At 64.5% G+C, this 44141-nt stretch carries 44 protein-coding genes and 2 pseudogenes (1 of these 46 cut by a window edge); 26 read left to right on the forward strand and 20 right to left on the reverse strand.

Going from position 1 to position 44141, the window contains the following annotated elements; genetic code table 11:
• A protein-coding gene (locus DEM26_RS07935) for a LacI family DNA-binding transcriptional regulator (protein WP_109172107.1) crosses the window boundary here: on the reverse strand, positions 1–593 show its 5' portion. 487 nt of this gene lie to the left of the window's left edge; only the first 593 of its 1080 coding nucleotides appear in the window; the start codon lies at positions 591–593; the stop codon falls past the left edge of the window.
• A gap of 517 nt (positions 594–1110) precedes the next feature.
• Here DEM26_RS07935 and DEM26_RS07940 point away from each other — a divergent pair.
• Positions 1111–2190, forward strand: coding sequence for a type III polyketide synthase (locus DEM26_RS07940; protein ID WP_109172108.1), 1080 nt, complete (start codon positions 1111–1113; stop codon positions 2188–2190).
• Positions 2190–2687, forward strand: a complete 498-nt coding sequence (locus DEM26_RS07945) for an isoprenylcysteine carboxyl methyltransferase family protein (protein WP_109172109.1) — start codon at positions 2190–2192, stop codon at positions 2685–2687. Before DEM26_RS07940 ends, DEM26_RS07945 begins: the two co-directional genes overlap by 1 nt.
• A 59-nt stretch (positions 2688–2746) precedes the next feature.
• On the opposite strand, the gene DEM26_RS07950 is transcribed toward DEM26_RS07945, so the two are convergent.
• From DEM26_RS07950 to pcaD, 10 genes are read right to left on the reverse strand one after another with little or no spacing between them, the layout of a single operon-like run.
• Entirely contained in the window at positions 2747–4102 is a 1356-nt protein-coding gene (locus tag DEM26_RS07950) for a TRAP transporter large permease (protein ID WP_075777037.1), read from the reverse strand.
• Positions 4102–4584, reverse strand: coding sequence for a TRAP transporter small permease (locus tag DEM26_RS07955; protein ID WP_075777036.1), 483 nt, complete (start codon positions 4582–4584; stop codon positions 4102–4104). The genes DEM26_RS07950 and DEM26_RS07955 overlap by 1 nt, the downstream gene beginning before the upstream one ends.
• Before the next feature lie 20 nt (positions 4585–4604).
• On the reverse strand, positions 4605–5654 hold the full coding sequence (locus DEM26_RS07960; RefSeq protein ID WP_075777035.1) for a TRAP transporter substrate-binding protein: 1050 nt from the start codon (positions 5652–5654) through the stop codon (positions 4605–4607).
• 47 nt (positions 5655–5701) lie between these two features.
• Positions 5702–6871: a 4-hydroxybenzoate 3-monooxygenase gene (gene pobA, locus DEM26_RS07965; protein WP_088718375.1), complete on the reverse strand. Its 1170-nt coding sequence runs from the start codon at positions 6869–6871 to the stop codon at positions 5702–5704.
• The gene (locus DEM26_RS07970) at positions 6868–8187 is read right to left on the reverse strand and encodes a lyase family protein (RefSeq protein WP_158275099.1); all 1320 of its coding nucleotides are present in this window, start codon (positions 8185–8187) and stop codon (positions 6868–6870) included. The genes pobA and DEM26_RS07970 overlap by 4 nt, the downstream gene beginning before the upstream one ends.
• A complete protein-coding gene (locus DEM26_RS07975; protein ID WP_088723270.1) occupies positions 8184–9026 on the reverse strand; it encodes a 3-keto-5-aminohexanoate cleavage protein in 843 nt (280 codons plus the stop codon). The genes DEM26_RS07970 and DEM26_RS07975 overlap by 4 nt, the downstream gene beginning before the upstream one ends.
• A gap of 3 nt (positions 9027–9029) precedes the next feature.
• Positions 9030–9629 carry a protocatechuate 3,4-dioxygenase subunit alpha gene (gene pcaG, locus DEM26_RS07980; protein WP_088718373.1) on the reverse strand — a complete coding sequence of 200 codons (600 nt, stop codon included), beginning with the start codon at positions 9627–9629 and terminating at the stop codon, positions 9030–9032.
• Positions 9629–10351: a protocatechuate 3,4-dioxygenase subunit beta gene (pcaH, locus tag DEM26_RS07985; RefSeq protein WP_088718372.1), complete on the reverse strand. Its 723-nt coding sequence runs from the start codon at positions 10349–10351 to the stop codon at positions 9629–9631. Before pcaH ends, pcaG begins: the two co-directional genes overlap by 1 nt.
• Positions 10348–10722, reverse strand: a complete 375-nt coding sequence (gene pcaC / locus DEM26_RS07990; RefSeq protein ID WP_199224641.1) for a 4-carboxymuconolactone decarboxylase — start codon at positions 10720–10722, stop codon at positions 10348–10350. Before pcaC ends, pcaH begins: the two co-directional genes overlap by 4 nt.
• Positions 10715–11500, reverse strand: coding sequence for a 3-oxoadipate enol-lactonase (gene pcaD, locus DEM26_RS07995; protein WP_088724477.1), 786 nt, complete (start codon positions 11498–11500; stop codon positions 10715–10717). The genes pcaC and pcaD overlap by 8 nt, the downstream gene beginning before the upstream one ends.
• A 76-nt stretch (positions 11501–11576) precedes the next feature.
• Between pcaD and DEM26_RS08000 the strand changes: the two genes are divergently transcribed.
• The 4 genes from DEM26_RS08000 to DEM26_RS08015 all read left to right on the forward strand — a co-directional run bounded on the left by DEM26_RS08000 (position 11577) and on the right by DEM26_RS08015 (position 16168).
• Positions 11577–12497 (forward strand): LysR substrate-binding domain-containing protein, encoded by a 921-nt coding sequence (locus DEM26_RS08000; protein WP_109172111.1) that lies wholly within the window; start codon positions 11577–11579, stop codon positions 12495–12497.
• A gap of 171 nt (positions 12498–12668) precedes the next feature.
• Positions 12669–13613 (forward strand): phosphoadenosine phosphosulfate reductase, encoded by a 945-nt coding sequence (locus DEM26_RS08005; protein WP_109172112.1) that lies wholly within the window; start codon positions 12669–12671, stop codon positions 13611–13613.
• 36 nt (positions 13614–13649) lie between these two features.
• Positions 13650–14495 (forward strand): hypothetical protein, encoded by an 846-nt coding sequence (locus tag DEM26_RS08010; RefSeq protein ID WP_088723266.1) that lies wholly within the window; start codon positions 13650–13652, stop codon positions 14493–14495.
• A 278-nt stretch (positions 14496–14773) separates the two neighbouring features.
• Positions 14774–16168: an MATE family efflux transporter gene (locus tag DEM26_RS08015; RefSeq protein ID WP_109172113.1), complete on the forward strand. Its 1395-nt coding sequence runs from the start codon at positions 14774–14776 to the stop codon at positions 16166–16168.
• A gap of 161 nt (positions 16169–16329) precedes the next feature.
• On the opposite strand, the gene DEM26_RS08020 is transcribed toward DEM26_RS08015, so the two are convergent.
• Entirely contained in the window at positions 16330–16788 is a 459-nt protein-coding gene (locus DEM26_RS08020) for a hypothetical protein (RefSeq protein WP_109172114.1), read from the reverse strand.
• A 194-nt stretch (positions 16789–16982) separates the two neighbouring features.
• Here DEM26_RS08020 and DEM26_RS08025 point away from each other — a divergent pair, with 194 nt between their 5' ends.
• A complete protein-coding gene (locus DEM26_RS08025) occupies positions 16983–17222 on the forward strand; it encodes a hypothetical protein (RefSeq protein ID WP_075777024.1) in 240 nt (79 codons plus the stop codon).
• Here DEM26_RS08025 and DEM26_RS08030 read toward each other — a convergent pair.
• A complete protein-coding gene (locus DEM26_RS08030; protein WP_233243053.1) occupies positions 17194–18150 on the reverse strand; it encodes a LysR family transcriptional regulator in 957 nt (318 codons plus the stop codon). The two genes, DEM26_RS08025 and DEM26_RS08030, sit on opposite strands and share 29 nt — an antisense overlap.
• A 120-nt stretch (positions 18151–18270) precedes the next feature.
• Between DEM26_RS08030 and DEM26_RS08035 the strand changes: the two genes are divergently transcribed.
• The 3 genes from DEM26_RS08035 to DEM26_RS08045 are packed head-to-tail and all read left to right on the forward strand — an operon-like array spanning position 18271 to position 22652.
• Positions 18271–19500 (forward strand): aromatic ring-hydroxylating oxygenase subunit alpha, encoded by a 1230-nt coding sequence (locus DEM26_RS08035; protein WP_109172115.1) that lies wholly within the window; start codon positions 18271–18273, stop codon positions 19498–19500.
• Positions 19501–19504: 4 nt separating this feature from the next.
• The gene (locus tag DEM26_RS08040; RefSeq protein ID WP_088718364.1) at positions 19505–20575 is read left to right on the forward strand and encodes a hybrid-cluster NAD(P)-dependent oxidoreductase; all 1071 of its coding nucleotides are present in this window, start codon (positions 19505–19507) and stop codon (positions 20573–20575) included.
• A gap of 40 nt (positions 20576–20615) precedes the next feature.
• A complete protein-coding gene (locus DEM26_RS08045) occupies positions 20616–22652 on the forward strand; it encodes an NADH:flavin oxidoreductase (protein ID WP_109172116.1) in 2037 nt (678 codons plus the stop codon).
• A gap of 52 nt (positions 22653–22704) precedes the next feature.
• On the opposite strand, the gene DEM26_RS08050 is transcribed toward DEM26_RS08045, so the two are convergent.
• From DEM26_RS08050 to DEM26_RS08060, 3 genes are read right to left on the reverse strand one after another with little or no spacing between them, the layout of a single operon-like run.
• On the reverse strand, positions 22705–23454 hold the full coding sequence (locus DEM26_RS08050) for a formylglycine-generating enzyme family protein (protein ID WP_109172117.1): 750 nt from the start codon (positions 23452–23454) through the stop codon (positions 22705–22707).
• Positions 23455–23470: 16 nt separating this feature from the next.
• Positions 23471–24694: a copper-containing nitrite reductase gene (nirK, locus tag DEM26_RS08055; RefSeq protein ID WP_075777019.1), complete on the reverse strand. Its 1224-nt coding sequence runs from the start codon at positions 24692–24694 to the stop codon at positions 23471–23473.
• Between the two features lie 59 nt (positions 24695–24753).
• Positions 24754–25182, reverse strand: coding sequence for a pseudoazurin (locus tag DEM26_RS08060; protein WP_088718361.1), 429 nt, complete (start codon positions 25180–25182; stop codon positions 24754–24756).
• A gap of 209 nt (positions 25183–25391) precedes the next feature.
• Here DEM26_RS08060 and DEM26_RS08065 point away from each other — a divergent pair, with 209 nt between their 5' ends.
• Entirely contained in the window at positions 25392–26081 is a 690-nt protein-coding gene (locus tag DEM26_RS08065) for a Crp/Fnr family transcriptional regulator (protein WP_109172141.1), read from the forward strand.
• A 34-nt stretch (positions 26082–26115) separates the two neighbouring features.
• On the opposite strand, the gene DEM26_RS08070 is transcribed toward DEM26_RS08065, so the two are convergent.
• Complete coding sequence (locus DEM26_RS08070) at positions 26116–26331, reverse strand: DUF1858 domain-containing protein (protein ID WP_088718360.1); 216 nt, start codon at positions 26329–26331, stop codon at positions 26116–26118.
• A 124-nt stretch (positions 26332–26455) separates the two neighbouring features.
• Between DEM26_RS08070 and DEM26_RS08075 the strand changes: the two genes are divergently transcribed.
• Genes DEM26_RS08075 through DEM26_RS08110 form a run of 8 tightly spaced genes read left to right on the forward strand, consistent with a single transcriptional unit; the run spans position 26456 to position 33252 of the window.
• On the forward strand, positions 26456–26908 hold the full coding sequence (locus DEM26_RS08075; protein WP_075777016.1) for a c-type cytochrome: 453 nt from the start codon (positions 26456–26458) through the stop codon (positions 26906–26908).
• Positions 26909–26920: 12 nt separating this feature from the next.
• A complete protein-coding gene (locus DEM26_RS08080) occupies positions 26921–28270 on the forward strand; it encodes a cbb3-type cytochrome c oxidase subunit I (RefSeq protein ID WP_075777015.1) in 1350 nt (449 codons plus the stop codon).
• A complete protein-coding gene (locus tag DEM26_RS08085; RefSeq protein ID WP_369907754.1) occupies positions 28267–29070 on the forward strand; it encodes a CbbQ/NirQ/NorQ/GpvN family protein in 804 nt (267 codons plus the stop codon). The genes DEM26_RS08080 and DEM26_RS08085 overlap by 4 nt, the downstream gene beginning before the upstream one ends.
• Positions 29071–29080: 10 nt before the next feature.
• Positions 29081–30985 (forward strand): nitric oxide reductase activation protein NorD, encoded by a 1905-nt coding sequence (locus DEM26_RS08090; protein ID WP_109172118.1) that lies wholly within the window; start codon positions 29081–29083, stop codon positions 30983–30985.
• 1 nt (position 30986) lies between these two features.
• On the forward strand, positions 30987–31160 hold the full coding sequence (locus DEM26_RS08095) for a protein NnrT (protein WP_075777012.1): 174 nt from the start codon (positions 30987–30989) through the stop codon (positions 31158–31160).
• Positions 31157–31381: an NnrT protein gene (locus DEM26_RS08100; protein WP_109172119.1), complete on the forward strand. Its 225-nt coding sequence runs from the start codon at positions 31157–31159 to the stop codon at positions 31379–31381. The genes DEM26_RS08095 and DEM26_RS08100 overlap by 4 nt, the downstream gene beginning before the upstream one ends.
• A 12-nt stretch (positions 31382–31393) precedes the next feature.
• Positions 31394–32593 carry an NnrS family protein gene (locus DEM26_RS08105; protein ID WP_109172120.1) on the forward strand — a complete coding sequence of 400 codons (1200 nt, stop codon included), beginning with the start codon at positions 31394–31396 and terminating at the stop codon, positions 32591–32593.
• Entirely contained in the window at positions 32590–33252 is a 663-nt protein-coding gene (locus DEM26_RS08110; protein ID WP_109172121.1) for an NnrU family protein, read from the forward strand. Before DEM26_RS08105 ends, DEM26_RS08110 begins: the two co-directional genes overlap by 4 nt.
• An 8-nt stretch (positions 33253–33260) precedes the next feature.
• Here DEM26_RS08110 and DEM26_RS08115 read toward each other — a convergent pair whose 3' ends face one another.
• A complete protein-coding gene (locus DEM26_RS08115; protein WP_233243054.1) occupies positions 33261–35474 on the reverse strand; it encodes a heavy metal translocating P-type ATPase in 2214 nt (737 codons plus the stop codon).
• Between the two features lie 109 nt (positions 35475–35583).
• On the opposite strand from DEM26_RS08115, the gene DEM26_RS08120 reads away from it, so the two are divergent.
• A complete protein-coding gene (locus DEM26_RS08120; protein ID WP_088724489.1) occupies positions 35584–36012 on the forward strand; it encodes a MerR family transcriptional regulator in 429 nt (142 codons plus the stop codon).
• Between the two features lie 331 nt (positions 36013–36343).
• The gene (locus tag DEM26_RS08125) at positions 36344–37795 is read left to right on the forward strand and encodes an MFS transporter (RefSeq protein ID WP_109172122.1); all 1452 of its coding nucleotides are present in this window, start codon (positions 36344–36346) and stop codon (positions 37793–37795) included.
• A gap of 352 nt (positions 37796–38147) precedes the next feature.
• Here the strand turns inward: DEM26_RS08125 and DEM26_RS08130 are convergent, their stop codons facing one another.
• Together DEM26_RS08130 and hmpA are read right to left on the reverse strand one after the other, a co-directional pair.
• Entirely contained in the window at positions 38148–38681 is a 534-nt protein-coding gene (locus DEM26_RS08130; protein WP_109172123.1) for a hypothetical protein, read from the reverse strand.
• A 221-nt stretch (positions 38682–38902) separates the two neighbouring features.
• On the reverse strand, positions 38903–40084 hold the full coding sequence (gene hmpA / locus DEM26_RS08135) for an NO-inducible flavohemoprotein (protein ID WP_109172124.1): 1182 nt from the start codon (positions 40082–40084) through the stop codon (positions 38903–38905).
• 155 nt (positions 40085–40239) lie between these two features.
• On the opposite strand from hmpA, the gene DEM26_RS08140 reads away from it, so the two are divergent.
• The 5 genes and pseudogenes from DEM26_RS08140 to DEM26_RS20880 all read left to right on the forward strand — a co-directional run.
• The gene (locus DEM26_RS08140; protein ID WP_109172125.1) at positions 40240–40665 is read left to right on the forward strand and encodes an RrF2 family transcriptional regulator; all 426 of its coding nucleotides are present in this window, start codon (positions 40240–40242) and stop codon (positions 40663–40665) included.
• A 52-nt stretch (positions 40666–40717) separates the two neighbouring features.
• Positions 40718–41234: pseudogene (locus DEM26_RS08145) on the forward strand (DDE-type integrase/transposase/recombinase); the annotation flags it as partial.
• 486 nt (positions 41235–41720) lie between these two features.
• On the forward strand, positions 41721–42827 hold the full coding sequence (locus tag DEM26_RS08150) for a glycosyltransferase family 4 protein (protein WP_109172127.1): 1107 nt from the start codon (positions 41721–41723) through the stop codon (positions 42825–42827).
• A 133-nt stretch (positions 42828–42960) separates the two neighbouring features.
• Positions 42961–43740: a glycosyltransferase family 25 protein gene (locus DEM26_RS08155; RefSeq protein WP_109172128.1), complete on the forward strand. Its 780-nt coding sequence runs from the start codon at positions 42961–42963 to the stop codon at positions 43738–43740.
• A 295-nt stretch (positions 43741–44035) separates the two neighbouring features.
• A pseudogene (locus DEM26_RS20880) lies at positions 44036–44141 on the forward strand (transposase); the annotation flags it as partial.

Here is a 44141-nt window from a genome sequence, read left to right on the forward strand (position 1 = left end):
AAACCCGCCAGACGCGCGACGGCGGCGCGCATCGCCCCCTCGCCATCGACGTCGAACCACGACAGGCCCGGATCGGGCTTGCCGTGACCGGTGCGGCCGAACAGAACGAAGGGCACATGTTTCGATTGCAGGAATTTCACCCTCGGGTCGACGACCTGCGTTCGCGGCAGGATGAAACCATCGACCTTGTGCTCCTGCAGAAGCCGCGTGACCGTGTCCTCCATCTCCTCGCGCGAATTCGACGAGGCGATCGTCAGGGTCCAGCCTTCCAGCGAGGCTTCCTGCGTGATCCCGCCCAGAAAATCCGTAAGGAACGGGCCGTAGCGGTCCGGTGCGTCCAGTTCGAGCACCAGCCCCAGCGCCCGCACCCGCCCCGTACGCACCGCCTGCGCATAGGGCATCGGCGCGTAGCCCATCTCGGCTGCCACCCGCGCCACGCGTTCGCGGGTTTCGGGCGAGATGTCGGAATAGTTGTTGAGCGCGCGCGACACGGTGCTCTTGGTCAGCCCCAGCGCCTGCGCAAGGTCAGAGATCCGAACCCGGCGCGGTGCCGGCTCGGACGGTTTCTTATCGGTGTCGCGAATCTCCTCCATGGCGAGAGACTAGGTCACCGAAACCGATTTCGTAAAGCCGAAACCGGTTTCGAAGCGCGATTTCAGCCTCAAGTCGCCGTGTGCCGCACTGCGGCGTCGCGGTCGCGGATCATTTCGGTTGGGGGCGCGCCGATTTCGAGAAATCATTCAAAACCAAAGAACTATGAGGCGACTTTAAAGTGAGGGAATGCCGACGCAGGTTCCGCTCACGTGCCTGCCTTTCGTCGATGAGGAAAGCTGACCGCGGAACCGATGCGCCAGCCAGCGATCACAGCTTGGTGTTGAGGTCGGAAAGCTGTGCAGATCCAATCACACAAAACCATGCACTTTCAGGTGCCTACAAGGCAATCTTAAACCTAAAGGATAACGTCGCGTGTCCCCGCTTTCTCCTCCTTGCGGCTGAACCAAACCCGGCTCCGGGCCGTTGTTTTACAGGGTAGTCCAGCGCGCCCCCGAGATTTTCGAACAGTTTCCTCAAGGACTGACCAGCATCAGCCTTCAGCGAAAAGGAATTGCCATGTCAGTTTACCTCCACGGTCTCTCCACCGCCCTGCCGCCGCATTGCCTCGCGCAATCCGAGGTGCGCGAGCGGGCCGAGATCATCTTCGGCGAGACCTACCCGCAATTCGAGCGGCTCTCGAAAACCTTCGACACGGCGGGGATCGACCGGCGTTATTCGGTCGTGCCGATCGACTGGTTCTCGGAAGCCCACGGCTGGGCGGATCGCAACGCGGCGTTCATGGAGGGCGCGAAAGCGCTGTTCATCGACGCGGCGCAGGCGGCGCTCGACGCCGCAGGCTGGCAGGGTTCGGAGGTCGATTGCGTGGTCACCGTCTGCTCGACCGGCCTCGCGACGCCCTCGCTCGAGGCGCAGGTTCTGGGCGAGATGGGCTTTCGCGATGACATCATGCGCGTGCCGATCTTCGGCCTGGGCTGCGCGGGCGGCGTTTCGGGACTGTCGACGGCGCAATCCATCGCGGCGGGCCGTCCGGGCGCGAAAGTGCTGCTCGTCGTGGTCGAGACCTGCTCGCTCTCGTTTCGCGCCGACCGGATGCAGAAGGCCGATATCGTCGCTGCCGTCCTCTTCGCCGATGGCGCGGCAGCGGCCTGCATCAGTACCGACGCGCCGGGCGCGGGTCAGGTGATCTCGCTCGGTCAGGGGCACCAGAAGACATGGCCCGACACGCTCGACATCATGGGCTGGGACGTGGACGAGATCGGCTTCGGCGTGATCTTCGACCGCTCGATCCCGGGCTTCGTCAATTCCGAATTCGCGACGGCGGCGGAGGGCGCGCTGCGGGCCGCGAACCTCGATCACGCCGATATCGACCGCTATGTCTGCCATCCGGGCGGCGCGAAGGTCGTGGAGGCGATCGAGGCCGCGTTGCATCTGGAACAGGGCGTGCTGGATGCCGAGCGCAACGTGCTGCGCGAGGCGGGCAACATGTCGGCGCCGACCATGCTCTTCGTGATGCGCGCGGTGTTGGATGCGGGCAAGACCGGGCAGATGATGGGCTGCGCGCTCGGGCCGGGCTTTACCGCCTCGTTCCTGCCCTTCCATGTCGGCCCGCCCCAAATCGAGGCGGAGGCCGCGTGATGTCCCTCCCGAGCGTTTTCTTTCTGGCCTTCATCATCGTCCAACGGCTGAGCGAGCTTGTCATCGCCAGGCGCAACACCGCCCGGCTTCTGGCGCGTGGAGCCCATGAGGTCGGCGCGGCGCATTACCCGGTGATGGTCGCGATGCACAGCGCGTGGATTCTATGCCTGATCGTCTTCGGCCTCGGCCAGCCCGTACACTTCGGCTGGCTCGCTCTCTTTGCGGTGCTGCAGGTGCTGCGCATCTGGATCCTCACCAGCCTCGGCGGACGCTGGACGACACGGATCATCATCCTCGAAGAGCCGCTGGTCGCTCGCGGGCCGTTCAAATACGTCTCGCACCCCAATTACATGCTGGTCGTGGCCGAGATCTTCGTCGCCCCGATGGTACTGGGCCTGCTCTGGGTCGCAGTTCTGTTCACCGTACTGAACGCGGCGATGCTCTGGGTGCGGATCGGGGTCGAGAACAAGGCCCTCGCCCCGATGCGCGCGGGGTGAATGCGAAACGGGGGGCGATTGCGCCCCCCGTTCCGTCTCATCCGCTTGTCTTGAGTGGATCAGCCACCAAGCACGCGAGGCAGCCACAGCGTCAGCGCCGGGAAGCCTAGCAGAAGCGCGACGCGCACGAGCTCGGACAGGAAGAACGGGAAGACACCGCGGAAGGTGGTGCCCATCGGAACGTTCTTCGCCAGCGCCGAGATCACGAAGACATTCATCCCCACCGGCGGCGTGATCAGCCCCAGCTCCACCACGACAAGCGCAAGGATACCGAACCAGACCTTCAGCTCGTCGGTCGAGAGGCCGAAGCCCGAGCCGTCCGCCATCTGGTAGAGACCGCCATTGATCTCGACCAGCACCGGCCAGAAGAAGGGCAGCACCAGCAGGATCATCGACATCGAGTCCATCAGGCAGCCCAGCACGATCAGCGCGATCAGCAGGATCGCCATCACCATCATCGGCGGCAGGCCGGAATTCACCGCCATATCGGCAGCCGCCTGCGGCACGCCTGCCCGCGACATGAAGATCTTCAGAAGCTCCGCGCCCAGCAGGATCAGATAGATCATGCCAGTGGTGCCCGCCGTCTCGAGGATGGACGAGCGCAGGGCTTCGCGCGACATCAGCCCGCGGAAGAGGCCATAGACGAAGACCGCGAAGACGCCGATCGCAGCGGCGGGCGTCGGGTTGTAGAAGCCCGCATAGATGCCGCCGATGACGACGCCGAAGATGCCCAGCACCGGCAGCACGCCGCGCGTGGCCGCCCAGAACTCGGCCTTGTCCGACACGCCCTGCGCAGGGCCCGCGCTCGGCACGAGGCGGACATAGATCGCGATGGTCAGCAGGAAGAGAGCGACCGCGATCAGGCCGGGCACCAGTGCCGCCATGAACATCGTGACGATATTGGCCTCCACGATCACCGCGTAGATCACAAGGATCACCGAAGGCGGGATCAGGATGCCGAGCACGCCGCCCGCCGCGACCGAACCGGTCGCGAGCGCGGGAGAGTAGTTGTAGCGCTCCAGCTCCGGCAGGGCGACCTTGCCCATCGTCGAGGCGGTTGCAAGCGAGGAGCCGCAGACCGCGCCGAAGCCCGCGCAGGCGGCGATCGAGGCCATCGCGGTGCCGCCGCGCATCCAGCCGAACCACGCATTGGCGGCGCGGAACATGTCGCGCGACAGGCCCGTCTTGGTGGCCAGCGCCCCCATCAGGACGAACATCGGCACGACCGAGAGGTCATAGATCGAGAATTGACCGTAAGCGAGCGTCTTAAGCTGGCTCAACAAGATCGCCGGGCCGTTGATGATCGCGGTGCCGCCAGCGCCCACGAGGATCATCGCGTAAGCGATGGGCACACGCATGACGATAAGCGCCACGAGAATGGCGAGGCCAAGCAGGCCGAGAGTAATCGGGTCCATCAGGCACGCCCCGTCCAGTTGTCCCGCAGGCTCAGCGCTGCGGCGATGAAAAGTAGCGCAAGCGAGGCAAGCGCGGGAAGGTAAGCCCACCAGACCGGGATCTGCAGGATCGTGGTGGCGAGCGAATAGGATTTCTGATCAAGCATCCCGAAATACATCCGCCACAGCAGAAGCGCGGCAAACCCCAGCGCCAGCACCGAGCCGATGGCCGAGAAGCGACGCTGCACGGCGGCGCTAAGTTTCGAGGTGAAGATATCCGCCGTCACGTTCTGATCGGCCAATTGGCAGTAGGGCAGGAACATGAAGGCCGCGATGGCGACCCCCATCTCCGTCAGTTCGAAGTCCCCCGCGAAGGGCAGCCCGATAAAGCCGCCCAACACTGTCCAGACGTTTACGGCGACGATCGCTGCAAGCACCCCGCCTCCGGCGAGGGCCCAGGCATAGATCGCCTTGCGCAAGAAAGTCTCAGTTGCAGAATGCATGATCGTCGCCGCTCCGTTGGTTACTGGCTCGCCAGGTTCTTTTCTTCTTCAGCGGTCAGCTCGCGGGCTTCTTTCACCAGCGCCGGACCGTCGATGCCCTGGCCTTTCACCTCGTCTTCCCAACGGGTGACGACCGGCTGCATCGCATCCTTGAAGGCTTGGGTCTCGTCGGCCGAGAGCGTGATCAGCTCGTTGCCATCGGCTTCGGCGGCCTTGATCCCGTTATTGTCGCTGGTGCGCCAGATCTGGCCGACTTCCTTCAGCCACTCCTCGTCGGAGGCCTTGCGGAACGCCGCCTTGACGTCATCGGGCAGGCTGTCCCATTTCGCCTTGTTCATCGACACCTGGAAGATCGAGGTGCCCAGACGCCAATGGTCCTGCCCTTCGATCTGGTACTGTGTCTGCTGCTGCAGCTTCAGCGCGGGGATGATTTCCCACGGGATCAGCGCCCCGTCGACGACCTTCTTCGACAGCGCCTGCGGCAGTTCCGGCACCGGCATCGCGACCGGCTGCGCGTTCAACGCCTCGATCACCCAGGCCCCCGTGCGCGACGGCGTGCGCAGCTTCAGGCCCTTCACGTCGGCGGGGCTGTGCACCGGGGTATCCACGGTGTGGATGCCGTTGCCCGCATGGGCGTGCAGGAACATCACTTCGAGGCCCTTGTCCTCGTATTCCTGCTTCAGTTCCTTGTCGAACATGTCGCGCATCGCGAGGTTGGTCGCGGCCGGGTCGTTGTTATAGACCGTCGGCAGCTCGAACACCTCGGTCCGCGGGAAGAGACCCGGCGTGTAGCCGTTGAGCGTCCAGATCAGATCGACCACACCGTCACGCGCCTGCTGCACGAGTTCCGGCGGGCGACCGCCCAGCGTCATCGCCGGGTAGATGTCGATCTTGACCTTGCCGTTCGACAGCTCTTCGACGCGCTTGGCCCAGGGCTCCAGCATCTGCGTCTGCACCGGCGCCTTGGCGCCAAGGAAATGGTGCAGCTTGAGGGTGATCTCCTGTGCGAAGCTCCCGCTTGCCCAGAGCATGGCTGCGGCGCTCAGGCCCAGCAGTTTCGTAAGTTTCATAGTTATTTCCTCCCTTTGTGCCCCTTGCGCGGGGGCGGTTCGGCCCGTCAGTAAGGCAGGCCCACGTAGTTTTCGGCAAAGCTCTTGCGTGCGGTCTCCGACATCTGGAGATATTCGAACTCCGCGCGCTGCATCCGGCGCTCGAACGCACCCGTTTCCGGGAAATCGTGCAGCATCGAGGTCATCCACCACGAGAAGCGCTCGCATTTCCAAACCCGCGACAACGCCGTCTCGGAATAGGCGTCGAGCCCTTCGGACGTGCCGTGGTTGTAGAACCGATCGAAAGCGCGGTGCAGATAATAGACATCCGAGGCCGCGAGGTTCAGGCCCTTCGCGCCGGTCGGCGGCACGATATGGGCGCTGTCGCCAGCCAGGAACAAACGCCCGTGGCGCATCGGCTCGGAGACGAAGCTGCGCAGCGGCGCAATCGACATCTCCAGCGGCTCGCCGGTGACCAGCGTCTCGGCCACATCGGCCGGGATGCGGGTGCGCAGCTCGTCCCAGAACCGCTCTGCGGGCCAGTCTTCCAGCTTTTCGCTCAGCGGCACCTGCACGTAATAGCGGCTCAGCGTGGGCGAGCGCATCGAACACAGCGCAAAGCCCCGATCATGGGCCGCGTAGATCAGCTCGGGCGCTGCGGGCGGCGTCTCGGACAGAAGGCCAAGCCACCCGAACGGATAGGCGCGCTCGAATTCCTGACGGTGGCTCTCCGGGATCGCCTTGCGCGACGGCCCGTGGAAGCCGTCACAGCCCGCGACGAAATCGGCGGTCAGCGTCTTGGCCTCGCCCTCATGGGTGAAATGCACGGTGACGCCGTCGCCCTCGATCCCCTCGATTGCCGTTACCTCGGCCTCGTGCAGCACGGTGCCGCCGCGCGCATCGCGGGCGGTGTAGAGGTCCTGCGTCACCTCGGTCTGGCCATAGACCATTACCCCTCGGCCCGTCAGGCTCTTGATGTCGATATTGAGCCGCTCGTCGTGCCACGAGATCTCGACACCGTCGTGGATTTCGCCCTGACGGTCCATTCGCGCGCCCACTTCGGCGGCGCGCAGCAGATCGACGGTGCCCTGTTCGAGCACCCCGGCCCGGATGCGCGACAGCACGTAATCGCGCGAGCGGCGCTCCAGCACGACGCTCTCGATCCCGTGCAGGTCGAGCAATTGCGAAAGCAGCAGCCCGGCCGGGCCACCGCCGATGATGGCGACTTGAGTCTTCATGCGTTTCCTCCGCAAAGGTCATTGCAGCGCTGCGCGAAAGCGCGCGCCTGCGCCGGGGCCTGCCCTGCCGCAAGAAGCGGATCGGTCAGGATGTTCCCGTCGAGTTCGGGATGGGCGGCCAGAAGCGCCGCCACGGGATCGGGTGCGGCCATCGCCTCTTGCACCGCTTTCTTCGCCGCGTTGCGCGGCAGCGTCTTCGCGAGCGTAAAGATCGCGCGCTCGGCATAGGGGCCGAAGCCCGCAGCCGCGAGATTGGCGCGCATCCGGGGGGCGTCGGCCTCGAGCCCTTCCAGCATCTCTCCGGCAAGGCGCAGCGACGCGCCACAGGCCACGAGGATCGGGCGCAGGCTCATCCATTCCAGCGCCCAGGCGGCGCCGTCGCGGAACTGACCATGGAGCGCGGATTCAAACAGGCTCCCCTGCAGATGCGCCGCGTGACGCGCCAGCGCCACCAGCGCCTCGGCGGCCACGGGGTTCGATTTATGCGGCATGGTGGACGAGCCCCCCCCCGCGATCCGCACCTCGTTGATCCCCGATTGCGCGAGGGTCACGACATCCGTGCCGATCTTGCCCAGCGACCCGGTCAACAGCACCGCCTGCGCGCCGAGCCCGGCCATCGCGTCGCGGCGGCTGTGCCACGGCTGATCCTCGGCCTGAAGCCCCAGCGCCTCCGCCATGCGGTTACGTACCGCCTGCGCCTTGTCGCCCAGCGCCGCGTCGGTGCCGACGGCGCCATGTAGCGCGACCCGCCCGGCGCCCTGCATCACCGCCATGCGCGCCGCCGCGTCGATCAGCGGCTGGCCCCAAGACGCGACCAGCGCGCCGAAAGTCACCGGCAAACCGATCTGGCTGCGGGTTCGCCCGGCCATCACCGTCTCGGCCTCGCGCCCGGCCAGCTCGCCGGTCACGCGGATCACGCGCCGCAGCCGCGCCGCGATCACGGCGAGCGCCTGCGTCATCAAAAGCGCCGTCGCACTGTCGATGATGTCCTGCGAGGTCGCGCCCCAATGGATCGCCTGCCCCGCCTCTTCCGACAGCTTGGCGCGCAGATCGCTCAGCAGCGCCGGAACCGGCACGCCGTCGCGCGCGGCCCCCTCGGCCAGTGTCGCCGGATCGGGCTGGTAACCGGTCAGCTTCTCGGCAATTTCGGTCGCCGCAGCCTCGGACACGACGCCTTCGGCCGCGCAGGCCTCGGCCAGCGCCACTTCGACGCGCACCATCGCCGCCAGCAATGCGGTATCGTCGAGCATCGCACCCAGTTCCGCATCGCCGTAGAGACCGGACCAGAGCGGGCTGTCGAGGGGAGAGAGGCTCATGCGGCCCCCTTCATGGGCAGCGCGAGGATCTCGCGCGCCTGCTGCCATGTGGCAACCGGACGGCCCGCTTTTTCACACAGATCGACCGTGCGCTGGACAAGCGCCGCGTTCGAAGGTGCGAGCGTTTCGCGATCCAGCCGAATGTTGTCCTCCAGACCAGTGCGGCAATGCCCGCCGGTCTCGATGCACCATTGGTTGACGACCACCTGCCCCGGCCCGACGCCTGCCGCGCACCACGTCGCCTCGGGCAGAACGCGGGCACGGGTCTCGCGCATGAAATCGAACGCCGCGCGGTCGACCGGCATCGCGTTCTTCACGCCCATGACGAATTGCACATGGACATTCGCGGGCAACCGCCCGTCGCCGACCAGTTTCGCGGCCTGAAAGATGTGGCTGAGATCGAAACACTCGATCTCGGGGCGCACATCGTAGGTCTTCATCTCCGAGGCCAGCCAGTCGACCAGATCCGGAGGGTTCTCATAGACCCGCGTCGGGAAGTTGTTCGACCCGACCGAGAGCGAGGCCATGTCGGGCCGCAAGGGCAGCATCCCGCCGCGCGTCTTGCCCGCGCCGGAGCGCCCACCGGTGGAAAGCTGCACGATCATGCCGGGACAATGTTCATGCAACCCCTCCATCAGTCGTGCGAAGCGGTCGGGATCGGAACTGGGCGAGCCGTCCTCGTTGCGGACGTGGCAATGCGCAATAGTCGCACCCGCCTCGAACGCGGCCTGCGTCGACTCGATCTGCTCGGAGATCGTGATCGGCACCGCCGGATTGTCGGATTGCTGCGGCACGGAGCCGGTGATCGCGACACATATGATGCAGGGGTCCTGGGTCATGGCTCAGATATCGAAGAAGACGGTTTCGCCCGCACCTTGCAGGCGGATATCGAAGCGGTATTCGCCCGGGCCGGTCGCCTCGGCGACCATCGTGGCGATCCGGTCGCGATGCTCGATCCGCGCGAGAAGCGGGTCGCCCGAGAGATCGTCCTCGGGGAAATACATCCGGGTGTGCAACCCGTGATTGATGCCGCGCGCGAAGATCCAGAACGAGATATGCGGCGGCGTCTCGCGGTCGCCCGAAAGCGCAATCGCGCCGGGCTTGATCGTTTCGAAAATGATCTCGCCCGTGCTGAAATCGGCGGGGATGCGACCGAAGCCGGAGACCGCCGGATCTGCCCCCTCCTGCCCCGGATAGATCCCGGCGGCATCGGCCTGCCAGGTCTCCACCAGACAATCGCGCAGCGGCAGATCGCCGCCGTCGACGACGCGGCAGGTCACCTTGATCCGCTCGCCCTTCGCCTCCGGCCCGGCGATCTCGCGGCCCAGCGTCTCGAAAGGAGCCCCCTCGATGCCGCCCGCCTCGGGAGCGAGCCCGATATGGACGTAAGGCCCTGCCGTCTGCGAGGGCGTCAGGATCGGCTTGTCGAATTTCTGCACCATTACATGCCCTCCGGACGGTTCTCGAAATGGGTCTGGCGGTGGCCGCGCAGCACGATGTCGAAGCGATAGGCGATCGCGTCCATCGGTTTCGTCTCACTCATGTCGAGCGCCGCCACGAGCCGGTCGAGCGCGGCCTTGTCGGGGATCGTCTGCGCGATCGGGCAGCGCGCGATCAGGGGATCGCCCTCGAAATACATCTGCGAGATCAGGCGCTGGCCGAAGCTGTGCCCGAAGATCGAGAAGTGGATGTGGGCCGGGCGCCATTCGTTCGGACCGTTGGGCCACGGATAGGCGCCGGGCTTCACGGTGCGGAACGCGTAGGAGCCGTCCTCGCCCGTGATCGTGCGCCCGCAGCCGCCGAAATCGGGATCGAGCGCCGCCAGATAGCCGTCTTTCTTGTGGCGATAGCGCCCGCCCGCATTGGCTTGCCAGATTTCGATCAGCGCGTTCGGGATCGGACGGTTGTTCTCGTCGAGAAGCCGACCATGCACGATGATCCGCTCGCCAATGGCGCTGGTGCCGGGGCGGGCATAGTTCAGCAGCAGGTCGTTATCGAGCGCGCCGAGCTTCACATGGCCGAAGGTCGGCCCGGTCTCTTCGCTGGGCGAGCTGTCGAAGGCGATCAGCGCACGCTGCGGGCTGCGCAGCACCGAGGTCTTGTAGGCTGGCGTGAAGAGAGGCGGATGGATACCGGCCTCGCGGGGGATCAAACGACCGGTCATTGGCCCATCTCCTTCAGCGTTTCCTTGATGATCTTGATCGCGTGATTGGCGCGCGGCACGCCCGCATAGACCGCGACATGCAGCATCGCTTCTCGCAGATCCGAAGGCGTGGCGCCGGTATTGGCGGTGGCGCGGGTATGCATCGCGATTTCCTCGTGATTGCCCTGCGCCGCCAGAAGCGCGATCGTCACGATGGAGCGTTCGCGCGGCGTCAGCTCAGGCCGCGACCAGACCGAGCCCCAGGCGCCCTCGGTGATGAACTCCTGAAACGGCGCGTCGAACTCGGTCTTGCTCGCATCGGCGCGGTCGACATGGGCGTCGCCCAACACACGGCGGCGCGTTTCCATCCCTGCTTCATATCGCTCAGACAAGCTCGTGCTCCTTCAGAAATTCAGTGATGAGACGCGCGACGTGATCGGGCGCCTCGATTGCGGGGATATGCCCCGCGCCTTCGATCAATTCGGCCCGCGCGCCGGGAATGTCGGCGGCCATCTCCATGACCTGTTCGGGCGGGGTCGCGCCGTCATGGCTGCCCGCGATCACCAGCGTCGGGGCGGAAATCTCGGGCAGAGCGTCGCGCAGATCAGCCCCGGCGAGCGCCTTGCAGCAATTCGCATAGCCCTTGGCATCCGTGCGCGCGACTTCCGTCACCCAGAGCGCGCAGTCGGGATGGGCGCGGAACGCGGGGCCGAACCAGCGCTCGATCACGCCGTCCGCCATCGCGGGCAGACCCTGACTTTCCACGGTGGCGATCCGCTCTGCCCAGCTTTCCTCGGTGCCGATCTTGGCGGCCGTATTGCTGAGCACCAACGCACGCACCCGCTCGGGGGCGATCCGCGCGATCTCCTGCGCGATCATGCCGCCGATGGAGCAGCCGACGAACACTGCCGCCTCGATACCCAGATGATCGGCGACCGTCAGCGCATCCTGCGCCAGATCGGTGATCGTGGGGGCGGTTTCGGAAGTAGCGCTCAACCCGTGACCGCGCTTATCCATGCGCACAAGACGATAGCCGGAGAGCGGGGCGACAAGGCCTTCCCACATCCGCAAATCGGTACCCAGCGAGTTCAGACATATAACCGGGACGCCCTGCGCCGCGCCGTCTTCGCGGTAGTGGATATGCCCCCAGTCGCAATTAAGTGCGTGCATCCTCTTCCTCCCGCCATAATCTTTTCTGAAGTTTTCGCTTGAGCCAAATATAAAATGCACGTTAATCCATAACCCCATGGCTATGCATAAAGGTCTCAAGCTCCGTCACATCCGCGCCTTTCTCGACACGATCGAGGCGGGCGGAGTCTCGGCTGCGGCGCGTAAGCAGGGGATTTCACAGCCTGCCTTGTCGAAGACCCTCTCCGAGATGGAGGCAATGCTGGGCGGTGCGCTACTGGAGCGACGCGGGCGGCGGTTGACCGTGACGCCGGCGGGCGAGGCGTTTCGCCGCCATGCGATACAGGCGTTGCAGGAACTGGAGGCCGGCGCGGCTGCGCTCAGCGGCGACGGGATCGGCGACGTGATCAATGTGGGCGCGCTGCCGACGGTGGCGGGCTCGATCTTTCCGGGCGTAGCTCTCGAGTTCAGCCGCGCCCATCCGGGCACGCGGCTCTCGATCAGCACCGGGCCCAACCTGTATCTGCTCGACCGTCTGCGCTTGGGGGCGATCGACCTGATGATCGGACGGATGCCCGCCGCCGCCGACATGCCGGGGCTGCGTTTCGATTTTCTCTACGAGGAAGAGGTCATTCTGGCCGCGCGCGCGGGCCATCCATTCGCACACCGCCCCGCCCCCGAGGCGCTGCGCCAATGCGACGTGATCCTGCCCACGCGCGGCGCGATCATCCGGCGCATCGTCGACGATTATCTGGGCGCGCAGGGCATCACCGAGCCGCGCTGCCCGATCGAGACAGTGTCGCTCGCGACCGGACTCGGGCTGTTGGAAGGGTCGGATATGCTGTGGTTCATCTCGCGCGGCGTGGTCGCTCGCGAACTGGCCTCGGGGCTTCTGGTGAGCCTGCCGCTGGGCGCGCAGTTCATGTCGGGCGCTGTCGGGTTGACGATGAAGCACGAGATGACCGAGCGCCCCGAGGTCGCCCGGCTAACCGCGATGATGCATGAGGCCGCCCGGTTGCGCGCGGCGACGTCCGGCTGAGTCTCGGCCGAGCCGCCCTGCTCCAGTGCACCAAGCCGCGTGCTGCAGGCTGGACCCCATTTGTGCTATCCGCCATATTGTGAACGATTTTTCATGATTTCTCGCCCCCGAGAGACGCCCGACATGGCCACGATTTCGGGCCCCGCCAAACCGCCGAGATAGGTTACACCAATGCCTGATACCGCCTTGAAAGACCGCCAGATCGCCTGGACTGGGCAGCTCGAACGGATCGGGGCGGATCATGGTTTCTACCGCCGCCTCGATGCCGAGCATAAGGCACTATTCGTCGAGGGCGACGACACGCTGGTCGTGACCTTCGACAATCTCGACGATGCGCGCCAGAAGGTCGAAGAGCGCCTGCCCTGGGGAGTGAATTTCATCAACTCGCAGGGCTGGTCGGCGCTTGGCATCGGGGCGCATGGCTGGACATGGTACCGCGCCGAAGCGGTCTATGATTTCTTCGACGAGATGCGCGAGACCGGATTTTTCGAGCGGTTCCGCCGCGTGGTGTTCTACGGCACCTCGATGGCGGGCTACGCGGCAGCGGCGTTTTCCTCGGCAGCTCCCGGCGCCACGGTGCTCGCACTCTCGCCGCAAGCCACGCTCGACCGCGACGTGACCGGCGGCTGGGAAGGGCGCTATCGCGCGGTCTGGCGGCGCAATTTCACCGATCGCTACGGCTATGCGCCCGATGAGGCCGCACAGGCGGCGCAGATGTGGCTCCTCTACGATCCGACGGTGCGCGAGGATTCGATGCACGCGACCTTGTTCCGCGCGCCCAACGTGACCCGGATCCGCTGTCGACGCTTCGGCCATCGACTGGGGTCATCGCTTACCGCGATGGGCGTTCTGAAACCGATCACGCAACGGGTGGTCGCGGGCGACGCGACCCCGGCGGAGATCTACGCTTTGCTGCGTGCGCGCCGCACCGTGCCCGCCTATCAGAAAACCCTGCTGAAACAGCTTCTCGCGATGAAGCGGCCGCGCCTGACCTATGACTATGCCCATGCGGTGCTGAGGTCCTCCCACCCCGCGCGGCGACCGCATTACCGCAAAGCGATGGACGAGATCGCCAAGCAATTCGACTGGCCCAGCTACACCCCGCCTGCCGTCTGAGCGCCGCGAAAGACCCTTCCGAACAGGAGCCTACCCTTGTCCCAATTGCCGACGATCGCAACCCTGTGGATCGGTGACCGCCTGTCCTGGCTCGAACAGCTGAGCCTGAAATCCTTCGTCGATGCGGGCCATGACACCCTGCTCTATTGCTACAACCTGATCCCGAACGCCCCGCCCGGCGTGACGCTGCGCGATGCGCGCGACATATTTCCGGGCGACGAGATCATCCGCCACAAGCGCACCGGCAGCCCCGCTATCCATGCCGATCTGTGGCGGCTGCACCTGATGGAAAAGACCGATTACATCTGGGTCGATGCCGATGTGCTTTGCGTGAAACCCTTCGATTTCACCGATGATTACGTATTCGGGCTCGAGAAACCGCACCTGATCTGCAACGCGGTGATGCGCCTGCCGGCGGAGTCGCAGACCCTGCGCGGGCTGCTGGATTTCGTGGCCGACCCTTACGCGATCGGGCCATGGCTGAAGGAAGAGCAGCAACAGGAATTGCGCGCAGCCCGCGATCGCGGCGAACCGGTGCATTTCTCCGAGCAGGAATGGGGACTGACCGGCCCGGCCGCGCTGAGCCACTTCCTGCGCGAGACCGGCGAGTGGGACCATGCGCTCTCGCAACAGGCCTTCTATCCGATCTCCTTCAAGGACCGGAACAAGATGATCATGTCGCGCTTCGACGTGGAGGCGGATTTCCTCACCGACGACACCTATGCAGTGCATATGTGGGCGCGTCGGATGAAGCCGCGTCTGGAAGAGGCCGAGAACAACCGCCCCCGGCGCGGAAGCTACATGCACAAGGCGCTGCTGAAACACGGCATCACGCCCTCCGAAGCGCCGATCCCGCCGAAGGTGAAGCCCGTCGACGCCTGACGCAATGGCGCGTCGCCGCGTCGACATCGGCAACGCGCGCGCCCAAGGCGTGGCAGAGGGACATCATGCGCTGCGAGAAACGGATCCGGCCGAGCTGCGCCATATTGCCCGAGCGGTGATTTGCGGCTATCGAACGGACAGGTGCCGGGCACCTGCCGCCTGCAGACAAACGTCACGGTGAAGCCCGGAGCAAGATGACATCTCACCCTCGATGCATTTCGCAGGTGGGCAATGCAGGCACCCTCCCCATTCGAAATGCCTCTGCGGAGGAGTGAGCGATGTCTGTTGGACCCGCTTCGAACACTGTTGAAAACCGCTTCCTGACCCGCCCCGTCGGGCGATTGTTCCTCTCGAATGCGCTCCCCATGGCGGTTGTCATGTCCACCGGGGGGCTGTTGAACGTGATCGACGGCATCTTCGTCGGTCGTTTCATCGGCGCTGAAGCCTTGGCCGCCGTCAGCCTGGGCTTTCCGGTCGTCATGTTGCTCACCGCGCTGACCGCCCTGGGCGGCGGCGGCATGTCGAGCCTGCTCGCCCGCCATCTCGGAGCCGGCGATCGAAGCAAGGCGGGCGCCGTGTTCGCCCGCGCGCACGGCCTGGCGCTCGCGATCAGCGCGGGGTTGATCGCCACGGCGCTGACTCTCGGCCCGTCCGTCGTCTCCGCCCTCGCCGCCGGGAACGAAGCGGTCGCGGCGGAAACGCGCAGCTACCTGCTGATCCTGATCCTCGGCGCGCCGGTCCAGTTCACCTTGGGGCTGCACGCCGATGCCCTTCGCAACGAAGGACGCGCGGGGCTGATCGCGCTGCTCTCGGTCCTGGTGAACCTGCTGAACATCGCGGCGAACTATGTCGCGATCGTACTCCTCGGGCTGGGCGTCGCGGGCTCTGCCCTCGGCACCGTGAGCGCGCAGATCCTCGGGCTGGCGCTGGTGCTGATCGTGCGGGCGCGCGATCGGGATCTGCTGCCGCTCGGGGCGCTCGTGCAGGCCAGTTGGCTGTCGGGATGGGGGCGGATTCTCGCGCTCGGCCTGCCGCTGTCGCTGACCTTCATCGGGATGGCGCTGGTCAGCAGCACGGTTCTTCTTCTGATCGGCACCACCTCCGCGGATCACGCGAGCTATGTCGCGGCCTATGGTGTGGTGACGCGCATCCTCGGGCTGGCCTTCCTGCCGCAGATGGCGATCGCGCTGACGACGCAGAGCATTACCGGAAACAATGTCGGCGCAGGCCGCATGGCGCGCGCCAGTGCGGCCCTGCGCCTCGCAATCGCCGTCGTGTCTCTCTGGTGTGCCGGTGTGGCGCTGACGTGTCTCGTCGCGGGTGAACCGCTTGGTGCGATGTTTTCGGAAGATCCGCAGGTCACGGCGGCAGTCGCCGCGATCCTGCGACCGATGACGGCGCTCTACGTCTTCACCGGGCCGATCCTCGTTCTCGCGATGCACTTTCAGGCGATGGGCCATCCGCTGCGGACGGCGGTGCTGACACTGGTGAAACCCTGGTTGTTGGTGCCGGCCCTGCTGGTCCTCATGAATGCGCTGGCCGGTATCGAGGGCCTTTGGTTCGCCTTTCCGATTGCGGATGCAGTTCTGCTTGGCCTCGCGCTGCTCCTGATCAGGCGGGTCCGTCCTATCGCCTCCCTCTCGGCGGCCCCGTCTGCCGAGAAAGCGGCCTGACATCGCCGCTCCCGAGATCGCGTCGCCCGAGGCCGGATGGCGTGGCTGCGAACGGACGCGCGCCCCCAACCGGGGCGCGTGCCTGCAGGTGACCCGACCTTTCCAAATGCGATCTGCCCGCTCGCTTTAGCGGCCCACCAGTCGGCAACGAGATCGCGTTATCAGCCGTCGGACCGGTTCCAGACGGCGCTGGAAGACGCGGGCCTCAGGTCGGGCGGCGCGGTCTCGAGATAACGCCGGAACCGCCGGACCAATTCGTCGGCGATCACCGGCTTTTCGAATTCCGCGACGATGTTCGGGAACTTGGATCGTTCGAAATTGACGACCTCCGCACCGCTGCCGACGATGACCGCGGGAATCCCGTGCCGTTTCAGCCAGGGAAGCGCTTGGGCAGCGGCGGCTTCGTGCAGCGTGACGTCAATCACCGCCGCCAGAATCCCGCCCGGGCCATACGCCTTCAGCTCACTCACATCGCACGTGGCGCAATGCGCGACGCGGAATCCGGCCTCCTCCAGCACCTGCTCGAAGTCGAGCGCGAGGACTGTTTCACTCGTAAAAAGCACAACAGGGCGAGAACGAACCAGATCGCCTTGATATGTCTCTGCGTTCTTCTGTTCCATGTGTGAAGTCTAGCATAAATTTGAGGTTTTCGGTATTCATTTCAATTACATAAACTTAACACCCTCGGCCACTTGACAACCTTGACTGCGAGCAGTTCGTGACCTCCCTGCCCTCAATTGACAAACTTCTCGAAGGTATTAACCTTGGGTAAGCTGATTTAAGTTGAGTAAGTTTAGTCGGTCCGGAGGGTTTCATGGCGAACGACCGCGGCAAGCGCCTGACCAGACTCCAGATCATGGTTTCGGACGACGAAATCAAAGCACTGGATGACTGGCGTTTTTCCCAGCGGATGCCGAGCCGTGCTGCCGCCATTCGCGAATTGCTCCGACGCGGCCTCGGGGCCGAAGGCTATATCGGAGAGGCCGGCAAGCAAGGCGATTCCAGCAGTTTCGGCGTCATTGACGTCAACCCTGATCGCCCGACATCGCGGTGATGCGCGCTCGGGCGCTGTCCGTCGTGACGCTCTGCGCGACGAGCCAGTCGCGGAATTTCTTCGCCTTTGCGGAGGCGCGCCGGTGAACCTTGATGTAGAAGCACTGCGGTGACACGACGCTTTCCGCCCCGAGCGTGACGAGCTCTTCGGCCTCGATGAGGTGACCCACGAGGCCGTCCCAGCCCAGCAAGGCGCCGATGCCTTCCTTCGCCATCTGCAACCCGATCATGTAATTGTTGACGGTGATCCGTTTGCCGGTCGGCTGCGGGCACCCAAGCTCGGACAGCCAGTCGGGCCATTCGGTCCAGCGATGGCGCTCGCGGGTGATGTGGATCAGCGGGACACGATGCAGGTCATGCGCGGAGGCGATGCCGTAACGCGCGGCAAAAGCCTCCGAGCCGACCGCGCAGATACGGTCCTGAAAGAGCTGCGTGCAGCTTTCGTCCCCTTCGGGGAACACGCCGTAATGCAGGCTCAGATCGACGGTCGCTTCCAAATCCACCGCGTCGCTCACGATCTGCGAGACGTTGATTTCCGGGTGGGTCAGCCAGAATTCCGTCAATCTCGGGGTGAGCCAAAGCGAACTCACCGCGGTCGAGGCCAGCACCATCACGTCGTCTTCCGCGACGGGCCCGCGCATGTCGCGCACCACGTCGGAGATGGCTTCGAAGCTGCGCTGCACCGCGTTGAAAAGATAGGCCCCGGCTTCGGTCAATTCGACGCCGCGATGCTGGCGGCGGAAAAGCTGCTGGCCAAGCTCCGTCTCGAGCGCCCGAATCTGATGGCTGACGGCCGTCGGGGTCACGTTCAGCTCTGACGCCGCCGCCTTGAAGCTTAATTTTCGGGCAGCCGCCTCGAAACAATTCAGTGAGCTAAGCGAGGGAAGATCATAGGGGCGCTGCATGATGTCGGTTTCGAACCATTCCATGTCGAAATATGTCTTGGGTGAGTTCAACTCACCCCGGATGAATATTTATGACGTTGAGAGGCACAAAAAAGCAAATTTGAAATGAGGTGAAATCACGCTTGGATAGGAAAGGCCGCGCCCGTGACACCTCCTCTTGCCGATCTGCTCGCACATCGCAAACCCGGATATTCGCTCGACCGGGCCTTCTATACCGACCCGGGCATATTCGAGGCGGATCTCGAGCATATCTTCTATCGCCAGTGGCTCTTCGCCATTCCCGCCTGCCAGCTGGTCAAGACCGGCGACTATGCGCGCCTGAAGATCGGGGCCTATGACGTCGTTCTGGTCAAGGGCAGCGACGGCGAGATCCGGGGCTTTCACAACACCTGTCGTCACCGTGGCTCGATCCTGTGCAAGACGAGCGCGGGCCGCGTGGCCAAGCTGGTCTGCCCCTATCACCAGTGGACCTACGATCTCGATGGCAGCCTGCTCTGGGCGCGCGACATGGGGCCGGATTTCGACCCGGCAGCGCACAGGCTGCGCCCGGTTCAGACCCGCGACCTCTGCGGCCTGATCTATATCTGCCTTGCCGATGACGCCCCCGAATTCGAGGCCTTCGCCGCGATGGCCCGCCCCTATCTGGAGGTCCACGACCTGCACCGGGGCAAGGTTGCCTTCACGTCTTCAATCATCGAGGAAGGCAACTGGAAGCTGGTCTGGGAGAACAACCGCGAGTGTTATCACTGCTCGAGCAACCACCCCGAGCTGTGCAACTCCTTCCCGCTCGACCCGGAAGTCGCGGGCGTTTCCCCAGATGGCTCGATCTCGAGCCGGCTGCAGGGGCATTTCGACCGCTGTGAGGCATCCGGCGCCCCGGCGCAGTTCCGTCTGGGTGGCAACGGCCAATACCGCCTGGCGCGGATGCCGCTGCAGGACAACGCCGTCAGCTACACGATGGACGGTCGGGCGGCGGTGCGCCGCCCCCTCGGCCGCGTCGCCCTGCCCGATGCCGGCTCGCTTTTGAAATTCCACTACCCGTCGACCTGGAACCATTTCCTGCCCGACATTTCGCTGACCTTCCGGGTGATGCCGATCAGCCCCACGCAGACCGAGGTGACGACCTGCTGGATCGTGGATCGCGATGCGGTCGAGGGGGTCGATTACGATCTGCAACGGCTGACCGAAGTCTGGATCGCCACCAACGATCAGGATCGCGAGATCGTCGAGGACAACCAGCGCGGCATCAATTCTCCGGCCTATACGCCGGGCCCCTATAGCCCGGACTGGGAATCGGGCGTGATCCAGTTCGTCGACTGGTATGCCGCCACCATGACCCGCGCGGTTGCCCCGCGCAGCCTCGCGGCGGAGTAGGCTCATGGCTGCAAATGCTCAACCGCTCCTTCAGTTCTGGACCGACGACGAACCGCTGGAATGCGTCAACTTCCTGCCCGAGGCCCCGAATACGGCGAGCTTCACCTTTCGCCCGCCCTCGGGCGCGCTGTTCCACTTCAATGCCGGGCAGTTCGTGACGCTGGAATTGCCGGTGGCGGGCGGCCCGCTGCACCGGACTTTCACGATCTCCTCGTCGCCATCGCGGCCCACCTCGCTCACCGTCACGGTCAAGGCACAGCCGACCTCGCTCGGCACGCGCTGGATGCTCGACAATCTGCGCCCCGGCATGCGGATCAAGGCGTTGGGGCCTGCGGGGATGTTCTCGAACGTCGTGCATCCGGCGTCGAAATACCTGTTCATCTCGGCAGGCTCCGGCATCACCCCGATGATGTCGATGACGACGCAGCTCTACGATGCGGGCAGCGACCCGGACATCGTCTTCATCAACTGCGCGCGTCGTCCGTCCGAGATCATCTTCCGCGAACGGCTGGAGCATATGGCCTCGCGCCTGCCCGGCATCGCACTGACATGGGTGGTTGAAGAGCAGGATCCCTACGCGCCCTGGACCGGGATCAAGGGGCAGCTGAACCAGCTCATCCTGGGCCTCGCAGCCCCCGATTACCTCGAGCGCGAAGTGTTCTGCTGCGGCCCCGAGCCCTTCATGCGCGCGGTGCGCGAGGCGCTGACCGGGTTGGGTTTCGACATGGACCACTACCATCAGGAGAGCTTCAACGCGCCGGTCGCCGACCGCCCCGTCGAGCCCGAAGACGACGTGACCCCCGACGAGGATGCCGCCGTCGAGGTCACTTTCGCCAAATCCGGCAAGACCGCGAAGATCAAGGAGACCGAAACCCTGCTCGCCGCCGCGAAAGCTGCGGGCGTGCCGCTGCCGTCCGGCTGCACTTTCGGGGTCTGCGGCACCTGCAAGATCAAGACCAAGGGCGGTCAGGTCCACATGGTCCACAATGGCGGCATCACCGATGACGAGATCGAAGACGGCTACGTCCTCGCCTGCTGCTCGAACCCGATCGGGGATGTCTCGATCGACGCCTGACGCCCCCTGCCCTCAAGACCCGACCTCAAGGAGTCCGCCCATGTCCAGTGATCCGCTTCTGCAACCCTATCAGCTCAAGCATCTGACGCTGAAGAACCGCCTGATGATCACGAGCCACGAGCCCGCCTATCCCGAGGACGGGATGCCGAAGGAGCGTTACCGTGCCTATCACGTCGAGCGGGCCCGCGCGGGCGTGGCGCTGACGATGACGGCGGGCTCTGCCTCCGTCGCCCGCGACAGCCCGCCGGTCTTCAACAACGTCCTCGCGTGGAAAGACGAGGTCGTCGGCTGGATGAAAGATCTGACGGATGCCTGCCACGAGCACGACTGCGCCGTGATGATCCAGTTGACCCATCTCGGACGCCGCACCCGCTGGGACAAGGCGGACTGGCTTCCGGTCGTCTCGCCCAGCCACGAACGCGAAGCCTCGCACAAGGCCTTTCCGAAGAAGGCCGAGGATTGGGACATCTCGCGCATCATCGAGGACTATGCCGATGCCGCAGAACGCATGAAAGCGGCAGGACTCGACGGGATCGAGCTGCAAGCCTATGGCCACCTGATGGATCAGTTCTGGTCGCCTCTGACGAACGAACTGGACGGGCCTTACGGCGGCAGCCTGGAGAACCGGCTGCGCTTTACCTTCGACACGCTCAAGGCGATCCGCGCGCGGGTGGGCGACGAGTTCATCGTCGGCGTGCGCTACACCGGCGACGAGGATCTGCCCGGCGGCATCACCCGCGAAGAAGGGTTGGAAATCTCGCGGCGGCTGAAAGACAGCGGCATGGTCGATTTCCTCAACGTGGTGAAGGGCCATATCGACACCGACGCGGGTCTGACCGACGTGATCCCGGTGCAGGGCATGCGCAGCGCGCCGCATCTCGACTTCGCCGGAGAGATCCGCGCCGCCACCCAGTTCCCGACCTTCCACGCCGCCAAGATTCAGGATGTCGCCACCGCGCGGCACGCCATCGCGGAGGGCAAGCTCGACATGGTCGGCATGACCCGCGCCCACATGGCCGACCCCCATATCGTCGCCAAGATCATGCGCGGCGAGGAAGAGCGTATCCGGCCCTGCGTGGGCGCGAATTACTGCCTCGACCGGATCTATCAGGGCGGCATGGCGCTGTGCCTGCACAACCCCTCGACCGGGCGCGAACTGGAAATGCCGCATGAGATTACCAAGGCCGACGCGTCGCGCCGGGTGGTCATCGTCGGCGCCGGTCCGGCCGGACTGGAGGCCACGCGCGTGGCCGCCGAACGCGGCCATGAGGTCATCGTGCACGAGGCCGCCAACGATCCCGGCGGACAAGTACGCCTCACGGCGCAATCCAAGCGCCGCCACGAGATGATCCAGCTGATCCAGTGGCGTTTCGCGGAATGCGCGCGTCTCGGCGTGAGTTTCCGGTTCAACAGTTTCGCCGATGCGGACACCATCCGCGCAGAACAGCCCGATGTCGTCGTGATCGCGACGGGCGGGCTGCCGCATACCGAGGTGCTGGCCGCAGGCGACGATCTTGTCGTCTCGTCCTGGGATATCCTCTCGGGCGATGCACGCCCTGGCAGCAATGTGCTGCTCTACGACGACGCCGGGGATTACGCGGCGCTACAGGCCGCCGAATCCCTCGCCGCCAGTGGCGCCAAGGTCGAGATCATGACGCGCGATCGCAATTTCTCCTCCGAGGTCATGGCGATGTCCCTGACCCCGTCCTTGCGCGAATTGCAGGCCCGCGACGTGACCTTCACCGTGCTCTGGAAGCTGACGGGCGTGGCGAAGGACGGCAACGGCCTGGTCGCGACCATCGGCAGCGATTACGGCAACTTCACCCGAGAGCGGCATGTCGATCAGGTCGTCGTCAATCACGGCACCCGACCGCTGGACGATATCTATTTCGATCTGCGCGATGGCTCGAGCAATCAGGGCGAGGTCGATTACGAGGCTCTGATCGCGGGCGAACCGCAGAGGGTCGCGCGGAACCCAGACGGCACCTATCAGCTTTTCCGGATCGGCGACGCGGTCGCGGCGCGCAACACTCACGCCGCAATCTACGACGCGCTGCGGCTGGTGCGGACGGTCTGATGCGCTCGTGACGGCTCGATGGCGCGGGGTCGACAGCCCAGACCCTTGCGCATCAGATCCGGGTCTCGCTGACGAGGCGCAGGCCCAGATGCGCGGGCGGGCTTCCGACGGCACAGCCGCCCCGCGCCGGATCTCGCACCAGAAACGGGATAGCTGCGACATGCTCGCCGCCCGCGAAAAAGGCCGCGCAGCGCTTCGGATCGACCGGGCCGCCACCCTCCCCGCCATAGCAGTCCTGCGTCCATTCCCAGACCGACCCGTCGAGATCGACGATCCCCTCGGCGCTGGTCGAGAAGCTGCCCCGCGGCGACAGCTTGCGCGGCGCGAGACCGCTCGTCAGGTAGGTCGAGGCCCAGGTCAGGTCAGGATCGGTGAAGATCGGGTCTTCCTTCTCTGGCAGCACGTCCTTGGCCATGAACTGCCACTCGGCGATCGTCGGCAGCCGAAATTCGTGACGCGCCTTGCGGTTGATCCAGCCGAGATACTGCTCGACGTCGACATGGCTCAGCCCGGTCGCCGGGGTGGCCTCCGGCGCACTGCCGTGCGGCGCGCGCAAGGCAAGCTCGCAGGCGCCGTCCGCGTGGCAACGGTTCCACTCCGCGACGGTCACCTCGTATTTCTGAACGTAGAGCGCGTGGCCGTCGGGCAGCGTCACCGCCCGCTCGGCCATCTGGGGCACGTAATCGAGATCGGGGCCGCGCAGGAAACCCCACGCGGTCCCGAGGGCGAGGATCGCCGCACCCGCCGCAAGCACCTGACGAAGGGAAAGACGTGGTGCGCGCGAACTGAGCTTGGCGATCATCTCCGGTCTCCTTCGATCAGGTTTCCACCACGTGGGGCGGCATCACCTGCTCCATCAGGGCGTTGTCCCAGGCACCGTCCACCACGAAGTGGGCCGTCGCGCCCAGCAGGGCCGCCTCGATCAGGTTGTGGTTGACGTAGGCATAGACGCCCGGCTGCAGGAAGGTGTACATCGCCGCCCCCGCGCTGCCGCCGCGGATGAACCAGGTCTCCTGATCCTTCTGCGGGGGATTGGCGAATTTGCCGTTCTCCCAGACATAGTCGCCATGACCGCCGATCAGGTGCGGACGGGTGTCGCGGTTCGCCTGATTGTGGATCATCAGAACCGTGTCGCCGACCTTGGCCTTGAACGCGTTCTCGCCCGTCAGAGCCCCGACCGAGCCGTTGAACACGGAGTGGGTCGGCGTGAGCGTGCGCATCGCCTCGACACTGTCGGAGAAGTCCTCGCCGGCGACCTCGTAGGTCTTGTAATCGCCGTTCTCGTCCATCGGCAGATAGAAGTCCTGCTCGCCGATATAGGCGATCGTGTCGTAGCGCAGCGGGTTGCCCTCGGCATCCTTGAGCCCGTCACGCGGCAGCACCATCAGCGTGCCGTTCATGCCGTGGGTGACGTGGTAGGGGATCATCGCCCCGCCCGGCGCGCAGTGATAGGTGAACACGCCCGGCCGCGTCGCCTTGAAGCGCAGCACCGTTTCCTCGCCGGGATAGACATGGGTCAGGCCACCGCCGCCCAGCGCGCCCGAGGAGGCGTGGAAGTCGATATTGTGCTCCATCTGCGAGTCGGCGGGGTTGGCGAGGGTCAGTTCGACATAGTCGTCCTGGTGCACGATGATCAGCGGGCCGGGAACCGAGCCGTTATAGGTCAGCGCCCAGATGCTCGCGCCGGTATCCTCGTCCACCGTCAGCAGAACCTCCTTGGTCTCCATGCGGATCTCGACGATTTTCGGGCCACCGGTCGCGACCTGTTCGTGTGCGGGAGCAAAAGGCGGCGCGACCAGCTCCTGGCGGACGCGGGTATAGCCCGACAGGTCCACCTTCGGAGCGGCGACCTGCGCCTCGGCTTCGGCGAGGATGAATTTCGGCGCGGCAGGGCGCGGCGCGACATGGGGCGCCATGCGCTTGGACGGGGTTCCGGCCATCCCGGCCCCTGCGGTCATCGCCGCGGCACCTGCCAGAAGCGACCCGCGCAGCACATTGCGCCGATTGGTTTTCACGAGAGCTGGATTGATAAATTTAGGCATTTTAGCCTCCGATGGTTAAAAGTAGCAGGAAGTTGTCGCGCGTTTCCTGCCGCGGGCGCTCACAGCGCGCCCAATTCCGCTTCGAAGCGTTCCTTGGCTTTCTTCGGCACACGGCCATCAAGGAACCCTTCGGGTGCCTTGGCGTCGCCCACCGAGATCAGCATCACCATGCCCATTGCGTAGTGCGGCTTGCAGCGCACCGCGTAGAGCCCTTCGGTGTCGAGCGTGACCTCGACGTCCTTGTTGACCTTGCCGGCGAAGCCCTCGGCCCCGTCCGGGATCATGCCGTCGATGGTTTCGGCGTTATGGCCCTTGTCGGTGGGAACGAAGCGGATCGTGTCGCCGGGGGCGGCCTTCACGAAGGCGGGTTCGAAGACCATCACGCCCTTTTCGCCCTTGTTGAGCATGTGGACTTCGTAGGTCTCGGCGCTTGCCGCCCCGCCCAGAAGAGCGGTCATCGCGAGGGCGGAAATCAGGGTGCGGATCATCTCTTGTCCTTTCCTTGCATCCTTGGATTGCCCTTGGTTTAGCGATCTCCGCGCCGACGTTTTTTGCTCTGGCGCAAACTTCGCGGCGCTTTTCACGAAATCGCGATATTTTTTCACCCGCCGCTCGCGCGCGTGTGACTTTTCGTATTGGACGTCGCGGGGGCCGTATGTTTAGAGAAGGCATGAGCGCGCCTGCCCCCCGCAAGACCATGCCGCGGCTCGACGAGAGCCTGCTGACGCCGATGCCCCCGTTCTCCCGACTGGAGAAACGGCAAATTCGCGAGATTCTCGATCTCGCCAGCGTACGCCGCTTCGACGAGGGCGTGGCCGTGTTCGAGGAAGGCGCCCCGGCCGAACGGTTCTACATGCTGCTCGACGGCTATATCCGGGTGATGCGGATCACCCCCACGGGCGAGCAGGTGATCGCGCTGCATATCCCCTCGGGGCAGCTGTTCGGGATCGCGCAGGCGATCGGGCGTACCACCTACCCCGCCACTTCGGTCACCGCTTCGGAGGCGATCGTGCTGGGCTGGCCGATGCGGCTCTGGGATCAGTTCGTGGCGCAATATGACGGCTTCGCGACAGAGACCTACAAGACCGTCGGACAGCGTCTTGGCGAGATGAACAACCGCATCGTCGAGATGGCCACCCAACAGGTCGAGCAGCGGGTCGCCAATTCGCTCCTACGACTGATCAATCAGACCGGGCGCAAGGTCGAGGCCGGAATCGAGATCGATTTCCCGATCACCCGGCAGGATCTCTCGGAGATGACCGGAACGACGCTGCACACGGTCTCGCGGCTGATGAGCGCGTGGGAAAAACAGGGGCTGGTCGCCAGCCGCCGCAAGCGGATCACCGTGACCGATGCGCATCGTCTGGTGCTGATCTGCCGCGGGTAGCTGCCCCCCTCTCGGTAGCTGCCCCGATAGTCGTCTAGGCAGCCGCCTCGATCGCCGCGCCCAGCTCGGCGATGAACCCATCGAGATCGAGGTGATACTCGGTGCAGGCATCGTCGATCGTGTGGAACGGGTTCACCAGACAGCCGACGCAGAGCATCTTGTGACGCATGAACACCTCTATCGTCGCGGGCCATTCGCGCATCAGCGCGTCAAGCGTGACATCCGGGTTCTTCCAGCTGGGTTTTGACATGGCGGGACCTCTCTGCCGACCACGCTAATCCCGGCAATCCCATCAAACGTTGTGCTGGCGCAAACTTCCCGGTCGCGAACGCCGCTATCCCTCGGGCCATCGACTGACCCCAAGGGAGGCCCCAATGGCTGAAATCCTGACCAAGTCGCGGGCGCGAAACATCTTTTACGGAGGATCCATTTTCTTCGTGCTGGTGTTCATCGCACTGACCGCGCAGAGCCACTTCTATATCGTGAACAACTCAACCGCCTCCGCCCCGCTGACCGAACAGGTCGCGCGCGGCAAGGCCGTCTGGGAACGCAATTCCTGCATCAACTGCCACACCCTGCATGGCGAAGGTGCCTATTTCGCGCCCGAGGTCGGCAACGTGATGACCCGCTGGGGCGTCGCCGACGATCCGCAGGGCGCCTACGAGACGCTCGACGCCTGGATCGCGGCGCAGCCTTCCGGCATCGAGGGCCGCCGCCAGATGCCGCATTTCGACATCAACGAAGAGGACATGCGCGCACTCGCGGAATTCCTCCGCTGGGCCGATCACACCGACACGCAGGGCTGGCCGCCCAATGATGCGGGCTGAGGAGACAAACAGATGAAATACCAATCCCAATCCGTGGCGAAAGCCTATTTCTACTGCGCGATGCTGTTGTTCGGCGTACAGGTTCTGGGCGGCCTTCTGGCCGGCTGGATCTACGTCTCGCCCAACACGCTCTCCGAAGTCCTGCCCTTCAACGTGATCCGGATGATCCACACCAATGCGCTGATCGTCTGGCTGTTGCTGGGTTTCTTCGGCGCGGCCTATTTCCTCGTGCCCGAGGAAAGCGAGCGCGAGATCTTCTCGGTCAAGCTCGCCTATCTGCAACTCGCGATCCTGATGATCGGGACGCTAGGCGCGGTCGGCTCCTATCTCGTCGGGATCCATGGCGGGCGCGAGTTCCTCGAACAGCCCCTCTGGGTGAAGTTCGGCATCCTCGTCGCCGCGGTGATCTTCCTGATCAACATCTCGCTGACGGTGCTGGCGGGTCGCAAGACCGCGATCACCAACGTCCTGCTGATGGGCCTTTGGCTGCTGTCGCTGCTGTGGATCTTCGCCTTCATCAACCCCGACAACCTGTCGCTCGACAAGATGTACTGGTGGATGGTCGTGCACCTCTGGGTCGAGGCGACCTGGGAACTGGTGATGGCCGCGATCCTCGGCTTCCTGATGCTCAAGCTGACGGGCGTGGACCGCGAGGTAGTCGAGAAATGGCTTTATGTCATCGTCGCGACCGCGCTCTTCTCAGGCATCCTCGGTACCGGGCACCACTTCTACTGGATCGGCACGCCGGGTTACTGGCAGTGGGTGGGCTCGATCTTCTCGACCTTCGAGGTGATCCCGTTCTTCCTGATGATGTCCTTCGCCTTCGTGATGGTCTGGAAGGGCCGCAAGAACCACCCCAACAAGGCAGCGCTCCTGTGGTCGCTGGGGTCGTCGACCGTGGCCTTCTTCGGCGCGGGCGTCTGGGGCTTCCTGCACACGCTGCACGGGGTGAACTTCTACTCCCACGGCACGCAGATCACCGCGGCGCACGGGCACCTCGCCTTCTACGGGGCTTATGTCGCGCTCAATCTCGCGGTCTTCACCTACGCGATGCCGATGCTGCGCGGGCGCGATCCCTACAACCAGGTCCTCAACATGGGCGCGTTCTGGCTGATGACCGGCGGCATGGCCTTCATGACCTTCGTTCTGACCTTCGCAGGCACGATCCAGACCCACATGCAGCGGGTCGTGGGCGACTACTACATGGATGTGCAGGACAGCCTGTCGATCTTCTACCTGATGCGCTTCGGCGCGGGGGCGGCGGTCGTGCTGGGGGCGCTTCTGTTCATCTACTCGCTCGTCGTGGTGCGCCGGCGTGAAGTCATCGCCCCCGGTCCCGCAACCCCCGTGGCAGGAGAATGACGATGTCCCTCGACATGACCAACGACCGCATCCCCTACTACCACCCCACCGGCCGCGAATGTGCCCTGTTCGAGCGCGCGCATGACAACGGTTTGCCCCTTCTTCTGAAGGGGCCGACCGGCTGCGGCAAAACCCGCTTCGTGGAGCATATGGCGGCGCGGCTGAACAAGCCGGTCTACACCGTCGCCTGCCATGACGACCTGTCGGCGGCGGACCTGATCGGGCGCTATCTGCTGAAGGGCGGCGAGACCGAATGGGTCGACGGGCCGCTCACCCGGGCGGTACGCGAAGGCGCGATCTGCTATCTCGACGAGGTGGTGGAGGCGCGCAAGGACGTGACCGTGGTGCTGCACCCGCTCACCGACTCGCGGCGCCGCCTGATCATCGACCGCACCGGCGAGGAGCTGGACGCGCCGGAGGGCTTCATGCTCGTGGCCTCGTACAACCCGGGCTATCAGAGCGTGCTCAAGCGGCTCAAACCCTCGACCCGGCAGCGGTTCCTGTCGATCGCCTTCGACTTTCCCGAACCCGATGCGGAAACCCGCGTGATCACCGCCGAGACCGGCCTGCCGGTGGCGCAGGTGGTGCCGCTGGTGCGCCTCGCCGGGCATATCCGCAAGCTCTCGGGCATGGATCTGGAGGAAGGCGTCTCGACCCGGCTTCTGGTCTATGCCGCGCGGCTGATCGGCGCGGGCATCGCGATCGAGGAGGCGCTGGAGACCGCCGTGGTCCAGGCGCTCAGCGACGAGGCGGACGTGCAGCAGGCGCTGCGCGACCTGATCGCCACGATCTACGGCTGAGGAGCACGCCATGAAACTGATGGACCTGATGGAGCCCGAGGAAACCGTAGGCGAAATCTGGCACGATCTGGCCAAGGATATCGGTCGGGACGATCGCCATCCCGACGCCGCGGTCGAGCTGGCCGCGTTGCGCCCCTCGCTCGCGCTGCTGCTGCGCGCGCTTGGCGGCGGTGCGGATGTCGAAATCGTCGAGGCCCCGGCCACCCCGGTCCGTCACCGCCAACCCGTCCGGCGTCGCCTTGGCGCCGGGCGCGAGACCGAGCGCGTCGCCCGCTTCGACGGCGCGCGGCTGCGCCTGCCGCCGGTGATGGATGTCTTCCCCCGATCTGATCTCAACCGCGCGGCCTATTTCTGGCTGACCGCACTGGCTGCGCTCAGCCGCGACGCGATGCCCGAGCTGCCCGACGAGACCGACGGCCCGGCGATGGATTGCGCGCAGATCCGTGCCAATGCGCGAGCCTGCGATCTGGCCTATCGCCGCTGCATCGGGCTGCGCGCCCCCTACCACGAGATGGCCGCGCTCACCCTCGCACGTCGCCGCAGATTGTCGCGCCCGGCGGCCGAGGCCGCGCTGGAGGCCGCGCTCTGCGACCAGCTTTCCGCCGATGGCACCCCCGCCCCGCTGCCCGAGACGGCGGAGGGCGCACGCGGTTACATGCCGCTTGCCCCGGTGCCGATCTGGCTGCAATTTGCCCCCAACACCGCAGGCCGCAGCGCCGCCTCGGAAGAGGCCGATGCCCCCGCCTCCGCCCCGACCGCGATGGCCAGCACGCAGCGCAAGCATGGGGAGCGCCGCGATCTCGATCAGGCGCGCCGCCGCGACAGCTTCATCATCCACCGCTTCGAGTCGATCCTGTCCTGGGTCGAGGCGCTCAACGTCAATCGCTCGGTCGACGACGATGACGAGGACAACGCCGCCAAGGCCGCCGAGGATCAGGACCAGATCACCCTGACGCGGCATGATCGCAAGGCCGCGACGCGGCTGCGGCTGCATCTCGACCTCTCGCCCGCCGAGGCGGAGCACGAGGCGCTGGCGGGCGAGCATGTCTATCCCGAATGGAACCACCGCAGCCGCGCCTACATGGAGGGCCACTGCCGGGTGCTCGACGCGCCCGCGCGGCCCGAAGCCGCGCAAACCTTCCGCGCCGATCCGCGCTATATCCGCGCCGTGCGCCGTCAGTTCGAGGCGCTGCAACCGCGCCGCATCCTGCGGCCGCGCCAGATCGACGGGACCGAGCTGGACCTCGACGCCGTCATCGCCAGCCGCGCCGATCTCGCCGCGACCGGGCGGGGCAGCGACCGGATCTGGCAAAGCCTGCGCAAGGTCGAGCGCGACCTCGCCGTGGCCTTCCTGATCGACACCTCGCGCTCCACCGAGGCCGCGATCGGCGAAAGCTGCGTGATCGACATAGCGCGCGAGGCGATGTCCGCGCTGGCCGAGGGGCTGGACGCGGCGGGCGACCGTTTCGCGATCTGGGGTTTCTCGTCGCTCCGCCGCGACCGGGTGTTCCTGACGCGGGTGAAAGGCTTCGACGCCCAGATGGCCCCGCCGATCCACGCCAACATCGCGGCGCTGCGCCCGGGCCATTACACGCGCCTCGGGACCGCGATCCGTCACGTCTCGGCACAGCTCGCGCAGGAAAGCGCGAGCCGCAAGCTGCTCATCGTGCTGACCGACGGCAAGCCCAACGACCTCGACCATTACGAGGGCCAGCACGGCATCGAGGACAGCCACATGGCCGTGCGCGAGGCCCGCCACGCGGGCCAGAGCCTGCACGGCGTCATCATCGACGAGGACGGGCAGGACTGGTTCGCACGGATCTTCGGGCGCGGCGGCTTCACCCTGCTGCCTCGGCCCGAACGGCTGCTGCGCGCCCTGCCCGACATTTACCGCTCGCTCACACAGGAGACCTGACATGCGTAAACTCACCCTTCTTCTCGCCCTCGCCCCACTCACCGCACAGGCGGCAAGTTTCGATCGCCCGATCCCGCAGGCGCAATCGGCCACCGCCGAGTTCTGGTTCGCGCTGGCGGCGCTCGCGCTCGTCGCGGCGCTGGCGGTGGTGGCGCGGGTGGTCGCCCGGCGATGAGTGCGCGCTGGTCCCCTGCCCGGATCGCGCTGCTGCTCTACCCGTTCGGCTGGGGCGCCTTCGCGGTCAACGTGTTCTTCGCCTCGCTGATCGGGTCGTGGGTCGGGCTGCCGGTCGCGCCTCCGGTCGTCTCGCTGGGGCTGGGCGCGGTGGTCGCCGTGCCTGCGACCTACGCCTTCGCATGTCACATCCGGCGGCTGATGGACGCCGCCGAAAACTGAAAGGAGCCGATCATGGCCATGTCTTCCGCAGAGCAGATGCGCCGCTGGCAGGGCCCGGCGCTGCTGTCGGGCGGTTTTCGCCCGTTCTTCTTCTTCGGCGCCGTCTGGGCCGCTCTGGCGATGGCGCTCTGGGTGCCGGCACTCACCGGGCTGATCGCGTTGCCGACGCGGCTCGACCCGGTCAGTTGGCACGCCCATGCCTTCCTCTTCGGCTATCTCGGCGCGGCGATCGCGGGCTTTCTGCTGACAGCGGTGCCGAACTGGACCGGACGACTGCCGGTCGTGGGCTGGCCGCTGCTTGGCCTCGTCACGCTCTGGGCGCTCGGGCGGCTGGGGTTGCTGGCCTCGGCGGATCTGCCTTTCGCGCTGGTCGCGTGCATAGATCTCGCATTCCCGCTGGCGCTTGGTGGCGTCGTGCTGCGTGAGATCCTGGCAGGGAAGAACTGGCGCAACCTTCCTGTGTTGGGGCTGGTCGGCGTTTTCACCCTCGCCGACCTTCTGTTCCTGATCGAAGCCGCGCGTGGCGGTTATGCCGCCGACGGCATCGGGATGCGGCTCGGCCTCGCCGCGGTGCTGATGATGGTCGCGCTGATCGGGGGGCGGATCATCCCCTCCTTCACGCGCAACTGGCTGGTCAAGGAGAACCACCCGGCGCGACCCGCCCCGCCGATGCAACGCTTCGACAAGCTCGCGATGCTGGTCGCTGGCGCGGCACTGCTCGCGTGGGTCATTTCGCCAGAGACGCGGCTGACCGCCGCACTGCTGCTCGCGACCGCCGTGCTGCATCTCGCGCGGCTGTGGCGCTGGAAAGGCGGGCTGACGCTGCCCGCGCCGATCCTTTTCGTTCTCCATCTGGCCTATGTCTGCCTGCCGCTCGGCGCGCTGGCGCTTGGGTTCGCGATCCTGTTTCCCGCCGCCCTCGCCCCCGCGACCGCGATGCACCTGTGGACGGCGGGCGCGCTTGGCGGGATGACGCTGGCGGTGATGAGCCGTGCCTCGCTCGGCCATACCGGTCGCCCGCTGGAGGCCGGGGTCGGCACCGTCGCGGTCTATGCAGCCCTCTTCGTCGCGATGATCGCGCGGCTCCTCGCGGGCTGGCTCAACGTGAGCGCGCTTTATTCGGTCTCCGGCGTGGCGTGGTGCGGTGCTTTCCTCGGCTTCGCGATCCTCTATGCTCCGGTGCTGTGGCAACCCAGACGGAGGGCGCAATGATGTGGCTGGCTTATGGCGGAGTGTTCGCGGCGTTCCTCGCGACCCATTCGATCCCGACACGCCCGACGGTTAGGGCGCGGCTGGTGGCGGCCTTCGGACACGCAGGCTTCGGGCTGGGCTATTCGCTGCTGTCGACGGCAATGCTGCTGATCCTGATCCGCGCCGCCGCATGGCCGGACCCGATTTACCTTTGGCCCACCACGCTTTGGGCGATGGAGGCAACTAAGATCGGGATGGCGCTGGTCTGCATGTGGTTCGCGGTGGCGCTTGGCCATGCCAACCCGTTCTCCTTCGGCGGCAGCCGCCGCAAAAGCTTCGACCCCGAGCGTCCCGGCCTCGTGCGGCTCACGCGCCACCCGATGCTGCTGGGCCTCGCGAGCTGGGCCGGGCTGCACCTGCTGCCGAACGGCGATCTGGCGCATGTCCTGCTGTTCGGTGCGCTCGGCGGCTTCGCCCTGCTCGGAATGCGCCTGATCGACCGCAAACGCCGCCGGGAGATGGGTCCGGAGGTCTGGGCGGAGACGCTGCGCCGGACGAAAGCGGCGCCCCCCTTCGCGGGGCTTACGCTGGCCGATCTCGGGCGCGCGGCGCTTGGCCTCGTGGCCTATATGGCGCTGCTGCACCTGCATGAATATTTCGCAGGCGTGGCCTTAGTTTAAGCCCAGCGTCAGATGCCATTCGCCTCCGCCTTGAACCGCAGCAGGCGCAGCGCGTTCATCGTGACCAGCACGGTCGCCCCGGTATCTGCCATCACCGCGATCCAGAGACCGGTGAGACCGAGGAGCGTCGTCACCAGAAACACCCCCTTCAGCCCGAGCGCGATGGCGACGTTCTGACGGATGTTAGCCATCGTCGCGCGCGCCAGACGGATCTGCTCGACGACATCGGTGACCCGGTCGCGCAGCAGCGCTCCGTCCGCGGTCTCGAGCGCGACATGGGTGCCCGATCCCATCGCGATGCCGATATGGGCGGTGGCGAGCGCCGGGGCGTCGTTGATGCCGTCGCCCACCATCATCACATGCGCATCCCGCGCCAGATCGCGCACTGCCGTCACCTTGTCCTCGGGCAGCAGCCCGGCACGGGCTTCGATGCCCAACCCGTCGGCAATCGCGCGGGCCGTCACCGGATTGTCGCCCGTCAGCATGACCGAGGAGACCCCCATGCGCTTGAGGGTGGAGACCGCCTCGGCCGCATCGGCGCGCGGCTCGTCGCGCAGCGCGATGAGGCCCAGAAGGCGCTCGGGCGTGAAGACGGCGACGACGGTCTTGCCCGCGCTTTCCAGCCGGTGGAGGGTGGCGCTGTCGGAGGCGCTGAGCACGCCTGTTTCGGTCGCCAGCCGCGGCGCCCCGACATTCCAGACCGCGCCATCGATCTCGGCGCGCGCGCCACGGCCCGGGATCGCCGTGGCTGCAGTGGCCTGCGGCACCGCGATCCCGCGCGCCTCTGCCCGGGCGAGAACCGCCTGTGCGAGCGGGTGACTGCTGCCGGTCTCGACCGCCGCGGCGGTGGCGAGAAGCTCAGCCTCGGTCCCGTCTAGCGGCAGAAGATCGGTGATCTGCGGCCGGCCCTCGGTCAGCGTACCGGTCTTGTCAAAGGCGACGAGGCTGGTTTTGGCCGCCGTCTCCATTACCGCGCCGCCCTTCATCAACAGCCCGCGGCGCGCCCCGGTCGAGAGCCCGGCGGCGACCGCGGCGGGAACCGAGATCACCAGCGCGCAGGGGCACCCGATCAGCAAGAGCGCGAGGCCGCGATAGATCCACGTCTCCCAGGGCGCGCCGAAAGCCAGCGGCGGCACGATCGCGGCCAGAAGCGCCACGCCCACCACCGCGGGCATGTAGACGCGGCTAAACCGGTCGATGAACCGCTCCACCGGGGCGCGCGCGCTCTCGGCCTCCTCGACGAGGTGCAGGATGCGCGAGATGGTGTTGTCCTCGGCGGCTTTCTCGACACGGATGCGCAGCTCGCCTTCGGTGTTGATCGCGCCCGCGAAGACAGCATCGCCGGGCTCTTTCAGGACCGGCACGCTCTCGCCGGTCACAGGGCTTTCATCGACGCCCGAACTGCCGGAGACGATTGTGCCATCCGCCGGGATGCGATCGCCCGGACGGGCCTGCACGATCTGTCCGATGGCGAGGCTGTCGGCCGGAACTTCGCGGATGCGCTCACCCGTGACCAGCCGCGCGGTCTTCGGCACAAGATCGGCCAGCGCCCGGATCGAGCCGCGGGCGCGCGACGCCGCAAGCCCCTCGAGCATCTCGCCCACCGCGAACAGGAAGACGACGAGCGCGGCTTCCTCCGCCGCACCGACGAAGAGCGCGCCGATCGCGGCGATGCTCATGAGCATTTCGATGGTGAAGGGCATCCGCGCCCGCGCCATCAGGGCGGCGCGCCGCGCCACGGGGGCGACGGCTATCACGGTGACGAGCACGAAAACCCAATGCGCGATGGGGCCGCCGACCAGCAGCTCCACCACCCAAGCCGCGGCCAGCAGAAGCCCGGTCACGATCAAGTAGCGCCCCTTCGGGGTCGCATACCACGCGGGATCGGCGGGCGGCGTTGGCGCGCTCTCGACCGCAGGTGTCTCATCCGTCTCGCCCGCCGCCGGAAGGGCGCCCTCGGGAAGAACGAAGCCGCCCTTGGGCTTTTCCGGCGCAGCCCCCTTGGCCGAGACGCCGTAGCCGAGGCGGCGGATCGCCTTCTCCACGCTTTCGCGCGAGGTGGTCGCCGTATCGAGCCGCAGCCGCAGACGCTCGTTCATCAGCGTCACCTCGACCTCGTCGACACCAGGCAGAGCCTCGACCGCGCCGCGCACCTTCGCCGCGCAGGCGCCGCAATCCATGCCCGTCACGCGCCATTCCTGAAGGTCTGCTGTCTCGGTCATCTGCTGTCCTCTCGCGTGGTTTTCTCGACAGAGGGGAAGATAGGAGCTACAGCAACTATAGGTTCAAGGGGGAAATCCGCACTCACGCAACCGTGAAGGGAGGTGCAGCATGCATACGATCGGAACATTGGCCCGCCGCACCGGAACCAAGGTGCAGACGATCCGCTATTACGAGCAGATCGGCCTGATGCCCGAGCCCGGGCGGACCGAGGGCGGCCAGCGGCGCTACGGCGATTCCGATCTCGACCGGCTCGCCTTCATCCGGCACTCGCGCCAGCTGGGCTTCCCGCTCGAAGCGATCCGCGAATTGCTGGACCTGTCGGACCACCCTGCGCGCGATTGCGGGGCCGCAGATTCGATCGCGCGGCGGCAATTGCGCGAGGTCGAGACCCGGATCGCGCGGCTCGAGGCGCTCAAGCGCGAACTGGAACGGATGATCGGCGAATGTCGGGGCGGGCCGACCTCGGAGTGCCGGGTGCTCGAGGTGCTGCGCGACCATTCGGAATGCCTCGCCGACGACCACGACACGATCGGCTGAGGCCGCGGCGCCGCGGTTCGATCTATGGGCCTTCGGGAAGAGGCTGACCCGGAAAGCCCGAACGCTGCGCGCGTGGCGACCCGCCGCGACGAGACGAAAAAAGCTTGAGCCCGACGAGCGCGGCGTGATCGCTCGCTCAGCCCCGCGACGGTTTGTCAACGATTTCAAACGCATCACAATGCGCGCCCCCGAGGAGAGAGGCGCCCTGCAGCCTCTCATATCCGCAGCGGAGCCCCGGCTTGCGCCACCGGTCGCGTACGCTCGCAGGAACATTCTGGATCAGATCTTGTTGTTTTGAAGCTGATTTGATCGATAGGAATAGGAGGCAGACATGGCTGGCGAGAGCGGAAAAACGGTTCAAACTGACATTCCCGCCCGCATGGACCGCTTGCCGTGGTCTCGATTTCACCTGACGATCATCGTCGCGCTCGGCGTCACGTGGATTCTCGACGGCCTCGAAGTCACCCTGAAAGGGGCCGTCTCCAGCGTTCTTCAGGAACCCGAAAGCCTTGGCTTCACGAGTTCGCAGATCGGGATGATCGCGTCGTTCTACATCACCGGCGCGGTTCTCGGCGCGCTCCTGTTCGGCTATCTAACCGACCGCTTCGGGCGCAGGATGTTCTTCTTCATCACGCTCGCCGTCTATCTCGTCGGTGCGCTGCTGACCGCCTTTTCGTGGAACCTGTGGAGCTTCGTCGCCTTCCGGTTCATCACCGGCCTCGGCATCGGCGGCGAATATGCCGCGATCAACTCCACGATCGACGAGATGATCCCGGCGAGGGTGCGCGGCCAGGTCGCGCTCGGCGTCAACGGCTCCTACTGGCTCGGCGCGGCCCTCGGCGCGCTGTCGACGATCGTGTTGCTCAACCCGGACTACCTCCCGATCGATATCGGCTGGCGTCTGGGCTTCGGTATCGGCGCGGTTCTCGGCGGCATCATCCTCTACATGCGCCGCCATCTGCCGGAGAGCCCGCGCTGGCTCGCCACGCATGACCGGTTGGACGCGGCCGAGGAGGTCGTGAGCGACATCGAGAAGCGCACGAGCGAGCAAACCGGCGAGGAGCTTTCGGAGGTTCCGGACGACGACAAGATCAAGATCCGGCCGCAGAAATCCTTCTCTCTGATGAAGATCGTCAAGGCGATGTTCTCGACGCACCGCAAACGGGCGCTGCTCGGCCTCATCCTGATGAGCTCGCAGGCGTTTCTCTACAACGCGATCTTCTTCACCTATGCGCTGGTTCTGTCGAACTTCTTCGACGTGCCCTCGAAGAACACCGGGCTTTACCTCGTGCCCTTCGCCATCGGCAACTTCCTCGGCGTCATCGTTCTTGGGCGGCTGTTCGACAAGATCGGACGCCGCGTGATGATCTCGCTCAGCTACGGCCTGTCTGCCGCACTCCTGATGGCCACCGGCTACATGTTCGCGCAGGGCTACCTCACGGCGATCACGCTCACGGCGCTCTGGTCGGTGATCTTCTTCTTCGCCTCTGCCGCCGCGAGTTCCGCCTATCTCACCGTGAGCGAGGTCTTCCCCCTCGAGACCCGGGCGCTCGCCATCGCGATCTTCTACTCGATCGGCACCGCCGCGGGCGGCATCGTCTCGCCCTGGGTCTTCGGCGCGCTGATCGACACGGGCTCCGCCTGGAACGTGTTCTATGGCTACCTCTTCGCCGGTGCCCTGATGACGGTCGCGGCCGTCACCGAGGCGGTCATCGGGATCGATGCAGAACAGGAGTCGCTGGAGAACGTGGCCGATCCGCTGTCCGCCGAGGGGGCGGAATAGGGGCAGGCCTCTGACGGTGGAGGTATTCCAGTCCTGAGATAACGCGTGCTGCGAGGCTCCTTGGATGGGGCCTCGCTTCGCTTTGTTACCGCCCTCCCCTTTGCGGGTTGGAGGCGGCGCATTGTCCGGTCCCCGATAGCAGCGCTCCGACCATTGGCGCAAACCCTTCGTTGCCGCCGTGGCGCACCGCAATCGTCATCTTTTGGCCGTCCGCGTAAGCGTGCCGCTGACATCAATCTATTCCACCGCTGAAGCGATGGACCGCAGTTGCCCCCGGGTCGAGCGCGACATGAGAAAGCCCCCCGCCGCGTGCGACGAGGGGCTCCGGGGAGGATTTAGGTGTGAGGGTCGATCAGGCGTTGCCGTTGACCACGACGACCAGGTTGCCATCGGTATCGATGAACGCGGTTTCGACGTCATCTGCGGTGTAGCCGGTGCCGTCGAACACGCCGTCCGGAAGCTGGCTGTAATCGGCGTCCACGTCGGACCCGGCCGCGTTCTTCAGAGCCGCGGAGCCATTCTCGGCGCCTTCGCCCTTCAGGTCGGACAGCGCGACGATCTCCACCTCACCATCGGTGCCGACCTGATAATCGGAGAACTGATCCGTGGAGGCGGCACCGTTCGCCTTCAGGCTCGAGATGAGCTGACCGTAGGTCTTCACCGTCTCGCCTTGGCCCATGCCGGAGGTCGTGCCCGCATCCGCCGAGGCGCCCGTATCCACATTCGCGCCGACATCGGTGCCCGCACCCTGCGCAGCAACCGAAGCGCTGCCGCCCATGTCACTCGAAACACCGGCAGCGGCGTTGCTATCCTGGGCGAAGGCCGCGAAGGGAGCCGCAGAGGCGAGAAGGCCGACGAGGGCGATCGATTTGAGGCTATAGGTCATAGTAGTCTCCTTCCATTTCTTGCGCCGACCATCGGCCGGCAGGAGGAGAACACGGGTGAGGTAATTGCCGTTCCGCGGGGCGAAAAGGGTCGGAAGAACCCTGCCCAAACTTCGATTATCGTGAGCGCGATCACGCCGGACCGAGACCGACATTCCGATTGATAACTGGAACCACGGGGCGCGTGCCCGACGCTCGTTCTTCAGAGCGCCGGGCCGCGTTGTCAGCCGATCTGGGCGGCTGCGGGGCCAAAGAACTCGTAGTGGATCCGCGCGTCCGGCACATTGGCGGCCTTCAGGCCCTTGACCATCTCCTGCATGAACCCGGTCGGGCCGCAGATGAAATAGTCGGCCTTTTCGGCATCGCTGATCTGGACCAGCCAGCTGGGATCGACACGTCCGGAATGCACACCGTTCGCAACATCAGTCTCTTCCGGCGCCTCGTAGAAGACATGGGTTTCATGTGCCTTTGTACGGGGCGTATTGCTGAGCGCATGGGTTTGACCATTCCGGGTGGCGTGGACATAGACCATCCGCAGATCGCCGCCGCCGTAGCTCTCGAGCATCGAGATCATGGGCGTGAGACCCACCCCGCCCGACAGAAGCACGATTTCCTGCTTGCCCTTCGGATCGAGGAAGAATTCGCCGGCGGGCGCGGCCACGTCGAATTCGGCGCCGACCTCGACCGTGTCGTGCAGCCAGTTGGAGATCCGCCCGCCAGGTTCGCGCTTGACCGTAATCCGGTAGGACTGGCCATCCGGCGCCGAGGAGATCGAGTAGTTGCGACGATATTCCTCGCCCTCCGCAGGGGTGAAGCGGAAGCTCAGATACTGGCCGGGGCGATGCTTGAGAACCGGCATGCCGTCAACCGGATAGAGCGTGAAGGACGCGATCTCGGAGGTTTCCTTCTCTTTCGCACCGACCCTGAAGCGACGCCAGCCACGCCAGCCGCCGTCCTGCTCTTCCGCACCGGCGTAAATCTGTTCCTCGCGGGCGATCAGCGTATCGGCGAGGAACCAGTAGGCTTCGCCCCAGGCGTTCAGAATTTCAGGCGTGGCGGCGTCTCCCAACACCTCCGCGACAGCCCCGAGCAATGCTTCGCCGACATGCGGATAATGCTCGGGGTGAATCTGCAGGCCCACGTGTTTTTGCGCGATCCGCTCCAAGGCGTCCGCGAGGACGCCGGGGTTCCGGATATGGGTCGCATAGGCCACCAGGGCGCCCGCGAGCGCCTTGTGCTGCGGCGAGTTGCCATGCTGATGCGACATGTTGAAGAGCGCGCGAATTTCGGGAGCGGCCAGCAGCCGCCGATACATCACGGGCACGATCTGATCGACGTGTTCCGCCACGACCGGCGCAGTAGCTTCAATGATCGCGAGTGTTTCTTCCGAGAGCGGCTTTGCCATTCCTGTCTCCTAGGCTATAAAACATACCAACAAGACGCATCTATTTGCTCAGCCATTAAGATGCCAATCACAGGTATGTTTTTCCCGTGCGACATTCTGTCCGGTCTCGTGGTACGAGACGGGTCGCTGAGGAGGCTGCATCAGGAGAAGTGCGAATGCGCTTGAACGACACCACGGACCTCGCCTTGCGGGTGATGATCTACGCCGCTTCGATGAAAGACCGACGTTTCACGATCGATCAACTCGTCGAAGCCTATCGCGCGCCACGCAGCACCATGATGAAAGTCGTCAACGCACTGACCCGGGGGGATTTTCTGGTGGCGCAACGCGGACGCTCTGGCGGGTTGGGACTTGCCCGGCCAGCGCAGGAGATCGGCGTGGGGACGATCGTGCGCCACATGGAGACGGATTTCGACCTCGTGGAATGTATGCGCAACGGCGGCGACTGCACGATTACCGCCGCGTGCCGCCTCATCGCGCCCTTGGCCGAGGCGCGCGCAGCGTTCCTGACGACGCTGGACGCCTACACGATCGCCGATATCGCAATCTCCCCGCGCGATTTTGGCCTCGCCGCGTCGTGACGCGAATGGTCAGGATTGACCGTCTCCGGGTTGCGAGTGCCGGAGGCAGAGCAAGCGGGTAAAAGCGAAGCTGCGCGATGACCGCCAGGAAGTTGTCGCTGCGAATGGTGTTTGGGCGATGGATTTCGCTTCGCGGACCTTCGGTTCGTTCACGATCTGCTCGCGTTACCCAAGAAACCGCGGTTTCTGACCATCGTCGACAGTCATTCACGTTACTGTCCACCGACGGATGTGCGGTTTCGGTATCGCGGTGAAGATGTCGTTCATACGCTTGAACGGATTTGTAGCAAGCCCGGCCACCCAAGAACGATACGGGTCGATGAGGGCCATGAGTTCATCTGCCGCGACCTCGATCTCTGGGCTCATGTCAGGCAGGTCACCGTGGGCTTCTCACGGCCCGGAAAGCCAACCGACAACGGCTTCCTCGAGGCCTTCAACAGCAAGCTGCGGGCCGAGTGTTTAAACGCCCGTCGCCACTGTCGCTCGGACCAATGGCGCAACATTGGAACCTTCATGAGCCTTGCGGATGCTGCGGAAAACTGGAGGATCGGCGCAAACACTACAACCAAGCCACTAGTGAAGCGCAGGCTTGGCAATTTTCAGAGACAGCCTCTCGACATTCATCTGATACCTCCCTAGCTTTCGAAGCTGCAGACATCGAAATAGGAAGCGCAAGTCCATGAAATCAAAGGGAGAGGTGCTTGACGGCGCCTGCGCAGACCGTCAGGCAAAGACGCTCTACCGAGATTTTCGAGAGCAAATTTCCGACTGATTTAAGTCAGTGAAATCCTGCGACCTGGAAGATGAAAGCTCTGTAACGAAATCTCAGAAGATATCGAGAGGGCACCGCCCCTTGATGATGCGATGAAAAATCTGGCACATCCACCACGCCGTAATTGATGTGCTTGAAAACTGCGGAAAGTAGCTTCGATTAGTCAAGCAGGAAGACAGAGCGTATTTGGCAATAAATACTACCCAAGCCCATGTGGCACCTGCCAATATTAGCTCACTCACACAAGCTGCTTACGTATCGGTGTTGATGTCAGGGCGCCCAAATGAAAAAATCGACAGCTAGCCTATATGTTACGAACTTCAAAAAAAGGTTCACAGGCGTATCTTCAACTGCGGCAGCGGTGTTACGGCAGCAGCAAAATTTACTGAATGTAGCGCTTGTTGGTTACGCATTGCCGAAATGCGCAAAACCGATTGGTTTTTTCCGCGCTCTCTGGGAATGTCGCGAGCCTCCTGCCGGACGCGAATTTTCAATTTGGCACACACGGCGAAACATTGAAATGCAACTTGCAATATTGGCCCGAGATGTCCTGCGCCTGCCAATAAGAATTGTTTTCACCTCAGCCGCACAACGTCGCCATTCAGCTTGGCCACGCTGGCTAATTTCACGGATGGATGCGGTAATTGCAACAACTGAAGAGGCCGCCAAATATGTGCCTAATGTGGTTGCAGTAGTGCCTCATGGAGTGGATACGGAGCACTTCTTACCCGCCCAAGAAGAAAGCTATAAGCGCAAGTGGAAAGAACTGCAACTTCCCGGGGAATATGGGATCATAACGGTGGGGCGCGTGCGTCCAGAGAAAGGCACGGACCTTTTTATCGACGCTATGATTACTGCGCTTCCGGACCTGCCGGGAGCTTGCGCTATTGTTGTCGGAACGGCGAGACCCGAACACCAAAAATTCCAGGAAAAAATAAAGAAACGTGCTGAAGCAGCTGGGCTTTCAAGCCGGATTGTTTTTTTGGGAGAAGTCGACCCTGACAAATTGCAGCAGATATTGCAGGGATGCCGAGCGCTCGTGGCACTCCCCCGTTATGAAGGATATGGGATGACGCCTCTGGAAGCCATGGCTACCGGACTTCCAGTGATTTTGAGTGAGACCGGCTACTTCAAAGAGTTCGTGGGAGAAAATGATACAGAGACCGGCTCATGTGGCGCGGTTGTACCAATAGAGGGCGCCGAACTTGCAGCAGAGGCTTTAGTGAGAATTCTCAAAGACCAAGATTTATACCATCAAAAATCGATAGCCGCCAGAAAAAGGGCCGTGCGAAAATTTAGCGTAACTTCCGAAGTGAATGCGATAAATTTCGTTTACGAAGACCTATGGTCCCTTGCCGACAAAAATAATAAGATCACGCGATCGAGTTAACTTATATACGCTAAAGGTTGGGTCCTGAAGCGTTTCAATCAGATCTTCGATTTGAACCGGCATCCCAATGGACAAAAGGGCGAGATTGAGCTAACAGCAAACCAGACCAATCGCTCGGAGTATGCGTACGCCTATGTACTGCCTGGTAATTAATTTGAGCACTGCGACCGCGCGCATGTCATTTATGGCCGATCAGCTGAACAGGCTGAAAATACCTTTTCAGAGGATCGATGCATTCACGCCAGAAATGGTAATGAATTATGAGAATTCTTTTGAATGGTCAAGCTGGGAGCGCCCTCTCAAAGATACCGAGAAAGCATGCTTTTTAAGCCATGTGGAGGCGTGGAAATTTGCCGCAGCACAGGATGAAAGCACCCTCATACTAGAAGACGATGCGCTTCTTTCCTATCAGACGCCCAGTGTCCTAAATGCGATTGACGAGATCGAAGGCATTGAGCATGTGACCCTTGAGGTACGGACGCGCAAGAAGATCGTTAGTAAGATTGGGCGCGCGATCGGGTCCAACCACCAACTACTCCGCCTCTATCAAGACAGGAGCGGCGCTGCTGCTTACGTAATTTCGCCTTCTGGGGCGCGAAAACTTCTTGCGCGGGCGTCCAAAGAGGTCGCCCTCGCTGATGCGCTGATCTGCAAAGCCTATGAATTGAAAAGCTTTCAAGTCGAGCCGGCTTGCGGCGTGCAGCTAGACCGCGCGGCGGATTACGGCATTACAAATCCTTTTAATACCGTCTCTCAGATAGACTCAGGAAAACCAACGCCGATAACCATACAGGCCTCTGGCTTTCGCGCCCGTCGGATCGGTGCGCAGCTCCGCATGGCCTATCGCGCCCTAAGGCACGTTGGAATAGCTGAACGACGTGAAATTCGCCTAGACCCCGCGCATTTCCTCTAGGACTGACTTCGTCAGGCTTTCCACCACCGGTTTTTTTCGCGCCGGAGCAAGCGGCGCGCCCGATTGAAAACCTGTCCTCAATTTGGAACCTACGCCAAATTTCATTGGGAACCGGCCCCGCAGGTTCGCCCGCCGAAGAACGGATGCAGCCGCCATACCATGTGACCTGCCACGGGATTTTTCCTCCACCATCGATTAGAGTCCGACCCAACTCTGCTCTGCCCCCTAAAAATTGGACCGTTTGAAACTGGAGTTTTCAGCTAAGCTTTCCTGGCTGAGAGAGGAGCGGAAACGCATGAAAGCATCGAAGTTCACGGAAGCGCGAGACAGGCGTTCATTCTGAAGCAAGGCGAGGAAGGCACGCCGGTCGCGGAGATCTGTCGGAAGGCAGGGATCAGCCA

Origin of the sequence: Thioclava sp. NG1 (assembly GCF_003122275.1) — a bacterium.
Classification (GTDB): Bacteria; Pseudomonadota; Alphaproteobacteria; order Rhodobacterales; family Rhodobacteraceae; genus Thioclava; species Thioclava nitratireducens.

What these genes read in the sequence shown, in the direction of transcription:
- DEM26_RS07940 (WP_109172108.1), top strand. Translation starts at nt 1,111, where the DNA reads ATGTCAGTTTACCTCCACGGTCTCTCCACCGCCCTGCCGCCGCATTGC.
- DEM26_RS07945 (WP_109172109.1), top strand. Translation starts at nt 2,190, where the DNA reads ATGTCCCTCCCGAGCGTTTTCTTTCTGGCCTTCATCATCGTCCAACGG.
- DEM26_RS07950 (WP_075777037.1), bottom strand. Translation starts at nt 4,102, where the DNA reads ATGGACCCGATTACTCTCGGCCTGCTTGGCCTCGCCATTCTCGTGGCG.
- DEM26_RS07955 (WP_075777036.1), bottom strand. Translation starts at nt 4,584, where the DNA reads ATGCATTCTGCAACTGAGACTTTCTTGCGCAAGGCGATCTATGCCTGG.
- DEM26_RS07960 (WP_075777035.1), bottom strand. Translation starts at nt 5,654, where the DNA reads ATGAAACTTACGAAACTGCTGGGCCTGAGCGCCGCAGCCATGCTCTGG.
- pobA (WP_088718375.1), bottom strand. Translation starts at nt 6,871, where the DNA reads ATGAAGACTCAAGTCGCCATCATCGGCGGTGGCCCGGCCGGGCTGCTG.
- DEM26_RS07970 (WP_158275099.1), bottom strand. Translation starts at nt 8,187, where the DNA reads ATGAGCCTCTCTCCCCTCGACAGCCCGCTCTGGTCCGGTCTCTACGGC.
- DEM26_RS07975 (WP_088723270.1), bottom strand. Translation starts at nt 9,026, where the DNA reads ATGACCCAGGACCCCTGCATCATATGTGTCGCGATCACCGGCTCCGTG.
- pcaG (WP_088718373.1), bottom strand. Translation starts at nt 9,629, where the DNA reads ATGGTGCAGAAATTCGACAAGCCGATCCTGACGCCCTCGCAGACGGCA.
- pcaH (WP_088718372.1), bottom strand. Translation starts at nt 10,351, where the DNA reads ATGACCGGTCGTTTGATCCCCCGCGAGGCCGGTATCCATCCGCCTCTC.
- pcaD (WP_088724477.1), bottom strand. Translation starts at nt 11,500, where the DNA reads ATGCACGCACTTAATTGCGACTGGGGGCATATCCACTACCGCGAAGAC.
- DEM26_RS08000 (WP_109172111.1), top strand. Translation starts at nt 11,577, where the DNA reads ATGGCTATGCATAAAGGTCTCAAGCTCCGTCACATCCGCGCCTTTCTC.
- DEM26_RS08005 (WP_109172112.1), top strand. Translation starts at nt 12,669, where the DNA reads ATGCCTGATACCGCCTTGAAAGACCGCCAGATCGCCTGGACTGGGCAG.
- DEM26_RS08015 (WP_109172113.1), top strand. Translation starts at nt 14,774, where the DNA reads ATGTCTGTTGGACCCGCTTCGAACACTGTTGAAAACCGCTTCCTGACC.
- DEM26_RS08020 (WP_109172114.1), bottom strand. Translation starts at nt 16,788, where the DNA reads ATGGAACAGAAGAACGCAGAGACATATCAAGGCGATCTGGTTCGTTCT.
- DEM26_RS08025 (WP_075777024.1), top strand. Translation starts at nt 16,983, where the DNA reads ATGGCGAACGACCGCGGCAAGCGCCTGACCAGACTCCAGATCATGGTT.
- DEM26_RS08030 (WP_233243053.1), bottom strand. Translation starts at nt 18,150, where the DNA reads ATGGAATGGTTCGAAACCGACATCATGCAGCGCCCCTATGATCTTCCC.
- DEM26_RS08040 (WP_088718364.1), top strand. Translation starts at nt 19,505, where the DNA reads ATGGCTGCAAATGCTCAACCGCTCCTTCAGTTCTGGACCGACGACGAA.
- DEM26_RS08045 (WP_109172116.1), top strand. Translation starts at nt 20,616, where the DNA reads ATGTCCAGTGATCCGCTTCTGCAACCCTATCAGCTCAAGCATCTGACG.
- DEM26_RS08050 (WP_109172117.1), bottom strand. Translation starts at nt 23,454, where the DNA reads ATGATCGCCAAGCTCAGTTCGCGCGCACCACGTCTTTCCCTTCGTCAG.
- nirK (WP_075777019.1), bottom strand. Translation starts at nt 24,694, where the DNA reads ATGCCTAAATTTATCAATCCAGCTCTCGTGAAAACCAATCGGCGCAAT.
- DEM26_RS08060 (WP_088718361.1), bottom strand. Translation starts at nt 25,182, where the DNA reads ATGATCCGCACCCTGATTTCCGCCCTCGCGATGACCGCTCTTCTGGGC.
- DEM26_RS08065 (WP_109172141.1), top strand. Translation starts at nt 25,392, where the DNA reads ATGCCGCGGCTCGACGAGAGCCTGCTGACGCCGATGCCCCCGTTCTCC.
- DEM26_RS08070 (WP_088718360.1), bottom strand. Translation starts at nt 26,331, where the DNA reads ATGTCAAAACCCAGCTGGAAGAACCCGGATGTCACGCTTGACGCGCTG.
- DEM26_RS08075 (WP_075777016.1), top strand. Translation starts at nt 26,456, where the DNA reads ATGGCTGAAATCCTGACCAAGTCGCGGGCGCGAAACATCTTTTACGGA.
- DEM26_RS08080 (WP_075777015.1), top strand. Translation starts at nt 26,921, where the DNA reads ATGAAATACCAATCCCAATCCGTGGCGAAAGCCTATTTCTACTGCGCG.
- DEM26_RS08085 (WP_369907754.1), top strand. Translation starts at nt 28,267, where the DNA reads ATGACGATGTCCCTCGACATGACCAACGACCGCATCCCCTACTACCAC.
- DEM26_RS08090 (WP_109172118.1), top strand. Translation starts at nt 29,081, where the DNA reads ATGAAACTGATGGACCTGATGGAGCCCGAGGAAACCGTAGGCGAAATC.
- DEM26_RS08095 (WP_075777012.1), top strand. Translation starts at nt 30,987, where the DNA reads ATGCGTAAACTCACCCTTCTTCTCGCCCTCGCCCCACTCACCGCACAG.
- DEM26_RS08100 (WP_109172119.1), top strand. Translation starts at nt 31,157, where the DNA reads ATGAGTGCGCGCTGGTCCCCTGCCCGGATCGCGCTGCTGCTCTACCCG.
- DEM26_RS08105 (WP_109172120.1), top strand. Translation starts at nt 31,394, where the DNA reads ATGGCCATGTCTTCCGCAGAGCAGATGCGCCGCTGGCAGGGCCCGGCG.
- DEM26_RS08110 (WP_109172121.1), top strand. Translation starts at nt 32,590, where the DNA reads ATGATGTGGCTGGCTTATGGCGGAGTGTTCGCGGCGTTCCTCGCGACC.
- DEM26_RS08115 (WP_233243054.1), bottom strand. Translation starts at nt 35,474, where the DNA reads ATGACCGAGACAGCAGACCTTCAGGAATGGCGCGTGACGGGCATGGAT.
- DEM26_RS08120 (WP_088724489.1), top strand. Translation starts at nt 35,584, where the DNA reads ATGCATACGATCGGAACATTGGCCCGCCGCACCGGAACCAAGGTGCAG.
- DEM26_RS08125 (WP_109172122.1), top strand. Translation starts at nt 36,344, where the DNA reads ATGGCTGGCGAGAGCGGAAAAACGGTTCAAACTGACATTCCCGCCCGC.
- DEM26_RS08130 (WP_109172123.1), bottom strand. Translation starts at nt 38,681, where the DNA reads ATGACCTATAGCCTCAAATCGATCGCCCTCGTCGGCCTTCTCGCCTCT.
- hmpA (WP_109172124.1), bottom strand. Translation starts at nt 40,084, where the DNA reads ATGGCAAAGCCGCTCTCGGAAGAAACACTCGCGATCATTGAAGCTACT.
- DEM26_RS08140 (WP_109172125.1), top strand. Translation starts at nt 40,240, where the DNA reads ATGCGCTTGAACGACACCACGGACCTCGCCTTGCGGGTGATGATCTAC.
- DEM26_RS08150 (WP_109172127.1), top strand. Translation starts at nt 41,721, where the DNA reads ATGAAAAAATCGACAGCTAGCCTATATGTTACGAACTTCAAAAAAAGG.
- DEM26_RS08155 (WP_109172128.1), top strand. Translation starts at nt 42,961, where the DNA reads ATGTACTGCCTGGTAATTAATTTGAGCACTGCGACCGCGCGCATGTCA.